This is a genomic window from Streptomyces aurantiaciflavus, from assembly GCF_049808595.1.
In the GTDB taxonomy this organism is placed as follows: domain Bacteria; phylum Actinomycetota; class Actinomycetes; order Streptomycetales; family Streptomycetaceae; genus Streptomyces.
Window position 1 is genome coordinate 57,380 of record NZ_JBNCAQ010000028.1, and the last position, 57,671, is coordinate 115,050.

Annotated in this window: 42 protein-coding genes (2 of these 42 running past the window's edge); 30 read left to right on the forward strand and 12 right to left on the reverse strand. The window is 70.3% G+C overall.

The annotated features are described in order from the left end of the window. Both ACPT94_RS29390 and hflX read left to right on the forward strand, forming a co-directional pair. Positions 1-1,507 carry the 3' portion of a M1 family metallopeptidase gene (locus tag ACPT94_RS29390; RefSeq protein WP_360343524.1) on the forward strand. 14 nt of this gene lie to the left of the window's left edge, so the window shows 1,507 of its 1,521 coding nt (coding positions 15-1,521); its start codon lies beyond the left edge, outside the window; it ends in the stop codon at positions 1,505-1,507. A gap of 134 nt (positions 1,508-1,641) precedes the next feature. After that, on the forward strand, positions 1,642-3,135 hold the full coding sequence (hflX, locus tag ACPT94_RS29395; protein WP_360343527.1) for a GTPase HflX: 1,494 nt from the start codon (positions 1,642-1,644) through the stop codon (positions 3,133-3,135). Between the two features lie 222 nt (positions 3,136-3,357). On the opposite strand, the gene ACPT94_RS29400 is transcribed toward hflX, so the two are convergent. Then, a complete protein-coding gene (locus ACPT94_RS29400) occupies positions 3,358-4,581 on the reverse strand; it encodes a trypsin-like serine peptidase (RefSeq protein WP_425247217.1) in 1,224 nt (407 codons plus the stop codon). Positions 4,582-5,626: 1,045 nt separating this feature from the next. On the opposite strand from ACPT94_RS29400, the gene ACPT94_RS29405 reads away from it, so the two are divergent. The 4 genes from ACPT94_RS29405 to ACPT94_RS29420 all read left to right on the forward strand — a co-directional run bounded on the left by ACPT94_RS29405 (position 5,627) and on the right by ACPT94_RS29420 (position 12,504). After that, entirely contained in the window at positions 5,627-7,246 is a 1,620-nt protein-coding gene (locus tag ACPT94_RS29405; RefSeq protein ID WP_360343674.1) for a diaminobutyrate--2-oxoglutarate transaminase family protein, read from the forward strand. Between the two features lie 263 nt (positions 7,247-7,509). Beyond that, entirely contained in the window at positions 7,510-9,573 is a 2,064-nt protein-coding gene (locus ACPT94_RS29410; protein WP_360343533.1) for an IucA/IucC family protein, read from the forward strand. 47 nt (positions 9,574-9,620) lie between these two features. Further along, positions 9,621-10,304, forward strand: a complete 684-nt coding sequence (locus ACPT94_RS29415) for a GNAT family N-acetyltransferase (RefSeq protein WP_425247231.1) — start codon at positions 9,621-9,623, stop codon at positions 10,302-10,304. A 223-nt stretch (positions 10,305-10,527) separates the two neighbouring features. Beyond that, complete coding sequence (locus ACPT94_RS29420; protein ID WP_425247218.1) at positions 10,528-12,504, forward strand: ATP-dependent DNA helicase; 1,977 nt, start codon at positions 10,528-10,530, stop codon at positions 12,502-12,504. A gap of 136 nt (positions 12,505-12,640) precedes the next feature. Here the strand turns inward: ACPT94_RS29420 and lexA are convergent, their stop codons facing one another. Next, entirely contained in the window at positions 12,641-13,420 is a 780-nt protein-coding gene (gene lexA / locus ACPT94_RS29425; protein ID WP_360343539.1) for a transcriptional repressor LexA, read from the reverse strand. A gap of 584 nt (positions 13,421-14,004) precedes the next feature. Here lexA and nrdR point away from each other — a divergent pair. Continuing rightward, the gene (gene nrdR, locus ACPT94_RS29430) at positions 14,005-14,574 is read left to right on the forward strand and encodes a transcriptional regulator NrdR (RefSeq protein WP_360343542.1); all 570 of its coding nucleotides are present in this window, start codon (positions 14,005-14,007) and stop codon (positions 14,572-14,574) included. A 164-nt stretch (positions 14,575-14,738) separates the two neighbouring features. Beyond that, positions 14,739-17,633 (forward strand): vitamin B12-dependent ribonucleotide reductase, encoded by a 2,895-nt coding sequence (locus ACPT94_RS29435; RefSeq protein ID WP_425247219.1) that lies wholly within the window; start codon positions 14,739-14,741, stop codon positions 17,631-17,633. Positions 17,634-17,758: 125 nt separating this feature from the next. Here ACPT94_RS29435 and ACPT94_RS29440 read toward each other — a convergent pair whose 3' ends face one another. Further along, positions 17,759-18,292: a TerD family protein gene (locus tag ACPT94_RS29440; RefSeq protein WP_425247232.1), complete on the reverse strand. Its 534-nt coding sequence runs from the start codon at positions 18,290-18,292 to the stop codon at positions 17,759-17,761. 153 nt (positions 18,293-18,445) lie between these two features. On the opposite strand from ACPT94_RS29440, the gene ACPT94_RS29445 reads away from it, so the two are divergent. From ACPT94_RS29445 to ACPT94_RS29455, 3 genes are all read left to right on the forward strand, one after another. Beyond that, positions 18,446-19,051 carry a YdbC family protein gene (locus ACPT94_RS29445; RefSeq protein ID WP_360343548.1) on the forward strand — a complete coding sequence of 202 codons (606 nt, stop codon included), beginning with the start codon at positions 18,446-18,448 and terminating at the stop codon, positions 19,049-19,051. A gap of 118 nt (positions 19,052-19,169) precedes the next feature. Continuing rightward, positions 19,170-19,829: a histidine phosphatase family protein gene (locus ACPT94_RS29450; protein WP_360343551.1), complete on the forward strand. Its 660-nt coding sequence runs from the start codon at positions 19,170-19,172 to the stop codon at positions 19,827-19,829. A 12-nt stretch (positions 19,830-19,841) separates the two neighbouring features. Further along, a complete protein-coding gene (locus ACPT94_RS29455; RefSeq protein WP_425247220.1) occupies positions 19,842-20,747 on the forward strand; it encodes an ADP-ribosylglycohydrolase family protein in 906 nt (301 codons plus the stop codon). Between the two features lie 366 nt (positions 20,748-21,113). Here the strand turns inward: ACPT94_RS29455 and ACPT94_RS29460 are convergent, their stop codons facing one another. Beyond that, a complete protein-coding gene (locus tag ACPT94_RS29460; RefSeq protein WP_360343557.1) occupies positions 21,114-22,661 on the reverse strand; it encodes an MFS transporter in 1,548 nt (515 codons plus the stop codon). A gap of 190 nt (positions 22,662-22,851) precedes the next feature. Between ACPT94_RS29460 and ACPT94_RS29465 the strand changes: the two genes are divergently transcribed. The 3 genes from ACPT94_RS29465 to ACPT94_RS29475 all read left to right on the forward strand — a co-directional run bounded on the left by ACPT94_RS29465 (position 22,852) and on the right by ACPT94_RS29475 (position 24,974). Beyond that, entirely contained in the window at positions 22,852-23,475 is a 624-nt protein-coding gene (locus tag ACPT94_RS29465) for a TetR/AcrR family transcriptional regulator (protein WP_360343560.1), read from the forward strand. A 93-nt stretch (positions 23,476-23,568) separates the two neighbouring features. Then, positions 23,569-24,270 (forward strand): ribonuclease HII, encoded by a 702-nt coding sequence (rnhB, locus tag ACPT94_RS29470; RefSeq protein WP_360343563.1) that lies wholly within the window; start codon positions 23,569-23,571, stop codon positions 24,268-24,270. Between the two features lie 68 nt (positions 24,271-24,338). After that, positions 24,339-24,974 carry a hypothetical protein gene (locus ACPT94_RS29475; protein ID WP_425247221.1) on the forward strand — a complete coding sequence of 212 codons (636 nt, stop codon included), beginning with the start codon at positions 24,339-24,341 and terminating at the stop codon, positions 24,972-24,974. A gap of 317 nt (positions 24,975-25,291) precedes the next feature. Here the strand turns inward: ACPT94_RS29475 and ACPT94_RS29480 are convergent, their stop codons facing one another. Next, the gene (locus ACPT94_RS29480; protein WP_360343569.1) at positions 25,292-25,915 is read right to left on the reverse strand and encodes a hypothetical protein; all 624 of its coding nucleotides are present in this window, start codon (positions 25,913-25,915) and stop codon (positions 25,292-25,294) included. Between the two features lie 314 nt (positions 25,916-26,229). After that, positions 26,230-28,395, reverse strand: a complete 2,166-nt coding sequence (locus ACPT94_RS29485; protein WP_360343572.1) for a RecQ family ATP-dependent DNA helicase — start codon at positions 28,393-28,395, stop codon at positions 26,230-26,232. A 128-nt stretch (positions 28,396-28,523) separates the two neighbouring features. Here ACPT94_RS29485 and ACPT94_RS29490 point away from each other — a divergent pair, with 128 nt between their 5' ends. From ACPT94_RS29490 to ACPT94_RS29520, 7 genes are all read left to right on the forward strand, one after another. Continuing rightward, a complete protein-coding gene (locus tag ACPT94_RS29490) occupies positions 28,524-30,263 on the forward strand; it encodes a DUF4192 domain-containing protein (RefSeq protein WP_425247222.1) in 1,740 nt (579 codons plus the stop codon). Positions 30,264-30,907: 644 nt separating this feature from the next. Further along, the gene (locus ACPT94_RS29495) at positions 30,908-32,827 is read left to right on the forward strand and encodes a glycogen debranching N-terminal domain-containing protein (protein ID WP_425247223.1); all 1,920 of its coding nucleotides are present in this window, start codon (positions 30,908-30,910) and stop codon (positions 32,825-32,827) included. Between the two features lie 131 nt (positions 32,828-32,958). Continuing rightward, a complete protein-coding gene (locus ACPT94_RS29500) occupies positions 32,959-33,717 on the forward strand; it encodes an NUDIX hydrolase (protein WP_360343581.1) in 759 nt (252 codons plus the stop codon). A gap of 269 nt (positions 33,718-33,986) precedes the next feature. Then, positions 33,987-36,161, forward strand: a complete 2,175-nt coding sequence (locus ACPT94_RS29505) for an ATP-binding cassette domain-containing protein (protein WP_360343584.1) — start codon at positions 33,987-33,989, stop codon at positions 36,159-36,161. Positions 36,162-36,323: 162 nt separating this feature from the next. Next, entirely contained in the window at positions 36,324-37,211 is an 888-nt protein-coding gene (locus ACPT94_RS29510) for a FadR/GntR family transcriptional regulator (RefSeq protein WP_360343587.1), read from the forward strand. Between the two features lie 426 nt (positions 37,212-37,637). Further along, positions 37,638-39,179: an RNA polymerase sigma factor gene (locus ACPT94_RS29515; protein WP_360343590.1), complete on the forward strand. Its 1,542-nt coding sequence runs from the start codon at positions 37,638-37,640 to the stop codon at positions 39,177-39,179. Positions 39,180-39,315: 136 nt separating this feature from the next. Then, a complete protein-coding gene (locus ACPT94_RS29520) occupies positions 39,316-40,167 on the forward strand; it encodes a S1 family serine peptidase (RefSeq protein ID WP_425247224.1) in 852 nt (283 codons plus the stop codon). A gap of 217 nt (positions 40,168-40,384) precedes the next feature. Here ACPT94_RS29520 and ACPT94_RS29525 read toward each other — a convergent pair whose 3' ends face one another. Beyond that, complete coding sequence (locus ACPT94_RS29525) at positions 40,385-40,615, reverse strand: DUF7455 domain-containing protein (RefSeq protein ID WP_360343596.1); 231 nt, start codon at positions 40,613-40,615, stop codon at positions 40,385-40,387. 445 nt (positions 40,616-41,060) lie between these two features. Here ACPT94_RS29525 and ACPT94_RS29530 point away from each other — a divergent pair, with 445 nt between their 5' ends. The 6 genes from ACPT94_RS29530 (at position 41,061) to ACPT94_RS29555 (ending at position 48,271) form a co-directional block, all read left to right on the forward strand. Then, positions 41,061-43,184 carry a DNA gyrase/topoisomerase IV subunit B gene (locus ACPT94_RS29530; RefSeq protein WP_360343599.1) on the forward strand — a complete coding sequence of 708 codons (2,124 nt, stop codon included), beginning with the start codon at positions 41,061-41,063 and terminating at the stop codon, positions 43,182-43,184. 501 nt (positions 43,185-43,685) lie between these two features. Then, entirely contained in the window at positions 43,686-44,210 is a 525-nt protein-coding gene (locus tag ACPT94_RS29535; RefSeq protein WP_360343602.1) for a DUF1453 domain-containing protein, read from the forward strand. Then, positions 44,207-45,358 (forward strand): sensor histidine kinase, encoded by a 1,152-nt coding sequence (locus ACPT94_RS29540; RefSeq protein ID WP_360343605.1) that lies wholly within the window; start codon positions 44,207-44,209, stop codon positions 45,356-45,358. Before ACPT94_RS29535 ends, ACPT94_RS29540 begins: the two co-directional genes overlap by 4 nt. Further along, positions 45,355-46,038 carry a response regulator transcription factor gene (locus ACPT94_RS29545; protein WP_360343608.1) on the forward strand — a complete coding sequence of 228 codons (684 nt, stop codon included), beginning with the start codon at positions 45,355-45,357 and terminating at the stop codon, positions 46,036-46,038. Before ACPT94_RS29540 ends, ACPT94_RS29545 begins: the two co-directional genes overlap by 4 nt. 80 nt (positions 46,039-46,118) lie before the next feature. Further along, a complete protein-coding gene (locus tag ACPT94_RS29550; RefSeq protein WP_360343611.1) occupies positions 46,119-46,682 on the forward strand; it encodes a DUF485 domain-containing protein in 564 nt (187 codons plus the stop codon). Then, a complete protein-coding gene (locus tag ACPT94_RS29555) occupies positions 46,679-48,271 on the forward strand; it encodes a solute symporter family protein (protein ID WP_425247225.1) in 1,593 nt (530 codons plus the stop codon). The genes ACPT94_RS29550 and ACPT94_RS29555 overlap by 4 nt, the downstream gene beginning before the upstream one ends. Positions 48,272-48,411: 140 nt before the next feature. Here the strand turns inward: ACPT94_RS29555 and ACPT94_RS29560 are convergent, their stop codons facing one another. The 3 genes from ACPT94_RS29560 to ACPT94_RS29570 all read right to left on the reverse strand — a co-directional run bounded on the left by ACPT94_RS29560 (position 48,412) and on the right by ACPT94_RS29570 (position 51,825). Then, a complete protein-coding gene (locus ACPT94_RS29560; protein ID WP_360343618.1) occupies positions 48,412-49,092 on the reverse strand; it encodes a response regulator in 681 nt (226 codons plus the stop codon). Then, on the reverse strand, positions 49,089-50,759 hold the full coding sequence (locus ACPT94_RS29565; protein ID WP_425247226.1) for an ATP-binding protein: 1,671 nt from the start codon (positions 50,757-50,759) through the stop codon (positions 49,089-49,091). Before ACPT94_RS29565 ends, ACPT94_RS29560 begins: the two co-directional genes overlap by 4 nt. Positions 50,760-50,883: 124 nt before the next feature. Next, entirely contained in the window at positions 50,884-51,825 is a 942-nt protein-coding gene (locus ACPT94_RS29570; protein ID WP_425247227.1) for a ferredoxin family protein, read from the reverse strand. Positions 51,826-52,227: 402 nt separating this feature from the next. Here ACPT94_RS29570 and ACPT94_RS29575 point away from each other — a divergent pair, with 402 nt between their 5' ends. Beyond that, positions 52,228-52,464 carry a hypothetical protein gene (locus ACPT94_RS29575; protein ID WP_189147568.1) on the forward strand — a complete coding sequence of 79 codons (237 nt, stop codon included), beginning with the start codon at positions 52,228-52,230 and terminating at the stop codon, positions 52,462-52,464. A 236-nt stretch (positions 52,465-52,700) separates the two neighbouring features. Here the strand turns inward: ACPT94_RS29575 and ACPT94_RS29580 are convergent, their stop codons facing one another. After that, a complete protein-coding gene (locus tag ACPT94_RS29580; protein ID WP_425247228.1) occupies positions 52,701-53,270 on the reverse strand; it encodes a DUF6082 family protein in 570 nt (189 codons plus the stop codon). A gap of 320 nt (positions 53,271-53,590) precedes the next feature. On the opposite strand from ACPT94_RS29580, the gene ACPT94_RS29585 reads away from it, so the two are divergent. Further along, positions 53,591-54,682, forward strand: a complete 1,092-nt coding sequence (locus tag ACPT94_RS29585) for a CobW family GTP-binding protein (protein WP_360343631.1) — start codon at positions 53,591-53,593, stop codon at positions 54,680-54,682. Here ACPT94_RS29585 and ACPT94_RS29590 read toward each other — a convergent pair. Further along, positions 54,679-57,135, reverse strand: a complete 2,457-nt coding sequence (locus tag ACPT94_RS29590) for a DNA gyrase/topoisomerase IV subunit A (protein WP_360343635.1) — start codon at positions 57,133-57,135, stop codon at positions 54,679-54,681. The genes ACPT94_RS29585 and ACPT94_RS29590 overlap by 4 nt on opposite strands. A gap of 320 nt (positions 57,136-57,455) precedes the next feature. Between ACPT94_RS29590 and ACPT94_RS29595 the strand changes: the two genes are divergently transcribed. Then, positions 57,456-57,671: the start of a M16 family metallopeptidase gene (locus ACPT94_RS29595; RefSeq protein WP_360343638.1), read on the forward strand. Its footprint extends 1,137 nt past the window's final position; 216 of the gene's 1,353 nt are visible here — the first part of the coding sequence; the start codon lies at positions 57,456-57,458; its stop codon lies beyond the right edge, outside the window.

Here is a 57,671-nt window from a genome sequence, read left to right on the forward strand (position 1 = left end):
TCGCGCCCACGCCAGTCGCCACGGCACCGACATCGCCCGGCCCCGGACCGCCCGCTCCCACCGCCTCAGGTCCGCCCTCCTCGCCTCGGCTGTCTCTGTCTGCCTCGTCGCCGCGAGCGCCCCGGCGAGCCCGCTCGGTGTCGGCGACCGCCTCTTCCCGTACCTGGGCAACCCCGGGTACGACGTGGAGGCGTACGACCTGTCCTTCACCTACTCCGGGAACAACAGCAGGCCACTCCAGGCGGTCACCACCATCGACGGCTTGACGACGACCGCTCTGGACCGGATCAACCTCGACTTCGCCCATGGCAAGGTCGAGTCCGTGGAGGTCGACGGCGAGCCTGCAGCCTTCGCCAGTGCCGGCGAGGACCTGGTGATCACGCCACAGGACGTGCTCCTCCAGGGCGAGAGGATGCGCATCACCGTGCGCCACACCAGCGACCCGGTGAGTACCAAGGAGCGCGACGGCGGCTGGGTGCGGACCGCGGACGGTCTCGCCATGGCCAACCAGGCCGACGCCGCCCACCGGGTGTTCCCGTGCAACGATCACCCCTCCGACAAGGCGATGTTCACCATCCGGGTCACCGCACCCCAGGGCTACACGGCGGTCGCCAACGGGCTGGCGAGCGGCGTCACCCCCGTCGGCCGCACGACCACCTGGACGTACCGCACCGAGCACCCCATGGCCACCGAGCTCACCCAGGTGTCGATCGGCCGCTCCACCGTCCTGCACCGCGAGGGTCCGCACGGACTGCCCCTTCGGGACGTCGTGCCCACCCGGGACCGCCGTGTCCTCGAACCGTGGCTGAAGAAGACCCCCGACCAGATCACCTGGATGGAGAACAAGGTCGGCCCTTACCCCTTCGAGACGTACGGCCTGCTCATGGCCGACGTCACCACGGGCTTCGAACTCGAGACGCAGACCCTCTCTCTCTTCGAGAGAGGCTTGTTCACCGGGTCCTCATACCCCAAGTGGTACGTCGAGTCGATCATGGTGCACGAGCTGGCTCACCAGTGGTTCGGCAACAGCGTCAGCCCGCGCAGCTGGTCCGACCTGTGGCTCAGCGAGGGGCACGCCAGCTGGTACGAGGCCCTGTACGCGGAGGAGAAGGCCGACCACAGTCTGGAAAAGCGCATGAAGGCCGCCTACGAAGCCTCCGACCGCTGGCGCGCGGCCGGCGGCCCGCCCGCGGCTCCGAAGCCGCCCGACCCCGGCCAGAAGATCGGCATCTTCCGCCCGAACGTGTACGACGGCGCGGCCCTCGTGCTGTACGCCCTGCGCCAGGAGATCGGCGAGTCGGCGTTCGCGCAGCTCGAGAGCTCCTGGGTGCGTGTCCACAGGGATTCGACGGCGACCACCGCCGACTTCCAGAGCCTCGCCGAGCAGATGTCGGGACGCGACCTCGGAGTCTTCTTCAGGGAATGGCTGTACGGCGAGAAGACCCCGGCGATGCCAGGACACCCTGCCTGGAAGCCGGCCGCGCCCGCTGCCCGGGCCCGGAAATAAGGCGGTGACGAGACGGGCCGTACCGTGCGACCATCGTCAGGTCGGCGCAGCACGGGACGCGGGAATCTCCCGGGGTACTCGTGCGTTGTCCACAGTGACCGCCGAATCGGCATCCCCAACGACGTAAGGACCCAATGACCTCCTCTTCTTCCCCTTCCCAGGACACCAAGCGCTTGGCGCACGCCTACCCCGAGGGTCTTCGGGCCGATGCCCTGATGGAAGAGGACGTCGCCTGGAGCCACGAGATCGACGGAGAGCGGGACGGCGACCAGTTCGACCGCTCCGAGCGCGCGGCCCTGCGTCGCGTCGCGGGCCTCTCCACCGAGCTCGAGGACGTCACCGAGGTCGAGTACCGTCAGCTCCGCCTGGAGCGGGTCGTGCTCGTCGGAGTCTGGACCTCGGGGACCGTCCAGGACGCGGAGAACTCCCTCGCGGAGCTCGCCGCCCTCGCGGAGACGGCGGGCGCGCTGGTGCTCGACGGCGTGATCCAGCGCCGTGACAAGCCCGACGCGGCCACCTACATCGGCTCCGGCAAGGCCGACGAGCTGCGCGACATCGTCCTCGAGACGGGCGCGGACACCGTCATCTGCGACGGTGAACTCAGCCCTGGCCAGCTGATCCACCTTGAGGACGTCGTCAAGGTCAAGGTCATCGACCGTACGGCCCTGATCCTCGACATCTTCGCCCAGCACGCCAAGTCCCGAGAGGGCAAGGCGCAGGTCGCGCTCGCGCAGATGCAGTACATGCTGCCGAGGCTGCGAGGCTGGGGTCAGTCGCTGTCCCGTCAGATGGGCGGCGGCAAGGGCGGCGGCCTCGCCACCCGTGGTCCCGGTGAGACCAAGATCGAGACGGACCGGCGTCGGATCCGCGAGAAGATGGCGAAGATGCGCCGTGAGATCGCGGAGATGAAGACCGGCCGCGAGATCAAGCGGCAGGAGCGCAAGCGCCACAAGGTGCCGTCCGTGGCGATCGCGGGCTACACCAACGCCGGCAAGTCCTCGCTGCTCAACCGCCTCACGGGCGCGGGCGTGCTCGTCGAGAACGCACTGTTCGCGACCCTCGACCCGACCGTGCGCCGCGCCGAGACCCCGAGCGGCCGCCTGTACACGCTGGCGGACACCGTCGGCTTCGTACGGCACCTGCCGCACCACCTGGTCGAGGCGTTCCGCTCCACCATGGAGGAGGTCGGCGAGTCCGACCTGATCCTCCATGTGGTGGACGGCTCGCACCCGAACCCGGAGGAGCAGCTGGCCGCCGTGCGCGAGGTGGTCCGGGACGTCGGCGCCACCGACGTGCCCGAGATCGTCGTGATCAACAAGGCGGACGCGGCCGACCCGCTGACGCTCCAGCGGCTCATGCGGATCGAGAAGCGTTCCATCGCGGTCTCGGCCCGCACCGGCCAGGGCATTGAGGAGCTGCTTGCGCTCATCGACGACGAGCTGCCCCGTCCGTCGGTCGAGATCGAGGCGCTCGTGCCGTACACGCACGGCAAGCTGGTCGCCCGTGCCCACACCGAGGGCGAGGTGATCTCCGCGGAGCACACGGCGGAGGGCACCCTGCTGAAGGCGCGGGTGCACGAGGAACTCGCGGCCGACCTGGCGCCGTACGTTCCGGCATCGCTGGCCTGACATACCCGCACGAAGGCCCGTCCCCTGCTAGTCGCGGAGGGCGGGCCTTCGGCACGTGTCGGGGACCTGTGGATGTCATGCGCTTGTGAGACGGCGCCGACACCTCCGCGGGAGATCGCCGGAGGCAAACACCCCGCTATGGATCGGATTATGACCGGGGAATTCGGGCGAACGGCGGTGGGGTGGTGAAGGTTCCCTGCGACACCCCCCCACCGCCTGGGATCACTGACCGGCGAACTTCTTGCTCACGGAGTCGTACACGCCCTTGGCCACCTCACCCAGCCGTGGTCCCGCGAGCCAGCCCGCGTCCACCGGGCCGATCGAGGTGTTGGACACCAGCGCCGGCTTGCCGTCCGAGCCCGTCGCCACCCAGCCACCGCCGGACGAACCGCCGGTCATCGTGCAGCCGATGCGGTACATCGTCGGGTCCGTGGCGTTGAGCGAGAGCCGCCCCGGCTTGTCCTGGCACTGGTACAGCTTCTGTCCGTCGTACGGCGCCGCCGCCGGATAACCCGTCGCGGTGATGCTCTTCACCTTCGTCACGGCCGGCGCCGCGAAGTCCACCGGGAGCGCCGAACCGACGGTCTCCTCCAGCGACTTGCCGGAACCGCCCTCCTCGGGCGTCACATGAATGACGGCGAAGTCGTACGACGCACCGTCACCGCCCGTCTGGCCACCCTGCTTGATCCACTGGTCCGAGGTCTGCGCCCAGTCACCCCACCAGACCCCGTACGGCGCGGCCTCCTCCTTGGTGGCCGTCTGCAACTCCTGGGCCGACTTGCCCGCGTCGTTGTACGACGGCACGAACGCGATGTTGCGGTACCAGCCGCCGTTCTTGCCGGCGTGCACGCAGTGGCCCGCCGTCCACACCAAGTTGGACTTCCCGGGGTGGGCCGGGTCCTGTACGACCGTCGCCGAGCAGACCATGGTGCCCTCGGGGGAGTCGAAGAACACCTTGCCCGCCTCGGGAGCGTTGGCGTGATACGTGGGCGGCACGGCCGCCGCGTTCACCGCCTCCGGCGTCGGGTCGGTCACGCCCTGGTCATCGGAGAGGTCGCTGTCGTCGACACCCCGGTCCGGGTCCTCGGCCTCACGCATCCGGTCCGGGTCCCACAGGCCCTTGATGATCGGGTTGATGTAGTCCTGCGCCTCACGCAGCCAGTCGTCCTTGTCCCAGTTCTTCCAGGCGCCGTTCTTCCACTTGTCCAGGTCGATCCCGTGCTCCTTGAGCCGGTCCTTGATGTCGTCCGGGATCGTGATCTTTCCGCCGTCGTCGGCCGAGGCGGACGCGGTGGCCTTGCCGTCCGCCTCGGCGTCGCCCGAGTCGCAGGCGGTCGCGGTGAGAACGAGCACCGACGCGAGGGCAACGGCGCCCAGCACAGGGGAGGTTGTGCGGCGGGCGTTCCTCCCTCGTCGAGCGATGAACGACGGCCGTATGGATCGCATGGTCTGAATCCCCCTGCTGTCAACGAACTTCGAGCGGTGGCCGTTCCCCGCCGCAGAACTCATGGCGAAATCACGCCCTGTTCACGCGGGTCTCATGGCCTTGTGGAACGGCATCACACGATATGCGCTCGCCGTGGGGGACTCCCGCTGGGGCGGCAACGGTTTCGCTACGGGCTGTCCCATCTGGCTCATATCCCAGAGCTGCTGTTCCGCGCCGCGCCCGCCACCGGCGCGCACGATCGCCCCATGCTGCGGGCGACGTGCGGTTGCACTGGTGAGAACTCAGGCGAGCAGTGGACCTCCCATGCCTTTCCACCTGGGGCCGGACCGGAGCGGCAAAGGTTCGGCCATGGTGATGATCTCGAGGCAACCCGTAACCCGCCGGACCGTCCGGTGTTGGTAGCCGTGGAGCCTGCCGCCCGCGTGCGGCCCTCCGCGCGGAAACCACCAAGGGTGCGGGAGACGCCGTTGCTTCGAGGCCGACGGATCCGACGCCGGCTGCCCCGTGTTCCGCGATGCACCAACTCGCCTCTGGACAGCGGGAGGACAGCGAGCCGTGACCGAACCTGTGCCGGAGGAGGCGCCTTCGGGGCGCACTGGTGGTGGGGGCGCTGCCATGGAGGCGGGCATCGCCGGGACTTCCGCCGACTGGGGTCCTGCCGCTGGGGTGACGGCCCCCGGCGTTTTTTCCGCCGTCGGAGTGGCTGTTGTGGGGGTGGATGCCGTGGGTGAGCCGGTCGGCGAGGCGTCTGCCGACGGGGCTTCCGTCACCGGATCGCCTTCGGACAGGCCGTCCTCGACCGACGGGCCGTCCTCGACCAGGGCGTCTGCCGTTGAGACAGTCGCCGTTGAGGTTTTCTCTGTCGACAAATCCCCTGGTGGGACGCCGGTCGCCGGAACGGCCGTGGCCGGAACACCGGCAGCTGAGGCTTCCGCCAGTGGGAGCCCCCTCGCCGGGGGACCCGAGGCCGGAGGCGCTGTCGGCGAGGCGGCCGCCCCAGCCGTCGCGGCCCCGACGGGTGGACGTCCGGCACACGAGGGCATCCTGCGGAGGCAGTCGGCGCGCGAGTCGGCGGCGCGCACCTATGCGCGCGCCCTGCCGATCGTGCCCGTACGAGCCCGCGGACTGACCATCGAGGGCGCTGACGGCCGCCGCTACCTCGACTGTCTCTCGGGCGCCGGCACCCTGGCGCTCGGCCACAACCATCCTGTCGTGCTGGAAGCCATCCGCAAGGTCCTCGACTCCGGCGCCCCCCTGCACGTCCTCGACCTGGCCACCCCCGTCAAGGACGCGTTCATCACCGAGCTGTTCCGCACTCTGCCGCCGGGGCTTGCCGACCGCGCACGCGTGCAGTTCTGCGGACCGGCCGGTACCGATGCGGTGGAGGCCGCGCTCAAGCTGGTCCGGGCCGCCACCGGCCGCACGGGAGTCCTGGCCTTCACCGGTGCGTACCACGGCATGACCGCCGGATCCCTCGCAGCCTCCGGCGGAGCCTTCGACGTACGGGTGACGCGACTGCCCTACCCGCAGGACTATCGTTGCCCGTTCGGCGTCGGCGGCGAGCGCGGTGCCGAACTCGCGGCCCGCTGGACGGAGTCCGTCCTCGACGATCCCAAATCCGGCGTGCGCCCCCCGGCCGGGATGATCCTCGAACCCGTCCAGGGCGAGGGCGGTGTGATTCCCGCGCCGGATGCCTGGATGCGGCGCATGAGGCAGATCACGGCCGACCGGTCCATCCCGCTGATCGCCGACGAGGTCCAGACGGGTGTCGGCCGGACCGGCGCCTTCTGGGCGGTGGAGCACAGCGGGGTCACCCCCGACGTCATGGTCCTCTCCAAGGCCATCGGCGGCAGCCTGCCCCTGGCCGTCATCGTCTACCGCGACGACCTCGACATCTGGGAACCCGGCGCCCACGCGGGCACGTTCCGCGGCAACCAACTCGCCATGGCCGCCGGCACGGCCACCCTCGCCTACGTTCGCGCCAATGGCCTCGCCGACCGCGCGGCCACCCTGGGTGCCCGCATGCTCGGCCAACTCCGGCAACTCGCCCGGGAATTCCCGTGCATGGGGAATGTGAGGGGGCGGGGACTGATGATCGGGATCGAGATGGTGGACCCCGAGGGGACATGCGGGGACAGCGGGCCCGGGTGGGCAGGTGGGAGCGAGGGAAGCTTGTGGGAGCGGGCTGAGGCAGAGGCCGCGCTCGGGCCCACCCAGGGGGACGGGGCCAACCTGCCGGGGGCGCCTGAGCAGGGCATGGCCGCCTTGTCGGCCCGCCCCGGTCAGGAGCATGGTCCGGCTGGCGCTGACTCGTCGGGGCTTCACCCTCCGACACACGTGATGCGCACCCCGGTGGACGCCGCGTGTCGTGCCCACCCCGCCGCCCCCGGCGTGGCCGTCGCCGTCCAGCAGGAGTGCCTGAGGCGCGGCCTGATCGTCGAACTCGGCGGACGCCACGCCAGCGTCGTACGTCTGCTGCCGCCCTTGACGATCACAGACGAGCAGGCAACCGCGGTACTCGACCGGCTGGCGGACGCGATGGCGGCGGTGGCCCGCGCCCACACCGGCCGCGTGGAGCAGGCCGATCACGGTCAGCCCAACCCGCCGCAACAGACGAACGGGCCACCCTTGCGGCACGGGACCGGTGCCCAGGACACGGGTTGACCCGGGCGACAGACCCGCAAACCTCACGCCTACGCCACTGTCACCGGCAGCCCGTGTACGGCGACGTCGCCATGCCTCACCGGCGAACACACGCACTGCCCACTCGGGGCCGACCAGGCTCCGGTGAACAGCCCGCTCCGGGCCGCTCCCTCCGCGCACCCACGTCTCGACGTGAAGCCCGGCGTCCGCGGCACGGATCACCTGCCACCGCCACGTCCCGTTTCGCCGCCGACCGCGCCGACCCCATCCGACGAGGAACGACCTTGAAGACGTCCCCCCAGCCCGCCGGCTCCCCGAACCAGCCATCCGCCACTTCCCAGGCACCAGTGTCGACCTCCCCCGTCCCGTCAACGTTCTCCACTCCCGCTCTGTCGGTCCCCCGCCAACAGGGAGACTCCTTCCACACCGAACCGAGGCACCGTGCCGGTGCCGATCTCCTGGACCACCCCGACCCGCACACAGCGGCCCAGGCCGCGGCCGTGGAGAACCTGCTGCGCTGCTGGGTACGCGAGAGAGGGCTGTCCGCCCCCCGCGACGGCATCCTGTGCATTCCGCTGCCTGCCAGCGGCACCGCTCTACTCACCCCCGTCCACTACTGGTCCCCGACCGGCTGGCATCGCTTCGGTCTCCCGTACCTGGCCAACGCCCCCGAACGGTCCGCACCCGCGGACGCGGTGATGGTCGCGGCCCTGCTGGCCCGCGAAACGCTCAGGACCCAAGGCCCGGCTCGGGAAACCCCCGAGCCACGCGCCGGCGAAGGACCTGACGCCCTCCTGGACCAGAGCCCCGCTGCCGCAGGCCCAGGGGCCGGTCCCGCCACCACATCCGGAGACGGCGTCGATCTCGTTGCCCGCGTCGCCGACTCCGTCCGCCGTACCTCCGCCTTCATCAGCGCCCGCCGGGAACGCCCGGCCGATGAACCCGACCTGTTCCTCACCGCCGAACAGGCACCGCTGCTGGGCCACCCCCTGCACCCGACGCCCAAGAGCCGCGAAGGTCTCTCCGAGGCCGAGGCGGCGGTGTACTCACCCGAGTTGCGCGGCTCCTTCCCCTTGCACTGGCTCGCTGTCGCCCCCTCCGTACTCGTCACCGACTCCGCCTGGACCGAGCGCGGACGCCCCGTCCCCGCGGACCGGTTGACGGCCCGGCTCGCCGGTCCCGGGCAGCCGCTGCCCGACGGCTACGCCGCCCTGCCGCTGCATCCCTGGCAACTGCGCGAGGTCCGCCACCGTCCCGAGGCCGCGGCCCTGCTCGACGCCGGACTGCTCCGGGACCTCGGTGTACTCGGCCTCCCATGGCATCCCACCTCTTCCGTCCGAACCGTCTACCGCTCCGGCGCCCCGGCGATGCTGAAACTGTCGCTGGGGCTGCGCATCACCAACTCCCGTCGCGAGAACCTCCGCAAGGAACTCCACCGTGGTGTCGAGGTGCACCGCCTGCTGCGCACCGGTCTGTTCAAGCAATGGCAGGCGGCCCACCCGGGCTTCGACATCGTCCGCGACCCCGCCTGGCTCGCCGTCGACGGGCCTGACGGCCTCCCGGTGCCGGGGCTCGACGTGATGATCCGGCACAACCCGTTCACACCGTCCGACGACGTCTCCTGCATCGCCGGCCTCGTCACACCCAGGCCGTACGCCCGACGGAACGCCGAACCGGACGACCCCACGGCCAAAGCGTCCCTGTCGGTCCAGGGCCCGGCTCCCTCCCAGCCGTCCCGGCTCGCCGCGCTCATCACCCGCCTCACTCGGAAGACGGCCCGCCCGCGCGAGGCCGTGGCCACCGAGTGGTTCCTGCGCTACCTGGAGCAGGTCGTCCGTCCCGTGCTGTGGCTCGACGGAGAAGCAGGTATCGCCCTTGAAGCACACCAGCAGAACACGCTCCTCCTGCTGGACGCCGACGGCTGGCCCACCGGCGGCCGCTACCGCGACAACCAGGGCTACTACTTCCGCGAGTCCCGCCGCGCGGAACTCGACGCCCGGTTGCCCGGCATCGGCGAACGCAGCGACACCTTCGTCTCCGACGAGGTCACCGACGAGCGCTTCGCCTACTACCTCGGGATCAACAACGTCCTCGGACTCATCGGCGCGTTCGGCTCCCAGCGGCTCGCCGATGAACGCTTGCTGCTCGCCGCCTTCCGACGGTTTCTCACCAGGGCCGCCCACGGCCCCGACCGGCTGCGCAGCTCGCTGCCCACCCGTCTGCTCGACTCACCCGTCCTGCGCTGCAAGGCCAACCTGCTGACCCGGCTGCACGGCCTCGACGAACTCGTCGGTCCGGTCGACACCCAGTCCGTGTACGTCACCATCGCCAACCCCCTGCGTTCCTGAACCGTACGCATCCCCGATCACCGCCCCCTCGCTGCCGGGGCGCGCCCATCCCACCTCGAGAGAGGAGTCTCGCCGTGTCCCCCATTGACGCCCAGGACACGCTGGACCCGCATCCACCCGACGACCTCCTCACACTCGTCCGAGGAGGGGCGGCCGGGGCCGACCTGCTCGACCACGTCGGCGACTGGGGGACGGTCCCCACGCCCGCCGGTGCGTTCCACCTCCGTCCCGTGCGGATCGACAGGGATCTTCCGCGCATCGGCAGGTGGATGAACGACCCTGCCGTCGCGGCGTTCTGGGAACTGGCCGGTCCCGAGTCCGTGACCGAGGAGCACCTACGTCGCCAACTCGCCGGCGACGGGCGCAGCGTTCCGTGCCTCGGCGTGCTGGAGGGCACCCCGATGAGCTACTGGGAGATCTACCGGGCAGACCTCGACCCGCTTGCCCGTCACTATCCGGTCCGGCCTCACGACACCGGTATCCACCTCCTCATCGGTGGTGCCGGCGACCGCGGGCGAGGACTCGGCGGTGTTCTGCTCAGAGCCGTCGCCGACCTCGTACTCGACAGGAGACCCGCCTGTGGGCGCGTCGTCGCTGAACCCGACCTTCGCAACATCCCCTCCGTCGCCGCCTTCCTGAGCGCCGGTTTCCGGTTCTCCACCGAGGTCGACCTGCCCGCGAAGCGAGCCGCCCTCATGTTCCGAGACCGGAATCCACGTTTCGTCCTGTGACGCTGTGCAGTCGCGTCGTTACACATGGAACGTGGCGCGGTGCGCACCAGTTCCCGTTGCACGATGGACTCGTCACTTTTTCCTGCCGAGCCCGCTCGGACCCTCCTGTTCCTCTGCCGACCCCGACTTGAGAAGCGCCCTCCTTGATTCCGTCACCGTCATTGCCCCTGACCACCGGCTCGACCACCCGCTTGTCAGTCCCGCGCCGTAGGGTGGTCGCGCTATGACGAAGCCCTCACTCCCCGAACTCCTCCACGCCGCTGTCGCCGCCGTCGGTGGTACGGAGCGCCCCGGCCAGGTGACCATGGCCGAAGCCGTCGCGGAGGCGATCGACGACGGCTCCCATCTGCTGGTCCAGGCCGGCACCGGCACCGGTAAGTCGCTGGGTTACCTCGTGCCTGCCCTCGCGCACGGGGAGAGAGTCGTCGTGGCGACCGCCACCCTGGCGCTGCAGCGCCAGCTCGTGGAGCGTGACCTGCCACGCACCGTCGACGCGCTGCATCCGCTGCTGCGTCGCCGCCCGGAGTTCGCGATGCTCAAGGGCCGGTCGAACTATCTGTGCCTGCACCGTCTGCACGAGGGCATGCCGCAGGACGAGGAGGAGGGACTTTTCGACCAGTTCGAGGCGGCGGCACCCACCAGCAAGCTCGGCCAGGACCTACTCAGGCTGCGTGACTGGGCGGACGAGACGGAGAGCGGAGACCGCGACGACCTGACCCCTGGCGTCTCCGACCGCGCCTGGGGACAGGTGTCGGTCTCCTCGCGGGAGTGCCTGGGCGCCTCGAAATGCGCGTACGGCGCCGAGTGCTTCGCGGAGATGGCCCGCGAGCGCGCCAAGCTGTCCGAGGTCGTCGTCACCAACCACGCCCTGCTGGCCATCGACGCCATCGAGGGCGCCCCGGTCCTCCCGCAGCACGAGGTCCTGATTGTCGACGAGGCGCACGAACTGGTCTCGCGGGTCACCGGAGTCGCCACCGGCGAGCTCACTCCGGGCCAGGTCAACCGCGCGGTACGCCGTGCGGCGAAGCTGGTCAACGAGAAGGCCGCCGATCAGCTCCAGACCGCCGCCGAGGGCTTCGAGCGGCTGATGGAGCTGGCGCTGCCGGGCCGCCTCGAGGAGATCCCGGAGGATCTGGGCTATGCCCTCATGGCGCTGCGTGACGCCGCGCGCACCGTCATCACCGCGATCGGGGCGACTCGCGACAAGTCCGTCCAGGACGAGGACGCGATCCGCAAGCAGGCACTTGCCTCCGTGGAGACCGTGCACGACGTGGCGGAGCGGATCGTGAACGGCTCCGAGTACGACGTCGTCTGGTACGAGCGCCACGACCGCTTCGGTGCCTCCCTGCGCGTCGCCCCCCTGTCCGTGTCGGGCCTGCTGCGGGAGAAGCTCTTCGCGGACCGCTCCGTGATCCTGGCGTCCGCGACCTTGAAGCTGGGCGGGGACTTCAACGGTGTCGGCGCCTCCCTGGGCCTCGCCCCGGAGGGCACGGAGGGCGAGGACGTGCCGCAGTGGAAGGGCCTCGACGTCGGTTCCCCCTTCGACTACCGCAAGCAGGGCATTCTCTACGTCGCCAAGCACTTGGCCCGCCCGGCGCGCGACGGCGACCGCGGGGACATGCTGGACGAACTGACGGAACTGATCCAGGCGGCAGGCGGGCGCACCCTCGGCCTCTTCTCCTCCATGCGGGCCGCTCAGCTCGCCGCCGAGGAACTGCGCACACGCATCCCCGAGTTCCCCATCCTGCTGCAGGGCGAGGAAACCCTCGGCGAGCTGATCAAGAACTTCGCGGCGGATCCGAAGACGTGTCTCTTCGGCACCTTGTCGCTCTGGCAGGGCGTCGACGTCCCCGGCCCCAGCTGCCAACTGGTGGTCATGGACAAGATCCCGTTCCCGCGTCCGGACGACCCGCTGATGAGTGCCCGCCAGAAGGCGGTGGAGGACGCCGGCGGCAACGGCTTCATGGCCGTCGCCGCCACGCACGCGGCGCTGCTCATGGCCCAGGGCGCGGGCCGCCTCGTCCGCGCGTCGGGCGACCGCGGAGTCGTGGCCGTCCTCGACCAGCGCCTGGCGACCGCCCGCTACGGCAGCTACCTGAAGGCGTCGATGCCCGACTTCTGGTACACGACGGACCGCAACCAGGTCCGCAAGTCGCTGGCGGCGATCGACGCGGCGGCCCAGCAGGCGCAAGCGGAGTAAGGAAGGGCCTGTCCCAGCCCGGGGCAGGCCCTTCCTCTTCAAGGACGTCGGGCACAGCACAGGGCCCCGGAACCGGCGCAGGGATCCCGGGGCCCAGTCAGGGGGGCGGATCGAGAAGGCCCGTCCGCCGCCGAGCTCAGACGCGGCGCAGTACGGCCACCACCTTGCCGAGAATCGTCGCGTCGTCGCCGGGGATCGGCTCGTACGCCGCGTTGTGCGGCAGCAGCCACACATGGCCGTCCTCGCGCTTGAAGCGCTTGACGGTGGCTTCGCCGTCGAGCATCGCGGCCACGATGTCGCCGTTCTCGGCGACGGGCTGGCGGCGGACGGTGACCCAGTCGCCGTCGCAGATCGCGGCCTCGATCATCGAGTCGCCCACGACCTTCAGCACGAACAGCTCACCGTCACCGACGAGCTGCCGGGGCAGGGGGAAGACGTCCTCGACCGACTCCTCGGCGAGGATCGGGCCACCGGCGGCGATGCGGCCGACCAGCGGGACGTACGACGCGGCGGGCTTGCCGGCGGTGTCCGTGGGCTGCACGGGGGCGGCCTGATCGGAACCGCGCACCTCGTACGCGCGCGGGCGGTGCGGGTCGCGGCGCAGGAAGCCCTTGCGCTCCAGTGCCATCAGCTGGTGTGCGACCGAGGAGGTGCTGGACAGGCCGACGGCCTGGCCGATCTCCCGCATGGACGGCGGGTATCCGCGCCGCTGCACGGAGTCCCTGATGACCTCGATCACCCGCCGCTGCCGGTCGGTGAGCCCCGAGCTGTCCGCCCGGATGCCTGGAGGTCGGCCCGGCAGGGAGCGCTTGTGCCCCTCGGGATTCGTGGCTTCGTTCATCGCATGCACCGGCTCGAGTCGGCCCTGGGAGCGGTCCTGGGCGGTGATGGTGGCACTGTCTGCGGTGGTGGTCACGTCGGCCCCTCTCGATTGTCTCCCTGCTGGACAACGGTAGTTGCTTTCGAAAGGTTGCGCCAAACACACGTTCGAGTGAAAAAGCGTGGATCGCCTGACTTGATCATGTGTCTGGGTGTATGGCTAACGCGCTGTCCGGTCGAAGAAGGGGCTCCTTGTCGTACCCTTCACCGCCGGGGCCGATGACCTTGTGAGGTGTCGCCCCAGTCTGCCATCCGCCCTCCGTCCAACCGGGGACCGGGCCCCGCTCTGCGCGAGAGTCGCACCGCTCCTCCTTGTGGCGCTCACGCTATCCCCGTACGCGCCGCGGCGAAATGGTCGTACGCGAGTGTGTCAGGCGGCTTTTCGCGTGCTCGCCGTGACCGGGGAATCGCACGGTGTGAGGTCTTCCGGTGCGACACGCGATATGGCCTGGGTGTATGAGCCAAGCCCCATATCTAGTGGTTGGATGGCGGCAGCAGCCCACAAGTTGTGGTCCCCCGTGACAGCGCACGCTCATGGATCCCCTATGCTTGGGGCTGCTTCGAGGGGCTCATGAGGCCCAGCGAGGCTATTGAGTCTGCTGTGAGGAGGGTTGGGAGTCCATGCACTGCCCCTTCTGCAGGCACCCCGACAGCCGTGTCGTCGACAGCCGTACGACCGACGACGGTACGTCGATCCGCAGGCGCCGCCAGTGTCCTGACTGCTCCCGTCGTTTCACGACCGTGGAGACGTGCTCGCTCATGGTGGTCAAGCGGTCCGGGGTCACCGAGCCGTTCAGTCGTACCAAGGTCATCAACGGTGTGCGCAAGGCATGCCAGGGACGGCCTGTCACCGAGGACGCGCTCGCCCAGCTCGGCCAGCGGGTCGAGGAGGCGGTGCGGGCCACCGGAAGCGCCGAGCTGACCACCCACGACGTCGGGCTGGCCATACTCGGCCCGTTGCAGGAGCTGGACCTCGTCGCCTATCTGCGATTCGCCTCCGTCTATCGGGCGTTCGACTCGCTCGAGGACTTCGAGGCCGCCATCGCGGAACTCAGGGAGCAGACGGGACACCCCGCCGCGGACGACGACGACCGCGAGGACGCTGCAGGCACGGTCGCGGGGAGCCGGGAAGACGACGGCGGGCGCGGAGGGACCGTGCAGGTCCCCGAGCCCGCCCACGCCGCCGACTGACAGGCGGGCCGGCACCGGACATCGGACTCCGGATCCGGCCGGGCGGCGGCGCACGAAGACCTGTTGCGGGCGGTAGCGAGTGGGGCCCGCAGCACAAGACAGAACACCGTGTCACGGGAACAACGTGGCATTTCAGGGCGTTTTTGCCCGTACAGGGAGGCGGCATGACAGAGACGGCGAGCGGTCCGGCACGAGGTTCCCGAGCGAAGGGGGCCAAGGTCACCAAGGGGCTGCGTATCGAGCGCATCCACACCACCCCCGGCGTGCACCCGTACGACGAGGTGGCCTGGGAGCACCGTGACGTCGTCATGACCAACTGGCGCGACGGCTCGGTCAATTTCGAGCAGCGTGGCGTCGAGTTCCCCGACTTCTGGTCGGTGAACGCGGTCAACATCGTCACCAGCAAGTACTTCCGCGGTGCCGTCGGCACCCCCCAGCGCGAGGTGAGCCTCAAGCAGCTCATCGACCGCATCGTGAAGACGTACCGGAAGGCCGGCGAGGACTACAACTACTTCGCCTCGCCCGCCGACGCCGAGATCTTCGAGCACGAACTGGCGTACGCCCTCCTGCACCAGATCTTCAGCTTCAACAGCCCCGTCTGGTTCAACGTCGGCACCCCGCAGCCCCAGCAGGTCTCCGCCTGCTTCATCCTGTCCGTCGACGACTCCATGGAGTCGATCCTCGACTGGTACAAGGAAGAGGGCATGATCTTCAAGGGCGGCTCCGGCGCCGGCCTGAACCTCTCCCGCATCCGCTCCTCCAAGGAACTGCTGTCCTCCGGCGGCAACGCTTCCGGACCGGTCTCCTTCATGCGGGGCGCCGACGCCTCCGCCGGCACCATCAAGTCCGGTGGCGCCACCCGCCGCGCCGCCAAGATGGTCGTCCTCGACGTGGACCACCCCGACATCGAGGACTTCATCGAGACCAAGGTCAAGGAGGAGGAGAAGATCCGCGTCCTGCGCGACGCGGGCTTCGACATGGACCTGGGCGGCGACGACATCACGTCCGTCCAGTACCAGAACGCCAACAACTCCGTCCGTGTGAACGACGAGTTCATGCAGGCCGTGGAGCAGGGCGGCAAGTTCGGCCTGCGCGCCCGGATGACCGGCGAGGTGATCGAGGAGGTCGACGCCAAGGCGCTCTTCCGCAAGATCGCCGAGGCCGCCTGGGCCTGCGCCGACCCCGGCATCCAGTACGACGGCGTCATCAACAACTGGCACACCTGCCCCGAGTCCGGCCGGATCACCGCGTCGAACCCGTGCAGCGAGTACATGCACCTGGACAACACGTCCTGCAACCTGGCCTCGCTGAACCTGATGAAGTTCCTCAAGGACGACGGCCAGGGCACCCAGTCCTTCGAGGCCGAGCGCTTCCAGAAGGTCGTCGAGCTCGTCATCACCGCGATGGACATCTCCATCTGCTTCGCGGACTTCCCGACCCAGAAGATCGGCGAGAACACGCGCGCGTTCCGCCAGCTCGGCATCGGCTACGCCAACCTCGGCGCCCTGCTGATGGCCACCGGCCACGCGTACGACTCCGACGGCGGCCGCGCCCTCGCCGGCGCCATCACCTCCCTGATGACGGGTACGGCCTACCGCCGCTCCGCCGAACTGGCCGCGGTCGTCGGCCCGTACGACGGCTACGCCCGCAACGCCGACGCCCACAACCGCGTCATGAAGCAGCACGCCGACGCCAACGGCACGGCCGTGCGCATGGACGACCTGGACACCCCGGTCTGGGCCGCCGCCACGGAGGCCTGGCAGGACGTGCTGCGCCTCGGCGAGAAGAACGGTTTCCGTAACTCCCAGGCGTCGGTGCTGGCTCCGACCGGCACCATCGGCCTGGCGATGTCCTGCGACACCACCGGCGTCGAGCCCGACCTCGCCCTGGTCAAGTTCAAGAAGCTGGTCGGCGGCGGCTCGATGCAGATCGTCAACGGCACCGTTCCGCAGGCCCTGCGCCGCCTGGGCTACCAGGAGGAGCAGATCGAGGCGATCGTCGCCCACATCGCCGAGCACGGCAACGTGATCGACGCCCCGGGCCTCAAGCACGAGCACTACGAGGTGTTCGACTGCGCCATGGGCGAGCGCGCCATCTCCCCGATGGGCCACGTCCGCATGATGGCCGCGATCCAGCCGTGGATCTCCGGCGCCATCTCCAAGACGGTCAACATGCCGGAGACGGCGACCGTCGAAGAGGTCGAGGAGATCTACTTCGAGGCCTGGAAGCTGGGCGTCAAGGCGCTCGCGATCTACCGTGACAACTGCAAGGTCGGTCAGCCCCTCTCCGCGAAGACCAAGGAGAAGGAGAAGGCCGAGATCACGGAGAAGGCCGAGGACACGATCCGTACCGCGGTCGAGAAGGTCGTCGAGTACCGCCCGGTCCGCAAGCGCCTCCCCAAGGGCCGTCCCGGCATCACCACCTCCTTCACGGTCGGTGGCGCCGAGGGCTACATGACCGCCAACTCCTACCCGGACGACGGTCTCGGCGAGGTCTTCCTGAAGATGTCGAAGCAGGGCTCGACCCTCGCGGGCATGATGGACGCCTTCTCCATCGCGGTCTCCGTCGGCCTCCAGTACGGCGTGCCGCTGGAGACGTACGTCTCGAAGTTCACCAACATGCGCTTCGAGCCGGCCGGTATGACGGACGACCCGGACGTGCGGATGGCGCAGTCGATCGTCGACTACATCTTCCGCCGCCTGGCGCTCGACTTCCTGCCCTTCGAGACGCGCTCCGCGCTCGGCATCCACTCCGCCGAGGAGCGCCAGCGTCACCTGGAGACCGGTTCGTACGAGCCGGCCGAGGAGGACGTGGACGTCGAGGGTCTGGCCCAGTCGGCCCCGCGCCAGACGGACCTGAAGGCCGTCACCGGCCCCAAGGCCGAAGTCGAGGCGAGCAAGCCCGCCCCGAAGCAGGCCCACACCAGCGCCGAACTGGTGGAGATGCAGCTTGGCATCCAGGCCGACGCCCCGCTGTGCTTCTCCTGCGGTACGAAGATGCAGCGGGCCGGTTCCTGCTACATCTGCGAGGGCTGCGGCTCGACCAGCGGTTGCAGCTGATCCCATCGGTACCGGCCAGGGGTGAATGACCTGGCACAGGGCGGTGGAGCCGGTGTACGGCTCCACCGCCCTCGTTCGTGCGGACGCCGTCCGGGCAGGCCTGCCGACGCGGCGCCGGACGAAGATCAGGACTGGCGCAGCCGGCCCATGATCCTGGTGAACGTGGCCGGGTCGTCCTCGAAGCCCTGGACCCCGGAGCGGAACGACCATCCGTCGGACGGGACGCGGACGAACTCCGCGACCGTCGCCGCCGTCGAACCGAGCACTCCGCCGAAGTCGTCCTCGGCCAGGTCGGTGTAGCCCTCGCGGATCCGGACGGCGGGATTGACCACGCTGACGAAGGTCCGGTGGTCGGGGTGCTGTTGGATGACGACACCGACCACCACGCGCGCGTACCGCGCGTCCAGCCGGTCGAGCTCCACCGTCATGACCTCGTCCCAGCCGAAGCCCCTGCCGTCCTTGCTGTCCCGGTTGAGATAGATCGTGCCGTCGGGGGAGCGGCTGTCGAAGTGCACGACGTAGGCGGGGGCGCCCTGCGGATCGTCCGCAAAGTAGGTGGCGGCCACTATGTCCAGATCGGTGGGCGGTTGCCCTGCCGGACTCGGGTCCCACCTGAGCGCTATCTCGACCTTGCGGATCCCCTTGTTGAGGCCGTTCACCGGACTTCCCTCCCCGTCCCCGTCTGCCGTCGCCCCGAACTGCCCGCTCATCAGGGCCGGTTGTCCATCCTGCCACGCGCGCGTGCACGCTCGCACGGCTGCTCTGTGTCCGAGCGTGACCGACGCCACGCCCGCTGGCCTTACCATGGCGCGGTGCTGGTCAAGTGGATTCGCTGCACCGTGGTGGACCGCCGCGGTTTCGAGCGGGGGCAGCGAAAGTGGGCGGGGCTTCTGGGGGAGCCGGGGTTTCGGGGACAGGGCGGGGGCTGGAGCAGGGGACGGCCCTCCGTCGCGCATGTCTTCGCCTTCTGGGAGAGCCGTGCCTTCTACGACTCCTTCATGGCGCGCTCGCACGATCGGCTCGCGGCGGCCCAGGCAGGCACCTTCAAGGACGCACAGGTCCGCCTGTTCGACTACCGCTTCGACGTGAAGACGGGCTTCGAACCCCGCTTCACCGACTCCGACCTGCTCCGGGTAGCCCTGTGCCGGGTCCACGAGGAGCGCGCCGAGCACTTCACCCTGATGCAGGAGAAAGTGTGGAACCCGGCCATGGCCGGTTCGCCCGGCATGATCCGCGGCCTGTTCGCGGAGGCGCCGGGGCATGAGTTCCTGGTGCTGTCGATGTGGCGCTCGGAGGCCGAGCACGGCAAGTACCGCACCGAGCGCGTGGAGCGGCTTGCGCTGCGGGCCCAGACAGAGGCGGACATCTCCTCCCTGACCGGTGACATCGTGGAGCTCGAGCCGGCCTGGACGGTTTGACATCCCAACTCGCGAGCGGTGTGCTCTGTGTGCCTCGTGGTGTGGGATCGGTGTGACCTACGCCGTACGAAGGCCCTGGGAGTGCTCGATCGGCCGTCATCCGATCTAGGGTTTTGGCATGGCACGACCACGGCGCATCGTCCTTGTCCGACACGGGGAGTCAACGGGCAATGTTGATGACACCGTGTACGAGCGTGAACCGGACCACGCACTGGCCCTGACCGAGCGAGGCTGGCGGCAGGCAGAGGAGACGGGTAAGACCCTGCGGGAGCTGTTCGGCCGCGAGCGGGTCAGTGTGTACGTCTCGCCCTACCGGCGTACGCATGAGACCCTGCGGGCCTTCCACCTCGACCCCGATCTCATACGGGTACGCGAGGAACCCCGGCTGCGTGAGCAGGACTGGGGGAACTGGCAGGACCGCGACGACGTCCGCCTGCAGAAGGCCTACCGCGACGCCTACGGGCACTTCTTCTACCGCTTCGCCCAGGGGGAGAGCGGAGCCGACGTGTACGACCGGGTCGGCGGCTTCCTGGAGAGCCTGTTCCGCAGCTTCGAGGCCCCCGACCACCCACCGAACGTGCTGATCGTGACACACGGCCTGGCCATGCGCCTGTTCTGCATGCGTTGGTTCCACTGGACGGTCGCCGAGTTCGAGTCGCTGTCGAATCCGGGGAACGCCGAGATGCGCATGCTCGTTCTGGGAGACGACGGCAAGTACACGCTGGACCGGCCCTTCGAGCGCTGGCGAGATCCTGAGCCGTACGGCATCAGCGGATAGAGTGGCACGGCGATGACCGCTGACTCCTCTTCCGACGGGCGCCTGGAGCGCGCCCTGGCCAGCCTGCGTGGACTCGCGGTGGGTGACGCACTGGGCTCACAGTTCTTCGTGCCGGCGAACTATCCGCTGCTGAAGCGTCGCGAGCTGCCACCCGGCCCCTGGCAGTGGACGGACGACACGGAAATGGCCTGCTCCGTCGTCGCCGTCCTGGCTGCCCATCACCGCATCGATCAGGACGCTCTGGCCCGCTCCTTCGCGGAGCACCACGACTTCGACCGCGGCTACGGCCCTGCGGTCAACCGCCTGCTGAGGCTGGTCCGGGAGGGCGGCGACTGGCGTGAACTGTCCGCCGCCCTGTTCAACGGGCAGGGGTCCTGGGGCAACGGCGCCGCCATGCGGATCGCCCCCCTGGGCGCCTGGTACGCCGATGATCCCGAGCAGGCCACCCACCAGGCGGAGATCTCCGCCTACCCCACGCACCAGCACCGGGAGGCGGTGGTCGGGGCCATGGCGGTCGCCGCGGCCGCAGCGCTGGCCGGCGCGCTCGGTGGGCCGCCTACCTCGGAGGCACTGCTGGACGGTGTCATCGCCCTCGTCCCGAAGAGCGCCGTCGGTGCGGGCCTGCGACGCGCCCGCGACATGCTCGACTACGACGACCCGGCCACCGTCGCCGCCGTGCTGGGCTGCGGACGGCGTACGACGGCCCATGACACCGTCCCCTTCGCGCTCTGGTCCGCCGCTCGGGCCCTGGGCGACTATGAGGAGGCGTTCTGGACGACCGCGCAGGTCGGCGGGGACGTGGACACGACCTGCGCCATCGTTGGCGGGGTACTCGCCTCGGGGAAGGCAGGGACGCCTCCCGGGAACTGGGTGGAGCAGGTGGAGGCTTTTCCGGATTGGACGCCTGCATCTGTGTGATCCCGGCATGAGGCGGGCAGGGCCGCTTCGATCGAAGCTCTCCGTGTCCGGCGGGAACTCTCTGTGACCATTCGCTCGTTCTCCGGGCATCCGCTGTGCGAGGTGTGAGTGCACAACGGTGGATGACCCAAGAGGCGTGGGCAACCACGGGAGAGGTGTCGGGGGTGGATCATGCGGTTCGTGCTGTGCGTGATCGTGTGGCTGTCGGGGATGGTGGCGGAATTCCGGGGACGGCCGACCGGGCTGCGGGCGACCACAGTTCCGTCCCTCTCCTGTTCCGGCCGGCCGGGTGACCGCGGGCGCTTGCACACGATGTTCATCGGTGACAGCCCGCGGTCGGTCCGTGAAACCCTCGCGTCGCTCTCGTCAGCCGGCCATGGGGCCTGCCGAGCCCGACAGGGCCTCCAGATCGCTCTTGCGGACCCGGATGACCAGCCAGGCCGTCACCAGGGCGAGCGCGGCCATCGCGGCGGCCGGGACGAAGGCCGCCGAGATGCCATGAGCGAGTACTTCATGGCCCCACGGAGCGGGGAGTTGCTGCGTCTGGGCGAACTCGGCCTTCTGCTCCGCCGATCCGTCCGTGAGGAAGTTCGGCAGTTGCTTCTCCGCCTCGTCCTTGCTGGCCGAGCCGAAGACGGTCGTCAGGATGGCCAGCCCCAGCGAACCTCCCACCTGCTGCGTGACGTTGAGCAGGCCGGAGGCGGCGCCCGCCTCGTGTTGGGCGACACCGGACACCGCCGTGACCGTAGCCGTCACGAAGTTCAGGCCCATGCCGAACCCGAACACCAGCATCGGGCCGAGCACCCCGCCCGCGTAGGAGCTGTCGGGGCTGATGAAGGTCTGCCAGATGAGGCCGGTCACCACGAGGGCGGAGCCGCCGAGCATGAAGGGCTTGGGGCCCAGGACGGGCAGGAACCGCTGCGACAGGCCCGCACCGACCGCGATCGCGACCGTGACGGGGAGGAAGGCGAGGCCGGCCTTGATCGGGCTGTAGCCCAGCACGTTCTGCACGAAGAGGACGATGTAGAAGAACATGCCGAACATGGCCGCGGCGAGGCTCAGCATGATCACGTACGTGCCGGAGCGGTTGCGGTCGGCGAACATCTTCAGCGGAGTGATCGGCTCCTTGGCTCGCATCTCCGTGAACGCGAAGGCGACCAGCAGGACCAGGGCGATACCGAAGGCCCCGAGAGTCAGAGCGTCGTCCCAGCCTTCCTCCGCCGCGCGGATGAAGGCGTAGACGAGGGATGCCATGCCGATCGTCGAGGTCAGCGCGCCCGCGATGTCGAAGCGCCCGGGGTGCCGCTCGGACTCGCTGATGTACAGCGGGGTGAGGACGGCGATGAGGACGCCGATGGGTACGTTGACGAACAGCACCCAACGCCAGTCGAGCCACTCGGTGAGCATGCCGCCCGCGAGCAGGCCGATGGCGCCGCCGCCGGCGGACACCGCGGCGAAGACGCCGAAGGCCCGGTTCCGTTCCGGGCCTTCGGGAAATGTGGTGGTGATGAGCGCCAGGGAGGTGGGCGACGCGATGGCGCCGCCTATGCCCTGCAAGGAGCGCGCGGCGAGCAACTGCCAGGGCTCCTGTGCCACTCCGCCGAGGAGAGAGGCGAAGGTGAAGAGCAGGATGCCGGTCAGGAACACCCGGCGTCGGCCGAGGATGTCACCGGCTCGGGCGCCGAGCAGCAGCAGACCGCCGAAGGTGAGCGTGTAGGCGCTGACCACCCACGTGAGGTCGGTGGTGCTGAACCTGAGCGCGTCTTGAATGTGCGGGAGCGCGATGTTCACAATCGTCGCGTCGAGTACCACCATGAGTTGGCACGCAGCGATGACGGTGAGCGCGATGCCTGGGTGTCCCTCCCGGCGGGCCGCACCCGGTTTCTGGTCCTGGATCAACTGAGAGGTTGTCACTATCGGTCCCCCACAAATGCGTTAGTGAACGCTGGCGTTCACTGCCGCGTCAACGGTAGTGAGTCCCCAGTAGTGAACGCAAGCGTTCACTTTTGGTGCCGCCGGTCGGCGTGTCCCCGCTCGTCGCTGCGGCGCGGTGCCTCACCGCTCCCCGGAATCCCCGCTTCTTCTGCCCGCTGGAGACACTCAGATGGTTACTTCGCGCTGGACGGCCGCCCCCGCTCAGGCGGCCCCCTCCCGCCGGCGCGGCGCCGTACTCGAACGCGCGATCCTCGATGCAGCCCTGGACCAATTGGGCACCGTCGGCTGGAACGGCCTCACGATGGAAGGCGTCGCCGCCGGAGCCCAGACCGGCAAGGCGGCCGTCTATCGTCGCTGGCCGTCCAAGGAGGACCTCGTCGCGGACGCCTTGCGTGCCGGGCTGCCCCGACTGGACGCCGTACCCGACCTGGGGAGTGTGCGCGAGGATCTCGTGGTGCTGTGCCGCACGGCGCGCGATGCGATGTTCTCCCGGCCCGGCTTCGCGCTGCGCTCGATCATTCACGAGTGCGACCCGTCTCAGGCGGAGCGCTTCTACACTCTGATCTTCGAAGGGGTGGTGGAGCCGACGATCAAGGTCCTGCATGAGGTCATCAGCAGGGGAATTGGGCGAGGCGAGGTGCGCCCCGACGCGGCGAACGGCTATGTCCTGGACGCGATCCCGGCCATGATGATGTACCGGTCAAAAATGTGCACCAGCGAATGGAATGATCGGGATCTGGAAGAGATGGTCGACCAGCTCATGCTGCCACTGCTGCGGCCGCAGGAGCGCTGAGCGGGGTGCCGGGCGGGGTTCGGATGCGGTCGCCGTCAGCTCGGGGAACCGGGGTGTCGCAAGGGGATCCCGGCGGCGTACGCTAAGGGCGCCATGCCGTACGAACCACCTACTCACACCGTCGAGCGCTCCCTCCGCGCCACGACCGGAGCGAAGATCATTGCCGGTGTCGACGAAGTGGGCCGCGGTGCCTGGGCCGGTCCCGTCACCGTCTGCGCGGCGGTCACCGGACTGCGTCGGCCGCCCGTGGGGCTCACCGACTCCAAGCTCCTCTCCGTCAAGCGTCGCAACGAGCTTGCCGTGGAACTGGAGAAGTGGGTGACGTCGTACGCCCTGGGTCACGCCTCTCCGGAGGAGATCGACGACCTGGGGATGACGGCCGCGCTGCGGCTTGCCGCCGTACGCGCTCTGGACGCCCTTCCGATACGCCCCGAGGCGGTGATCCTCGACGGGAAGCACGACTACCTCGGCGCCCCCTGGAAGGTCCGCACGGTGATCAAGGGTGACCGTTCGTGCGTGGCTGTCGCGGCGGCCTCGGTGATCGCCAAGGTTCAGCGCGACAAAATGATGGCCGAACTGGGTATCGACCATGCAGACTTCGGTTTTGCGGACAACGCCGGGTATCCGTCGCCCGTGCACAAGGCCGCACTGGAGGAGCGGGGTCCCACTCCGTACCACCGGTTGTCGTGGGCGTATCTTGATGCGCTGCCCCAGTGGCGGCATCTCAAGAAGGCCCGCAGTTGGGCGGACGGAAGCGTTCCGGAGATCGAGGGTCAGCTCGGCTTCGACTTCTGACGATTCCGCTCGCACTGATGTGCCACCCACTCGCGCGAGCCGCACCAACGTTTGATAAATAACAGCTCATGCCTCTCATTCCCGAGGAGCCTCAGATTCACGAGAGTGCCCAGGGTCCCCGCGCCACTCCGGCCAGCGGCCGCACCGCGCCGACCCCTCGACCCGTACCCGGTCCCCGTCCCGCGGCTCCGTCGCGTCCCGGTCGTCCTGGTCCCCTCCGGCCCACGCCGCCGGTGCAGCGTGCCCCGCACGCCGCCGCCAAGCCCGGACCCTCGGCCCCGGCCGCCTCTGCCGCTTCCACACCTGCTGCGGCGACTCCCCAGATCCAGTTGATCCCGGCCTCGGCCGAGGGTGCGCTGGACGCCGCCGAGGAGGCCGTGGACCTGCTCCTGGACTCGGGGCGTGCCCCGGGTGACGTGCTGGTGATCACCACTGGCGAGCAGCACCCCTGGGCCGCCCACGAACTGTCCTTCGGTGAAGCGTCCTACTGGGCGCAGCACGACGCGGGAGACGACGTCTTCTACGCCGACGCCGGCGTCGCGGACCGGGCGGGCGTGCGCCCCGTCGTCGTGGTCGCCGTCAACGGCGGTCCTGCCACCGCTGCCGCCACCGTCCTGCCCTTGGCCCACAAGCGGGCCGACGCCCTGCTGATCGTCTGCGGTGACCCGCAGCAGATCAACGCGGTGCTGGGCGCGGGCGTCTGAGCCGGTCCCGGTCAGCAGGGGGAGGACCCGGGCTTGGAGGAGGCGCCGCTGTCGCGGCACCTCCACGGTGGGTCCTGGCGTGCGCGGACGACGGAAGTCTCGGCGCGCGCACCTCGGCATGCGCCGAGAGCGGTGCGCCGTGTCGCCCCCGAGGCGCGCCGCGGGGGCCCGACGCGCGGTAGTCGTAAGCGTCACCGCCGACGGTGCCGCGACCCGGACTGCGGGGGTGCGCCTGCCTTGAGGGCTTTCTCCGTGCTTCGTCCTGGCGCTTCGGGGGCTGAACGTTTCTGCCGAATCCTGTGCTGAGCCGGCCTTCCTCAGCGGGCGGCCGCGCGACGCAGTACCTCCGAGGCGGCACCGCCGCCCGTTCGGGGCAACGGAGGCGGGGCCTCGGACAGGGCGAAGGGCTCCGGAGGCGAATCCGCGTGGGGGCGGCGGCCTCCACGCCCCTCGCCGAGGACCTGCCAGCCGTCCCGGGTCAGCGTGATGTACGCCCCGCAGCGCAGCCCGTGCAGTGTGCAGGCGTCACGCAGGCCCCACATCCAGGCGCCGTCCTCTTCCGTCCAGCGTGCGTCGCCCTCACGGCAGTAGAGCAGCACGGCGGTGCGTACCGGCGTCCGGCGCCGAAGATCGTGCGGGATGACCCGGCGCAGTTGGGCGAGCAGGGCGTTGCGGAACATCCAGCCGTCAGCGGTTGCCTGGCGCCGGGTGAACGAGGCGCTGGCCAGCAACCGTTCGTCCGGATCGAGCACGGCCACGACCGCCGTGGACGGCCTGGGCTGGTGGCGCGCGTGCAGACCGCTGACGACCTCTCGTGGGTTGCGCAGCAGCGGGATGCCGGCCGCGGCCCACTCCGCAGGCTCGAGCAAACGGTTGGCGGAAGCGGCGGACGCGGACGTCGACAACGATGCCGCCGAGGACGGAGCAAATCCGAAGGTCACGAGCCTCCCTTCGGCTACGGCCCACACTGCGGGCGGGTCGGGTTCGGGGGGAGCGCACACCGCGGCAAAGCCCTACCACAGGCGTGCCGTACGGGGAGCGGACCTCAATTCTTCCTGTCGAACTTGGATGCGGCAACGAGCAATTGGGGCCACCGACCGTTATGCGACGGTGCGTGTCTTATATCCCTACCCGATGATGACGTGGTGACGCGCGTGTCCGCCGTACACCCCTCGTTCACCTCCTGTGCTGGCGCTGTTTCGCGAAACTGCGGCCGATGCGCGGCGAGTCAGCGCTCCCCGGCCGGGCCGGAAGGTCAGCCCTGCACCGCCAGAACCAGAGGCAACACGCCCTGCGCGCCCGCACGCCGGAGCATCCTGGCCGCGACCGCGAGGGTCCACCCGGTCTCGGTGTAGTCGTCCACGAGGAGCACCGGACCTCGGGCCTCGGCCAGTGCGGAGGCGAGCGCGGGCGGTACCGCCAGCATCCCGTCGAGTGCCTTGAGACGCTGGGCGCTGTTGCTCCTGGAGACGGGTGAGGCGTCACCGGTGTACTCCACGGCGCCCAGCAACGGCAGCCGGCCGACGTCCGCGATGCGTGCTCCCAGCGAGTGGATCAGCCGCGGTCGGGTGCGTGAGGCGACGGTGACCACACCGACCGGGCGGGGCGGCGCGTCGGCCGCTCCGGAGGCCCAGCCGCCGGGGCCCTTGGCCCAGTCGGCCAGGACATCCACCACAGCCTTGGCGACGTCGTCCGGGACGGGCCCGTCGGGCGCCGGAGCGGCCAGCATGGGGCGGAGCCGATTTCCCCAGCCGATGTCCGACAGGCGCCCCAACGCCCGCCCGGCCGCCGCTTGTTCGCCGACCGGAATGCGCCCCTTGAGCTCCATGCCGATCGCGGGAAGGCCTGTCGGCCACATCCGGCGCGGCTCCACCTCGACACCCGCGCGGCCCAGGTCGACACGCGCGGCGTCCAGCGCCGTCGCGGATGTCTCAGCGGTGTGGCGCGCACCCGCGCAGTTGTCACAGCGTCCACAGGGCCTGGCCCCGTCGTCGTCGAGCTGGCGCTGCAGGAACTCCATCCGGCAGCCGGTCGTCGACGCGTACTGGCGCATCGCCTCCTGCTCGGCCTTGCGTTGCCGCGCGACCCACTCGTACCGCTCGGCCTCGTACGTCCAGGGCTGTCCGGTCGCGATCCAGCCGCCCTTGACCCGCTTGACCGCCCCGTCCACGTCCAGCACTTTGAGCATGGTCTCCAGGCGGGAGCGGCGCAGCTCCACCAGGGGCTCCAGCGCGGGCAGCGACATGGGCCGGCCGGCGCGCGCAAGGACGTCGAGCGTGCGGCGTACGAGCTCCTCCGACGGGAAGGCGAGCGACGCGAAGTACTCCCAGATCGCCTCGTCCTCCTTCCCCGGCAGCAGAAGCACCTCCGCGTGCTCGACGCCGCGTCCGGCACGACCCACCTGCTGGTAGTAGGCGATGGGGGAGGACGGTGAGCCGAGGTGCACGACGAAACCCAGGTCGGGCTTGTCGAACCCCATCCCGAGGGCGGATGTGGCGACCAGGGCCTTGACCTTGTTGGCGAGCAGGTCGTCCTCGGCCTGCTGCCGGTCGGCGTTCTCCGTCCTGCCCGTGTACGAGGCGACGGTGTGTCCCCGCTGTCGGAGGAAGGCGGTGACCTCCTCCGCGGCGGCCACGGTGAGCGTGTAGATGATCCCGGAGCCCGGCAGCTCGTCCAGGTGGTCGGCGAGCCAGGCCATGCGGTGCGCTGCGTCCGGCAGCCGCAGCACGCCCAGGGTGAGGCTCTCGCGGTCGAGCGGGCCGCGCAGCACCAGGGCGTCCGAGGTGCCCCCCGTGCCCAGCTGTTCGGCGACGTCGGCGGTCACGCGCGCGTTGGCGGTCGCGGTCGTCGCGAGCACGGGAACGCCCGACGGGAGATCGGCGAGCATGGTCCGCAGCCGCCGGTAGTCCGGGCGGAAGTCGTGCCCCCAGTCGGAGATGCAGTGGGCCTCGTCGACCACGAGCAGTCCGGTCGTGGCGGCCAGTTCGGGCAGGACCTGGTCGCGGAAGTCCGGGTTGTTCAGCCGTTCCGGGCTGACGAGCAGGACGTCGACCTCGCCCGCGGCGATCTCGGCCCGGACGCTCTCCCACTCCTCGGTGTTCGAGGAGTTGATGGTCCGGGCGTGGATGCCGGCCCGGGCGGCGGCCTCGACCTGGTTGCGCATGAGGGCGAGCAGAGGGGAGACGATCACGGTGGGACCCGAGCCGCGGGCCCGGAGCAGCGCGGTCGCCACGAAATACACCGCGGACTTGCCCCAGCCCGTGCGCTGGACGACCAGGGCCCGGCGCCGGTCGGCGACCAGCGCCTCGATCGCCTTCCACTGGTCCTCGCGCAGCCGGGCCGAGCCGGTGGCGTCGCCGACGAGGCGGGCGAGGAGGGCGTCGGCGTCGGCGCGGAGGTCGGTGTTGCTCGTGTGCTCCATGCCTCCATACAACAGGACGGCACCGACAGTCCGGCCGTGACGGGCGTGAACCGCCAGTCTGTCGTGCCCCTGATCAGACTTATCCACAGGCGCAAGCGGAACCACAAGATCCGCGAGATCGTCTCCGCATGACGAATCACAGCGAAACGACTGGATCCTTCGAAAACGGCGACATCACCGGCCGTGACGGATGTGACGGACGCGCGTCGTACGACGCAGCGGCCGCGTACGAGGGCCATGTCCCGTACGACGAGCGCTCGCCGTACGCGGGAGGCCCCGCCGCACATCAGGTCACCCTGCGGACCCCGGCCGAACTGGCCGACGCCCTTCCCTACCTGCTGGGGTACCGCCCCGAGGACAGCATCGTCCTGGTCGCCCTGCACGACCTGGGCGGGCGTGGCCGGTTCGGCGGCCGCGCCCGACTCGGCATTCCCGCGCATCCGGACGACTGGGGGGCCGTGGCCCGGCAACTCGCGCAGGGACTCGTGACGGGCAGCGAACGCAGGGGCGCCCGCCCCGCGCAGCTGGTCGCCTACCTCTGCCAGGAACCCGCGAAGGGTGAGACGGGCCGCCAGGTCATGGAACGCCTGCAGCCCCTCGCGCAGCAACTGCGTGTCGAATGCGGCCGGCTCGACGTCCCGGTGATCGAGGCGCTGTGCATCTCCGACGGCCGTTTCTGGTCGTACTGCTGCGGCGGCGAGGGCTGTTGCCCGGACGAGGGAGTACCGATGGGCCTGCCCGGTACGTCCGTGCTGGCCGCGGCGGCCACCTATGCCGGCATCCAGGTCCGAGGCACCCTGCGCGAGTTGAGGGCCCGCCTGCTTCCCCTGGAGACCGGCGCCGCGCTGGAACAGGAGGTCGCACTCGACACCGCCAGCATGGCGCTGGTCCCCAGGATCCTCGAGGACGAGAGCCGCGCCGCCGTGGCGGAGGAGACGATCGAACTGGCCGGACGGATCATGCGGCGCTTCGCCGAAGCGTCGCCCGTGACCGGGGCCCTCATGGCGGACCACCGAGACGACCAACTGCTGACACCCGACGAAACCGCGGCTCTCATCCTCGGCCTCCAGGACCGCGCGACGCGCGACCGCGCGGCCGAGTGGATGGAGGGAGACGAGGCCGCTCCCGCCCTGCGTCTCTGGCGCGCGCTGGCACGTCGCTGCGTCGGCCCCTACGGAGAACACGCGGCAGCACCGCTCACGCTGGCCGGCTGGGTCGCCTGGTCCAGCGGGGACGAGTTGGAGGCCAGGGAGGCACTCGCCATGGCCCTGGGCGCGGATCCCGGTTACCTCTTCGCCCGCCTCCTGCACCAGGCGTGCAACGAGGGACTCGACCCGGAGTCGGTCCGACGGTGCCTGCGAGCCGAGCGGGAAGGGCGCGGACGGAGGGCGGAGGCAGGGGGCGAACGGCCGTCCGGCGGCGAGAGCGACGAGGGCAAGGCGCAGTGGCAGGGCGCGGAGAACGCCGTATGGCTCGAGGACGCGGACGAGGGCGATCAGGGCGACGGACTGCGCGACGCCGACCGGCCCGACGCAGCGAAGGAGGCCGAAGAACCGGATCCGCGGAGCACGACCGTACAGGAGGCTGAGCCGGCACCCGCGCGGGAAGCGGGCCGCCGACGGCGCCGCACCCGTTCCTCCGGTGCTCCCGGTCGTGGCAGCCCGCGGGAGGAGGCAGAGAAGAGGCCGGAGTCGCGACCCGACACCCTGCGCTTCCGAAGGCCGTCCCGTGACAGCCGTCCCCTCGTTTCCGGACGCGGTGAGTCACGCCCACCCACGCGTGCCGCGGGGAAGGCCGCCGCGCGCCGCCGCGGCAGCTGCTCGGAAGACGTGCAGCCCGACGGTGGCGACACGAGGGAGAACGGGTGAGACCCTGCCGGCACCGTGTCGAGCGAGCCCTGGCGCCTGCGGCCGCCGGGGTGCGCGGCTGGGCCCTGCCGCGGCGACCGGGCGACCGGATGTGGCCGGCCACGCTCGAAGGTCGACCACACCATCCGACCTCCGCCGCCATTCGGTGGGGCCTCCGCCTCCGGGCGTGACCTGGGTGAGCCCCGCTCCGTTCACCTGAGTGGCGGAACGCCTGCACGGGGTGTGCCGCCGCTGCCCACCTGCCCTGCCCGAGTCCTCCGTCGGCGTCGACCATTCCGAGGCGCACAGAGAGCAGAGGAAGTCACCGCATGCATCAGCCGACTCCGCCCTCCGCCGCGGAACGCCCCGCCCTCGACGGGTTCGTGCCACTCCCCGGGGCAGGTGCCGACCTGTCGCCCGCGGACGGTCCCGGACGCAACGGGACCGCATCCCCGAGCAGCAGCGACACCCGGCGCGCCGCCCAAGCCGTCGGCTCGACGCGAGCTCCACGCCCGTCCGAAGGCCAGGGAACCCGTGACACGTCCCCCCTCCCGCCACCGGGCCCAGCACGGCGCCCCGCTCCTGGCTCGGCGAAAGGCGCCGCGCCACCGGGCCCGCCGACGACACCGCGCCGCTCCACCGACCTGCCTTCCACCCACACGGCGATGATCTGCGTTGCCCTGCCGGGCCTCGCCATCTCCACGAAAGAGGGGCAATTGGCCGGTCGTGGGCTGGAGGGGTACTACCGGGCAGGGCGGCGCGTGCTGTCCCGGTGCCAGGTGCGGGTGGCCGGACGTGAACCGCTCGCGGTGCAGGCCCGGATGGCCTCGGCCGACCGCGCCCGATTCGTCGGCACCCTGCGGGTCACCCCTCACGGAGGCCCCGACCCCGACGTCGTCGTCGAGCGGACCCGCTCGGCGGACGGCAGGGAGCGGATCACACTGCGCAGCGCCGCCCCGCGTCCGCTGCGCCTGCCGGTGGAGGTGGCCCTGGGCACGGACCTCGCCGACCTCGGGGCCGTCGCGGCCGGGGCCGTCGGACCCGAACTGCCCGCCAGCGTCCACGACGCCGGCCTGCGCTGGTCCTGCGCCACCGGGGCCTCGTGCGTCACGGCCGACCCGCCGCCCGCCGACGCACTCGCCTCCGCGGGACTTCTGCGCTGGGACTTCGACCTGCCACCCGGCGGCAGCGTGACCGTGGAGCTGCGGGTGCGCCTGGACGGCCCGGGCCCGGTCCGGGCCACGGGGCGCACGGCGACGAGTCCCTTGGCTCCGGCACGGGCATCGGGGGACGACCCCCGCGTCCCCGCGCTCCTGAGGACGAGCATCGCGGACCTGCAGGCTCTGCTGGTCCGCGACCCGACGCACACCGTGGACACGCACCTCGCGGCAGGAGCACCGTGGCGCTGCGGCCTGGCCCCGGCCGAGGCCCTCGCCGCGGCCCGGATGACGCTGCCCCTCGGCACCCGGCTCGCGGCAGGCACTCTCCGCACCCTCGCCCGCACCCAGGTCATGGGCCGGGGGCCGCAGTCCGGCCTGATCCCTGGACCGAGGCGGGACGCGGGCCCGCACCTTCCGCCGGGCTGCACGGGGACGGAGGCCACCCTGCTCTTCCCCGTACTCCTCGCGGAGGCCCGGCGGTGGGGACTGCACGACCAGGAGACGGAGGAACTGCTGCCGTCGGCCGAGCGCTGCCTGACGTGGCTACGGGCGACCGTGGGCGAAGGCCCGTACCTGCGTGATCCCCAACCGGGCGGTCCTGTCCGCTGCGAGACCCAGGCCCATGCCCACCGCGCGGCACTCCTCGGCGCCGACCTGCTCGACGCCTTCGGCAGACCGGGTGGAAGCGGCTTGCGTGACTGGGCACGCGGATTGCGGGCCGCGTTCCGGCAGGACTTCTGGATCGACGATCGGGGCGGCGGCCGGCCTGCCGCCGCCCGTACTCCGGACGGACGGCCCCTGCCCCACCTGGGCGTGACCACGGTCCACCTGCTCGACACCGGCCTGCTGGGCGGCGGCGAGCTCGCTCCGGGCCTGCTGGACAAGGTGCAGACGGAACAGCTCGCCCGGCTCCTCGGCAGCCCGGTGATGGACTCGGGCTGGGGGCTGCGTGGTCTGGGCGCCAAGGAGACGGCCTACAACGCCTTCGGGCACCGTAGCGGTGCCGTACGCGTCCACGAGACGGCGATCGCCGTTGCGGGTCTGACCGCGGCGGGCTACGAGAAGGAGGCCGGTTCACTGCTGCGGGGCGTACTGGCTGCGGCCGCGGCCTTCGATCACCGCCTTCCCGAGATGTACGCGGGTGAGCAGCGCAGCGAGGGGAGCGCTCCACTCCCGCACCCGGCCGCCTGCCGCCCCGCCGCCACCGCCGCCGCCTCGGGGGTCCTGCTGCTGACCACTGTGGCGGGCGTTCGTCCCGACGCTCCGGCCGGGACGGTCACCCTGCGCCCCATGGCCAGCGCGCCCCTCGGCGAGATCGGTCTGACCGGACTGCGGGTCGCGGGCGCCCCCTTCTCCGTACGGGTCAGCCGACTCGGACTCGCCATGGTCGAGGAAGCGGCTGACGGACTGCAACTGGGAGTGTGACCTCGCATGACGCGAAACAGGACGGCAACCGGGGCGGAGTGGTGACTGCCACGCCGTATCGGAGTGGATCAGCCACCGAAGCGGCCGGTGAAGGGAGTGTTTATCGTCAGGAAGACGACTATGATCGCCGCATGCCCTACGACCCGTCGGCCTTTCCGCCCTTCGCCGTCACCGTGGACCTGGTCGTGCTGACCGTGCGCCGCCATGCCCTGTGCGCGCTGGCGGTGCGCAGGGGCGAGCCGCCGTTCCAGGGGCGGTGGGCGCTCCCGGGCGGCTTCGTACGGGCAGACGAGGATCTCTCCCAGGCCGCGGCGCGGGAGCTGGCCGAGGAGACGGGACTGCGCGCCCACGACCCTTCCGTCCCGGCCCAGGACAACGGCGCCCACCTGGAACAGCTCGCCACCTACGGCGACCCCAAGCGTGATCCCCGGATGCGGGTCGTCAGCGTCGCCCACCTCGCGCTCGCCCCCGACCTGCCCGCTCCGAGAGCCGGCGGCGACGCCAGCAACGCGCGCTGGGCACCCGTCGAGGAACTGCTGCAACAGGGCGGTTACGGACGTGACGGCGAACCGGTCGCACCGCTCGCCTTCGACCACGCCCAGATCCTCGCGGACGGGGTGGAGCGCGCCCGCTCCAAGATCGAGTACTCCTCGCTGGCGACCGCGTTCTGCCCCACCGAGTTCACCGTCGGCGAGCTGCGCCGTGTCTACGAAGCGGTGTGGGGCGTGGCGCTGGACCCGCGCAACTTCCACCGCAAGGTGACGGGCACCCCTGGCTTCCTGGTCCCCACCGGCGGCACCACCACACGACAGGGCGGCCGCCCGGCCCAGCTCTTCCACGCCGGCGGCGCGACCCTGCTCAACCCGCCGATGCTGCGGCCCGAAGTGTGACGCGGGCGCGCCGCAACCACTGACCGTCACCTGCTGGCTCAGGCGGGCGGCACCCTTGTTGATTCCCTTGACAGCCAGGGCGGTTGGCGTCGGGCCGACGCGGCTCCGGCGTCGCTCCGGCTGTTCCCGCACGCTGTTGGCCGACGGTTCCGGCGATCTGGTCTGCTGCTCCCGTGGCGACGGACACGCACCCGTTCCCGTCGATCACGGCCGCACAGCCAGCCGCGCGATACCTGAAAAACCGGACATAGCACGCTATCTTGCTACGGGTGATCCAGGCCTTCGGACTGACCAGCAATCCCCGCAAGGAGCTTCCGCCCGCCCTCGACGATGTCTCCTTCGAGGCGCGCGCAGGTCGCATCACCGTGCTGCTCGGCGCGCCGGGCGCGGGCAAGACCACAGCACTGAGGCTCATTCTCGAACTCCAACAGGGCCGCGGCGTCACCTACTTCAGAGGCCGCCCCCTTCACCGCATCCCCCACCCCTCACGCGAGGTCGGCGTCCTCCTGGGCGATGTGCCGGGGCACCCGGCCCGTACCGTCCGCGGCCACCTGCGCATGTTGTGCGCCGCCGCAGGCGTTCCGGTCCGGCGGGCGGACGAAGTCCTCGAAGTGGTCGGTCTGGTCAGCCTGCGCGACGAGCGCCTCGGCACGCTGTCCCGTGGCATGGACCGCCGACTCGGCCTGGCCTGTGCCCTCCTCGCCGACCCGCACACCCTCGTGCTCGACAACCCGGCCGACGGGCTCTCCGAGCGCGAAAGCCGTTGGCTGCACGGCATGCTGCGCGCACACGCGGCCCAGGGGGGCACGGTCCTGTCGACCACGTCCGACCCCAAGGAAGCCGCGCGCATCGCCGACCGGGTCGTCACCCTGGACGGAGGCAGGCTCGTCGCCGACCAGGAGGCCACGGACTTCGCCCGCACCCGGCTGCGGCCCCGCATCGCTGTCCGCAGCCCTCATGCCGCCCGTCTCGCCGCCCTGCTCACCAAGGAAGCGCGCACCGCGCAGCGTTCCGTCGAAGTCGTACAAGAAGACGGCAACCGGCTCTCCGTGTACGGCAGTACCTGCGCCGACGTGGGTGAGACGGCGTTTCGGAACGGCATCCTCGTCCACCAACTCGCCGACGAGGTCGGCGACATGGGTCCGGGAGCGGGAGACGAGCCCATCGAGGCCCAGGATGGCGACGGCTCGGCGAGCGAAGCTCGAGAAGCCGTCGCCGTTGGCGCGCCGCACACGGCGGAAGGGGGACGAGCGTCCTCGCCCGTGCCGCACCAGTCGATGGAGCGATCGCCCAGCGGTGCGGAGCCCGCGGCGGACGAAACCCTGACAGAGCACTCCGTGGCGGCTGCCGAGGACACAGCCTCCGGCAACCCACGCATGGATCTGGTGTCCGTCGCCGTCGAAGCACGCCCCGATGCCGACGAAGCGCCGTCCGGTGCAGCCGACGAAGCCCAGCACTCCACCGCCGGCCAGGCGCAGCCGCCTTCCGTCCAGGAACCGCGGCCCGCCGCCGACCCGGCCGCACTCGCGGATGCCCCTGCCGACCGCTCCCACCCGCCTGTGGACGTCCCCACACAAGTCGGCCGACCCTCCCGCAAGAACGCCCGCCGCTCCACGTCACCCAGAACCCTCAGAGCCCTTCCTGCTCTGCCGCCCCCCATCTCCGTGCGCCCCGCCCCCAGCCCCCTCCGGCCGCTCCGCTACGAACTCCGCCGTGCCACCGGCATCAGCACGGGTTTCGTCACCGCTGTCGTCGTGCTGCTCGTCTCCGCCCTCACCTCGCTCTTCCTTGCCCGTATGGGCCACACCTCGCAGTCGCGACTGCTGGCAGCCTGGCCCGTGGAGCTACCGCTGCCCCCCGCGGCGCTCGGTGCGGGGCTGCTCGGTGCGCTCGCTTTCGGTGACGAGTTCCGCCACCCCGCGCTGGCCGCGGACCGCGGCACCGTGCCCCGCAGGCTGGGCCTGCTGACCGCGAAGCTCCTCGTCACCGCGTTCACCGCGCTGATGCTGGCCTTCCTCACGGTGGGATGCGACGCCGAAGTGCTCTATCTCGTCTACGGACGGGAGCTCACACAGGTTCCCGTCGACTGGCTTCGATTGAGCGCGAGTTGGATGGCACTCCTGATCGGCTGCGCCTGGGCCGGTGTCCTGGCGGCAGGTGTCTTCCGGTCCACCACGGCCGGGCTCGCTGCGGTGGTCGCCGTGCCGGTGGTGGGCGTACCCCTCGTACAGAAGGCCGTGGAGAGCGCGTCCGTGCGGGCGGCGGCCGGGTTCTCGGTGCGGTTGCGTGAGGTGTTCCTGCTGCAGTGGCCCTTCGGGGGAGAGCGCTATCTGGGCGCCGCGGTACGGGTGATCGCCCAACCGGTTGGCTGGGCACTGGCGTTGTTGCTGACCGCCCTGCTGTGCGCGTATCTGCTCTCGACCCTGCGAAGCAGGGTCCGATGATGACTGTGCGTGCCTATCCGGTCCCGGCTTGTGCGCAACTCCCCGTAGAAAGCCCATTTCTTTCCGATAAGGCGTCAATTGCGATGGGGTGAGCGATCACCCTTTCGTGTGCTTTTCACCAAAGACCTCAAGGGAGTTGGAGGGGGCGCCGACAAAGGATCCGTGAGTACCCTTGCGCACACCATGATGACCGCCGCCCGCTCCGCCGACTCCGGTCTGGCCGGCCCGGGCGAACTCGACCGCTACCCCTACGCCGAGGCCCCTGCCGCCGACCGCGTGGGAGCTCCTGTCTGGGAGGGCGCGGACCCCGAGCTGGGCCGTGTGGGCCGGCGCGCCGCGGGCAGCCGCGGCCGCGGGTTGCACGGCCAACTCGTCCAGCAGCTGGGCCAGATGATCGTCTCCGGCGATCTGGGCGCCGATCGCCCACTCGTGCCCGAGGAGATCGGCCAGCGCTTCGAGGTCTCCCGCACCGTCGTTCGTGAGTCGCTCCGTGTCCTGGAGGCCAAGGGCCTGGTCAGTGCCCGGCCGAACGTCGGCACGCGCGTGCGTCCCGTGAGCGACTGGAACCTCCTCGACCCGGACATCATCGAGTGGCGGGCCTTCGGTCCGCAGCGCGACGACCAGCGGCGCGAGCTGAGCGAGCTGCGCTGGACGATCGAGCCGCTCGCCGCCCGCCTCGCCGCCGGGCACGGGCGCGAGGACGTCCAGCAGCGGCTGGCCGACATGGTCGAGATCATGGGGCACGCGATGGGGCAGGGTGACGGGCTCACCTACTCCCGGGCCGATGCGGAGTTCCACTCGCTGCTCATCCAGATCGCGGGCAACCGCATGCTGGAACACCTTTCCGGAATCGTGTCGGCCGCCCTCCAGGTGTCCGGTGGCCCGGTCACGGGTTGTGACCGACCGAGCGAGGGATCTCTGACCCACCACGGCAGGATCGTCGACGCCCTTGCCGCGGGTGACGGTGCCGGGGCGGAGGCGGCCATGCGTCAGCTGCTCACCGTCCATCCCGAGGTGGAGCGCGTCGTTCCTGCGCCGCGCGAGCACTGAGCGCAGCCGCCGACGGTGGGGCCGGGGATGTCTTCCCCCTCCTGTGTCATCCCTCGGCCGGTTCCCCGCCTCCCGTCGGACCCCGCAGGACCCGATCATGGGCCTGCGGGGTCCGACGGTGCGACAGGCGGGTTGGGTCGCGGCGGCGTGGGTAGACGTCGCGGGTGACCTCATCTGCCCGCGTCTGACCGTTTTTGAACGCTTACGGGGTGTGACTCGGGCCACGAAGATTAGGCGTAACGCTCGTGGGAACAACGCGATGACCTAAGAGGTGACAGCCGCGGAGGGAATACAGACGCCGTTCAAGGCGCTGTGGAACTTCCCGGCCCCTGCCCGCGCCGTCGGCCCACCCCCAGGCCGGTGGTCGGTTCCTGTCCACCATGGACGGGGCCGGAAGCCGTTTTCCAACGTTCCGAGAGGTTGTTCGTGTCGGCCAGCACATCCCGTACGCTCCCGCCGGAGATCGCCGAGTCCGTCTCTGTCATGGCGCTCATTGAGCGGGGAAAGGCTGAGGGGCAGATCGCCGGCGACGATGTGCGTCGGGCCTTCGAAGCTGACCAGATTCCGGCCACTCAGTGGAAGAACGTACTGCGCAGCCTCAACCAGATCCTCGAGGAAGAGGGTGTGACGCTGATGGTCAGTGCCGCGGAGCCCAAGCGCACCCGAAAGAGCGTCGCAGCGAAGAGTCCGGCCAAGCGCACCGCCACCAAGACGGTCGCGGCGAAGACGGTGACCACCAGGAAGGCCACCGCCAGCACCACGGCCGCCCCGGCCGCACCCGCTGTGGACGACCCCGCAGAGGAAGCCGCCCCCGCCAAGAAGGCGGCTGCCAAGAAGACGACCGCCAAGAAGGCGGTCGCCAAGAAGGCCGCGCCCGCCAAGAAGACGGCGGCCAAGAAGACCACTGCCAAGAAGGACGACGTCGAGCTCCTCGAGGACGAGGTCCTGGAGGAGGCCCCCAAGGCGGGCGACGAGCCCGAGGGCGCCGAGAGCGCCGGCTTCGTACTCTCCGACGAGGACGAGGACGACGCGCCCGCGCAGCAGGTCGCCGCGGCCGGCGCCACCGCCGACCCGGTCAAGGACTACCTCAAGCAGATCGGCAAGGTCCCCCTGCTCAACGCCGAGCAGGAGGTCGAGCTGGCCAAGCGCATCGAGGCGGGTCTGTTCGCCGAGGACAAGCTGGCCAACGCCGACAAGCTCGCCCCCAAGCTCAAGCGCGAGCTGGAGATCATCGCCGAGGACGGCCGCCGCGCCAAGAACCACCTCCTGGAGGCCAACCTCCGTCTGGTGGTCTCCCTGGCCAAGCGCTACACCGGCCGCGGCATGCTCTTCCTGGACCTCATCCAGGAGGGCAACCTCGGTCTGATCCGCGCGGTCGAGAAGTTCGACTACACCAAGGGCTACAAGTTCTCCACGTACGCCACCTGGTGGATTCGCCAGGCGATCACCCGCGCCATGGCCGACCAGGCCCGCACCATCCGTATCCCGGTGCACATGGTCGAGGTCATCAACAAGCTCGCGCGCGTGCAGCGCCAGATGCTCCAGGATCTGGGCCGCGAGCCCACCCCGGAGGAGCTGGCCAAGGAACTCGACATGACCCCGGAGAAGGTCATCGAGGTCCAGAAGTACGGCCGCGAGCCCATCTCGCTGCACACTCCGCTGGGTGAGGACGGCGACAGCGAGTTCGGTGACCTCATCGAGGACTCCGAGGCCGTCGTCCCGGCCGACGCGGTCAGCTTCACGCTCCTGCAGGAGCAGCTGCACTCCGTCCTCGACACCCTGTCCGAGCGCGAGGCGGGCGTCGTCTCGATGCGCTTCGGTCTCACCGACGGTCAGCCGAAGACCCTCGACGAGATCGGCAAGGTGTACGGCGTCACGCGCGAGCGCATCCGCCAGATCGAGTCCAAGACGATGTCGAAGCTGCGCCACCCGTCGCGTTCGCAGGTGCTGCGCGACTACCTCGACTGAGGCGCGGTCGCAGGACGACGCGGAAGGCCCGGCTCCCTGATGGGAGCCGGGCCTTCGGCATGGGTGCGCAGGTGCGCGCAGTCATGAGCTGAATCACTCTTGGTGTCCACCGGTCACTCCAGAGTGAGGAGCGTGTATGTGTCGTCCCCTTGTCCGGGCCCTGGCCCGGCCGCTGGCCCTGGCGGCCGCGGCAATGGCGATACCGCTGGTCTCCGCCTCTCCGGCGGCCTCCGACGGCGTTGTCGTGGGTGGCTTCCCGGTCGATGTCTCCGCCAGCCCCTGGACCGTCGCATTGTCCAGCCGTGACCGGTTCGGAGGTATGCGGTCAGGGCAGTTCTGCGGAGGAGTGGTGGTCGGCCCCGACACGGTGCTGACGGCGGCCCACTGCATGGCCAAGGAGGTCCTGGGCTCGCCCCGGGCGACCGACCTGAAGGTCGTCGCGGGCCGCACCGACCTCTACTCGGACGCGGGCCGTGAGATCCCCGTGGACGAGGTGTGGGTGAATCCGGCCTACGACAGTTCCAGCAACGTGGGTGACTTCGCTGTGCTCAAGCTCACCGAGGCGCTGCCGCAGTCCTCGGTGATCGGCATGGCCGCAGCGGGCGATCCGGCATACGCGCCCGGAACGGAGGCCACGGTCTACGGCTGGGGCGACACCACCGGAATCGGTTCCTACGCCCACACCCTCAGTGCCGCTCGTCTCCATGTGCTGCCGGACAGCCACTGTGAGACGGCGTATCCGGGGCCGGCCGAAGGCACGTATGAGGCGCAGACCATGGTGTGCGCCGGGGAGGTGGAGGGCGGCCGCGATGCCTGCCAGGGCGACAGCGGTGGGCCGCTGGTCGCTCAGGGCCGACTGATCGGGCTCGTGTCCTGGGGCAGCGGGTGCGGGCGGCCGAGCAGCCCGGGCGTCTACACGCGCGTGTCCGACCTCGTACGGGTGCTGCGTTGGGACACCGGCTCTCGGGCGTCGCTCAGGACTGCCTGACGGAGCGGTGCCGTGGTCTTCGCGTGACGAGTAACGAGTGTGGGCGGCCGCCCCTGGGAGCAGGGGCGGCCGGCCCCCGGGCCGGCGGGGGCGGGGCGGGGGGGGGGTGGGACCTGGGGTTTCCCCCCCCCGGGGGGGGGCGCCCCCCCGGGGGGGGGGGGGGGCCCGCCCACGTGCCGGCCTGTGCCGGATCTGGCTCGTCGTGGAACGCGAACGGTCAGCGCTCTTCGTCGGAGGCGGTTGCGGGAACGGCCGTCAGCCGCTCCGTCTCGTCCTGTATCTCAGCGGCGATCTTCTTGAGTTCCGGCTCGAACTTGCGGCCGTGGTGGGCGCAGAAGAGCAGTTCTCCGCCGCTGAGCAGGACGACGCGCACGTACGCCTGTGCGCCGCAGCGGTCGCAGCGGTCAGCGGCCGTCAGCGGGCTCGCGGGGGTCAGAACAGTAGTCACGTCGCCTCTTCTCTAGCTCGACGAGCTGTCGTACCAGGGTCAACATCCAACCAGCCCCAAAACGTTCCCGCTCGTGGCTTCTCCTCGAAAAAAATCTTTCCGAGGTGGCCGTCTGCTGCCGGTTTGGCGGCGAATGTGCCGTATTGCGTGTCAGTTGTTTCTTACGGTTTCGCGCTGTCGGTCATGGTCAGGTCCCCCCGGCTGGATTGCCGGTTTGTTCATGAGGACGTGCCCGGAGCCTAAATGGTTCATGCCTCGAAGGGAACGTGATATGTACTTCACTCCATCGAGGGATCGAACACGCATGCGACTCTGGACTAGTCTGAGTTCCAGACGAGGGTGGCGTTACAACGGCTCTACCAGGCCTCGGTACCCTCATGGCGGCGACCGAAGCCGCGCCCTTCCCCACGAGGGCCCACCTGAAATTCAGCGAGGAGCGAACCGCGTGACCGCCGAGACGTCCGTGCCGTCCACAGCGCTGCTGGCAGGAGCAGACCGGGACGGTTCCAACTACACCGCGCGGCACCTGCTCGTCCTCGAGGGCCTCGAGGCCGTGCGCAAGCGCCCGGGTATGTACATCGGCTCCACCGACAGCCGTGGCCTGATGCACTGCCTGTGGGAGATCATCGACAACTCCGTCGACGAGGCCCTCGGTGGTTACTGCGACCACATCGAGGTGATCCTCCACGACGACAGCTCGGTGGAGGTCCGCGACAACGGCCGGGGCATCCCCGTCGACGTGGAGCCCAAGACCGGTCTGTCCGGCGTCGAGGTCGTCATGACCAAGCTGCACGCCGGCGGCAAGTTCGGCGGCGGCTCCTACGCCGCGTCGGGCGGTCTGCACGGCGTCGGTGCCTCCGTGGTGAACGCCCTGTCCGCCCGCCTGGACGTCGAGGTCGACCGTGGCGGGCACACGCACGCGATCAGCTTCCGCCGTGGGGTCCCCGGAGCGTTCACGGCGGACGGGCCGGACGCCGGGTTCGAGGCCAAGGGCGGTCTGCGCAAGGCGAAGAGGATCGCCAAGACCCGCACCGGCACGCGCGTGCGGTACTGGGCCGACCGCCAGATCTTCCTCAAGGACGCCAAGCTCTCGCTGGAGACCCTCCACCAACGCGCCCGCCAGACTGCCTTCCTGGTGCCCGGGCTGACCATCGTCGTCCGCGACGAGTACGGCCTCGGTGAGGGTGGCAGCAAGGGTGAGGAGTCCTTCCGCTTCGACGGTGGCATCAGCGAGTTCTGCGAGTACCTGGCCACCGACAAGCCCGTCTGCGATGTCCTCCGCTTCACCGGCCAGGGGACGTTCAAGGAGACGGTCCCGGTCCTGGACGACCACGGCCAGATGACCCCGACCGAGGTCACCCGCGAACTCGGCGTCGACGTGGCGCTGCGCTGGGGCACGGGTTACGACACCACGCTGCGGTCGTTCGTCAACATCATCGCCACCCCCAAGGGCGGCACCCACGTCGCCGGCTTCGAACAGGCCGTCACCAAGACGCTCAACGAGGTCCTGCGCACCAAGAAGCTGCTGCGCGTCGCCGAGGACGACATCGTCAAGGACGACGCCCTGGAGGGCCTCACCGCCGTCGTCACCGTTCGTCTCGCCGAGCCGCAGTTCGAGGGTCAGACCAAGGAGGTCCTCGGTACCTCGGCGGCCCGCCGGATCGTGAACACCGTGATCTCCAAGGAACTCAAGGCGTTCCTGACCTCCACTAAGCGGGACGCCGCGGCTCAGGCGCGGGTCGTCATGGAGAAGGCGGTCGCCGCCGCACGCACACGTATCGCGGCCCGTCAGCACAAGGACGCACAGCGCCGGAAGACGGCCCTGGAGTCCTCGTCCCTGCCCGCCAAGCTCGCCGACTGCCGCAGCGACGACGTCGATCGCAGCGAGCTGTTCATCGTCGAGGGAGACTCCGCGCTCGGTACGGCGAAGCTCGCCCGGAACTCCGAGTTCCAGGCGTTGCTGCCGATCCGCGGCAAGATCCTCAACGTCCAGAAGTCATCCGTGACCGACATGCTGAAGAACGCCGAGTGCGGCGCGATCATCCAGGTCATAGGCGCGGGTTCCGGACGGACCTTCGACATCGACGCGGCCCGTTACGGCAAGATCATCATGATGACCGATGCCGATGTGGACGGTTCCCACATCCGGTGCCTGCTGCTCACCCTGTTCCAGCGCTACATGCGGCCCATGGTGGAGGCCGGCCGGGTCTTCGCCGCCGTGCCGCCGCTGCACCGCATCGAGCTCATCCAGCCCAAGAAGGGCCAGGACAAGTACGTCTACACGTACTCGGACCGTGAGCTGCGCGACAAGCTCATGGAGTTCCAGAGCAAGGGCATCCGGTACAAGGACTCCATCCAGCGCTACAAGGGCCTCGGTGAGATGGACGCCGACCAGCTGGCCGAGACGACGATGGACCCGCGTCACCGCACCCTGCGCCGGATCAACCTCTCCGACCTGGAGGCGGCGGAGCAGGTGTTCGACCTCCTCATGGGCAACGACGTGGCGCCGCGCAAGGAGTTCATCTCCAGCTCGGCGGCGACCCTGGACCGCTCGCGCATCGACGCGTAGGCGCTGCGGCGGAGTTTGCGCCGGGCCGTTGCCGGTCGGGCTTGGCCGGGGCAGCTTGAGCAGATGTGGCCGCAGCTCGTCCAACGGGATGTCAGATGGCGGGGCGGGCTGCCGGATCAGGTGAAGGGGGGTCTGTCGGCCCCCCGAGGAGGGAGACCCGGACACGCGGTGAGCCGGCGGCGGGGAGCGGGGCGGCGCCCGTGGGATGGCCGGGGCGAGGCAAGCCGTGCCCGGCTCGCCGCCCTCGATCGGGCTCGCAGGCCGGGTGCCGGGTGCCGCACGCTCGTGCCCAGGCTGGTCCGGTCCTCTTCCGTGCCCAGTCGTGTCGGTGCTGACCAGCGGCGTTCCAACGCGGCTCCACCCGTGGGTGGAGAATCGAGCCTTCGTGAATCCACCCATGATCCACCCCGGCTCCGATCTGCGGACCTGCGCGTTTCCGTAGCGTCGAAGGCGTCGGCGGCACTCGCTGTCGGCAGTCCCTTCCCGCACACGGAGGCTGCGATGTCCGGGCTTGTCAACGCGTTGCTGATCCTGGCCGTGGCCGCCCTGGTGATCATGCGTCAGTTCCGCACGAGCCGGGTCGGCACCGATCGGCGCTGGTGGGTTCTGCCCGGGGTCCTGGCCGTCATAGCTCTGCGCGAGCCCGACCTTCTCGACGCTCACCACCAGACCGCGTCGGCTCTGTTGCTGATCACCGAACTGCTCGTCGGTCTGGCCACGGGAGCCGGCTGGGCCTGGACCACCCGCATATGGAGGGAAGCGGACGGCGCCGTCTGGAGCCGGAGCACCAAGGCGAGCGTGGCTGTCTGGGGCGCCGGTATCGGCTTGCGCGTCGGCCTCTACGCGTGTGGCGTGATGCTGGGCGTCCACCAGGACAGCTCGGCCATGCTGCTGGGACTCGCGGCCACCCTGTTGGTCCGCTCCGGGATCCTGATGTGGCGAGTGCAGTCCCTGAACGGGACGTCCGCGCGGACCACGGCGTACGGTGACCACGTGCCCCATCCCGCGTGGAAGGAGCGCGTGTGACGGACGTCGCCTGGACGCGCTGGCCCTCCAGGGAGGCCCTCGGCCGTGAGGGGATCCCACGGCCGAGGCGGCTGTTGGCCTGGGCCCTGCGGTTGCTGGTGTTCGGCGTGCTGCTGTGGAGCGCCTTCCACGACAGCCGGGTCCATGGCTGGGGGACGGTCGCCGGGGTGGGCGGAGTCCTTCTGGCGGGCGTGCTGGCCTGGGCGTTCCTCCGGATGACGCTCGAGCACCGACTGTGGCCCTCCCTGGCACTGATGGTCCTGCTGCTGGGGCTCGCGGTCGCCGCCCATGTCAGCGGCTTCGAATCACCGGCCACCGTTCTGTGGTGCGGTTGTGCCATCGCGGCGCTGGAGCGACTGCCTCTGGCCGCCGCGCTGCCGTCGGCCTCGGTCGGGCTCGCCTCGTTCGCCGCGGTCAACGGCGATGGGTGGCTGACCACCGCCACCACGACCGGCGGACTGGCCCTCGCCGGGTACGTGCTGCGCCTGGACGCCGAAGCCCGGGGAAACGCCCAGCGGCTGCTCGCCCAGGAGAGAGCGGCGCGGGCGGCCGAGGCGGAGTCGGCCGCGCTGGCGGAGCGGGCCCGTATCGCCCGGGAGATCCACGATGTGCTGGCCCACAGCCTGTCGGCGCAGCTCGTGCACCTGGAAGCCGCGCGGCTGCTGATCGAGCGGGGCGCGGACCGGCAGAAGATCCTCGAACGGGTGGTGGCGGCACGGGGCATGGCCCGCGACGGTCTTCATGAGACCCGGCAGGCGCTCTCCGCGCTTCGCGGCGAGCTGACGCCCCTGGAGGACTTCCTGACCGAACTCGTCCGCACGGCGGACGGTGCCGAGGTCACCGTCGAGGGTGAACGCAGAGCGCTGCCGGCCGAGGCGGCGCAAGCCGTGCGCAGGGTCGCCCAGGAAGCGCTGACGAATGCGCGCAAGCACGCGCCAGGGGCCAAGGTGCAGATGAGACTGGAGTATCGGCCGCAGGAAGTCACCCTGGACGTACGGGACTCGGGGGGCTCGCCGGGCGAACTCGCCGAGGTGGGAAGCGGGTACGGTCTGCTGGGCATGCGGGAGCGCGCCGAACTGCTGGGGGGCTCGCTCGAAGCCGGGCCGGACGAGGAAGGGTTCGTGGTGACGCTGAAGGTGCCGGTATGACGGAGGAGGCGGAGAGGAGGCCGGCCCGGGTCGTGGTCGCGGACGACCAGACCGTCGTCCGGGAAGGCATCGTGATGCTCCTCGGGCTGTTGCCGGGGATCGAGGTGGTGGGCGCCGCCGCAGACGGGGACGAGGCGGTGAAGCTGGTCGCCGAACTCGCCCCCGACGTGGTCCTGATGGACCTGCGCATGCCCCGATGCGACGGCGTCGAGGCGACTCGGCGCATCCGGGCGGAGCATCCCGGCACGCAGGTCGTCGTGCTCACGACGTTCGCGGACGACGACTCCCTGTTCCCCGCGCTGAGAGCGGGAGCGCGGGGATACCTGACCAAGGACGCGGGCGGGGACGAGATCGTGCGGGCCGTGCACAGCGTCCTGACCGGCGACGCGGGGCTGTCGCCGGGCGTCCAGCGGCGGCTCTTGGAGCGGCTGTCGGCCCCCGAGCCGAAGCCGGCGGCACCCGTCGAACCACCGGACGGACTCACCGCACGGGAGACGGAGGTGCTGGTCCTGATCGCCGAAGGTCTCAGCAACCAGGAGATCGCCCGGAGGCTGCACGTGTCCACCGCGACGGTGAAGACCCACATCAACAACCTGTTCGCCAAGACGGGGATCAAAGGTCGCGCCCAGGCGGTGCGTTACGCGTACGGCAAGGGGGTGGTGCGGCCGCCGACGGGGTGACCGGATGCTTGGTCACCTGATGGGGTGAAGAGCGAGGGGAAGAAGAGTCAGGGATCTTCCCGTTCTGTCCATCCTTGGGCATGCAGCCAAGCAACGGCCGTGCCCTCAGCAGCGGGCTCGGTTCCGAGAGTTCGGGTGACCATCGGCAAGGCCACGTCCCGGCGTTCGTGGGGGCGTCCGGAGGCGTGCGGTACGAGGATCCGTGGTACGACGCCCTCGCCTCGGGATGGGGCGAGTCGGACAGCCTGAGCACCCCCATGGTCGAGGTTCCGATAACGCGTCGGGAGCGGCAGGACGGGGCCGTGGCGGCGGCACAGGTCTACCTCGAGGTGCAGCGCAGTGCGGCTTTCCAGGAGGTGCGCAGCCGGTACCGGCGGTTCGTGGTCCCGGCGTCCGTCGGCTTCTTCCTCTGGTACGTGGGATACGTCGTGGCCGCGACGACCGCGCCCGGGTTCATGGCGCGGCCTGTGGTGGGTGCGGTGAACGTGGCGCTGCTCGCAGGGCTCGGGCAGTTCCTCAGCACGTTCCTGCTCACCTGGGCCTACGCCCGGCACGCGCGACTGCGCAGGGACCGTGCCGCGCTCGAACTGCGGTGGGAAACTCAGGAGTTGACGCGCGAAGCGCGGAGTGGCGGTGCCTCATGACCGACGACCATCAGACGCTGGCGTTGCTGCTGTTCAGCGCCTTCGTCGCCGTCACCCTGGGGATCACGACATGGGTGAGCCGCGAGCGGCGTGGTTCGGCGGAGGAGTTCTACGCGGGCGGGCGGCTGTTCACACCGATGGAGAACGGTTTTGCCATCGCGGGCGACTACATGTCGGCCGCCTCTTTTCTCGGCATCTCCGGGCTCATCGCGCTCTTCGGCTACGACGGGTTGCTGTACTCGGTGGGTTTCCTCGTCGCCTGGCTGGTGGTGCTGTTCCTCGTCGCCGAACTGGTGCGCAACTGCGGGCGGTTCACGCTGGCCGACGTGGTGGCGGCGCGGATGACCGAGCGGCCGGTGCGGATCGCGGCGGGAACCTCTTCGGTCACCGTGTCCGTTCTCTACCTGGTGGCGCAGATGGTGGGTGCGGGCAGCCTGGTCGCACTGCTCCTCGGCAAGACCGGCGAGGCGGCCCAGGCATGGACGGTCATCGGTGTGGGTGCGCTCATGGTGATCTATGTGTCGTGGGGAGGCATGCGCGCCACCACATGGATTCAGATCGTCAAGGCGGTGCTACTGCTCGGCGGCACGATCGCGCTCACCGTGCTTGTCCTGGTGCGCTTCCACGGTGACGTCGACCGGCTGCTGCTCACGGCGGCGGAGCGCAGCGGGCACGGAGCCGCGTTTCTGGCGCCCGGGCTGAAGTACGGCGGGGACTGGACGGCGCGCTTGGACTTCATGAGCCTGGGGCTGGCGCTGGTGCTGGGCACGGCTGGGCTGCCGCACATCCTGTCCCGCTTCTACACGGTTCCGACCGCGCGGGCCGCCCGGCGTTCCGTGGTCTGGTCGATCGGGCTCATCGGCGGGTTCTACCTGATGACGATCGTCCTTGGCTTCGGCGCGGCGGCGATCGTCGGTCCGGACGCCGTGCGCAGGTCGAACGCGGCCGGGAACACGGCAGTTCCACTGCTGGCGCTCGACCTGGGCGGTGGGGCCGATTCCACGGGAGGAACGGTTCTGTTCGCGATCGTGGCGGCTGTCGCCTTCGCCACCATCCTCGCGGTGGTCGCCGGGATCACCCTCGCCTCCTCGGCGTCGGTGGCCCACGACCTGTATGCCTCCCTGCGGCGCAAACAGGCCAGACCGCGCAGCGAAGTGGCGGTGGCGCGGATCGCCGCCGTCGGAATCGGTGCGATCGCCATCGGGCTGGGCCTGCTGGCCCGCGATCTCAACGTCGCCTTCCTCGTGGGCCTCGCCTTCGCCGTCGCCGCGTCCGCGAACCTGCCCGTCCTGCTGTACTCGCTGTTCTGGCGGGGCTTCACCACACGGGGCGCGGTGTGGGCGGTGTACGGCGGACTGGTGCCGGCCCTGGTGCTCGTCCTGCTGTCGCCGGTGGTGTCGGGCAGCCCCCAGTCCCTCTTCCCGGACGTCGACTTCCAGTTCTTCCCGCTGCAGAACCCCGGCCTGGTCTCGATCCCGCTGGGCTTCCTCGCGGGCTGGCTCGGCACCGTCACCTCGACCGAGGTCGCCGACGAGGCCAAGCACGCGGAGACCGAGGTGCGGTCGCTGACGGGGGCGGGCGCCGTCTAGGGGCGGTTCAGGCGGCCGGCGCAGGGAGGGACAGGTGCGTCAGGTGGTCCGGAAACCCGGCCGATGACCGGGAAGCCCGCGGGGCCGCGTACGTGATCCAGGGAGGGGGCGCGGCCCTTCCCCGCCCTGGGGCCGTGTCCTCAGGCGCGGGTCGCCCACACGTAACGGTGTTCCGGGCGGCCCGCGTCGCCGTACTTCAGGGTCAGACGGGCCCTGCCGGTGCGCTCCAGGAGCTTGAGGTAGCGCTGGGCGGTCTGGCGGCTCACCCCGGTTCGGTCGGCGATCTCCTGGGCGGACAGGGGACCCTGGGCGTTCATCAGGGACTGGCGTACGAGTTCGGCGGTGGTGGGGGAGTGCCCCTTGGGCAGCCCCGGCTCCGACGCGGCGGACAGTGCGCCGAAGATGCGGTCGACGTCGGCCTGTTCGGCCTCACCGCCGCCGTCGAGCGTGCGACGCAGCTCCGCGTACGCCTCCAGCTTGGCGCGCAGGCCGGCGAAGGCGAACGGCTTGACCAGGTACTGCAGCGCGCCCTGCCGCATCGCCGCCTGCACGGTCGAGACGTCCCGCGCGGCCGTCACCATGATCACGTCCGTCTGGTGGCCGCGTCGGCGCATCTCCTGGACGACCTCCAGACCCGTCTCGTCGGGCAGGTAGTGGTCCAGCAGAACCAGGTCCAGATGGGGCAGCAGCTCCAGCTGACGCAGCGCCTCGGCGGCGCTGTGCGCCTCGCCGGCGACGTGGAAGCCCGGCACCTTCTCGACGTAGGCGGCGTTGACCTGGGCGACCCTGGTGTCGTCGTCCACGACCAGGACCTCGATCATCGCGACTCCTCCTCGACAGTGCTCTTAGCGGGTGCGGCCAGGGCGGGTTCCAGGCCCGGCTGGGCCAGCGCCTCGGGCAGGACGACGGTGAACTCGGCGCCCCCGCCGAGCGCCGCGTCGACGGACGCGCTGCCGCCCTGCCGCTCGGCGAGCCGGCGTACCAGGGAGAGCCCGATGCCGCGCTTGCCGTGGGCCGGCGGCTTCTTCGTGGACCAGCCCTCGGTGAAGACCGACTCGCGATGTTCCGCCGGGATTCCGGGTCCCGTGTCCCGTACCCGCAGGACGACGGTACGTTCCTCGGCGCGCAGTTCGACCTCCACGCGCGCGTGCGGCGTGCCCGCGACGGCGTCGAGGGCGTTGTCCACCAGGTTGCCGACGATCGTGACCAGCCCGCGCGGGTCGACCAGACGGTCGGGAAGCCGGGTGCGCTCGGAGAGCCCCAGCGCGACACCGCGCTCGGCCGCGACCGTGGCCTTGCCGACCAGAAGGGCGGCGAGCAGCGGATCCTCGATCTTCTCGGTCACCTGTTCGGATGTCGCCCGGTGGTCGCCGACCACCTCGCCCACGAAGTCCACGGCGTCGTCGTACATCTCCAGTTCGAGCAGCCCGAGCAGGGTGTGCATGCGGTTGGCGTGCTCGTGGTCCTGGGCGCGCAGCGCGTCGATCAGTCCACGGGTCGAGTCGAGTTCGCGGCCGAGCTGTTCCAGCTCGGTGCGGTCGCGCAGGGTGGCCACGGCGCCGCCGTCGTCGGTGGGCATACGGTTCGCGACCAGCACACGCTGCCCACGGACGGTGAGAAGGTCCGTGCCGGCCACCCGGCCGGCCAGGACATCGGCCGTACGGCCCTCACCGAGCGCCTCGTCGGGCGAGCGGCCCACCGCCTCGTCCCCGATGCCCAGGAGGCGCTGCGCCTCGTCGTTGAGCAGGCGGACGCGTCCGGCGCGGTCCAGGGCGACCACGCCCTCCCGGATGCCGTGCAGCATCGCCTCACGCTCCGCCAGCAGCGCCGAGATGTCGGAGAAGGCCAGGTCACGGGTCTGCCGCTGGACCCGTCGGGAGATCAGCCAGGCGGCCAGCGCCCCCACGGCGAGCGCGCCCCCCGCGTACGCGAACAGCCCGGGGATCGCGTGGATCAGACGGGCGCGCACGCTGTCGTACTCGATGCCGACCGAGACCGCCCCGATGATCCTGCCGTCGCTGTCCCGCAGGGGCACCTTGCCGCGGGCCGAGCGGCCCAGGGTGCCGCTGTCGATCTCCATGACGTCCCGGCCGGCCAGGGCCTGGCTGGGATCCGTCGAGACATGCCCGCCGACCTCCTCGGGATCGGTGTGCGACCAGCGTGTCCCGTGGAGGTCCATCACCACGACGTACTCGGCGCCGCTGGCCTTGCGGATCCGCTCCGCCTCCCGCTGCACCGGGCCGCCGACCGACGGCCGTGTGGTCTGCAGGTCCTCGGCGATCTGCGGCACCGCCGCCGTGGTCTGCGCTATCGCGAGGGCGCGGCGCATCGCCTGGTCGTCCAGCTGATGGCTGAGAGGGGCGAGGAACAGCCCCGTCGCGAGCACCACGACTCCCGCGGCGATCGCCAGCTGCATCAGCAGCACCTGCGAGAACACACGCCGGGGCATTCCGAGGCGCAGGCGGCGGACGGGGGGAGTGGAGCTCATACCCATGACGGTACGTGGACGGGCCCGCCCAGCCGTAGGGGTGTGTGGTGGGGATCTCCTGACCGGCTCCCGCGGAAACGGTTCGGCCGTCTCCCCGGGACGGCGTCAGCCCGGATGCACGGTCTCAGCTCGCCAGTGCCGTCGCCAGCTCGCGCACCGCGACCACGTCCATCCGCGCCGGTGAGCCCAGGACCGACGCCCCACAGCTCTCCGGCCGGGGCGGCAGGGCCGCGCTCGCGGCCACGACGACCGTCCAGTGACGCCCGTCGGCGTGCGCGACGGTCACCTCCCAGCGCGGCGCCTCGCCGTGCGTATGGACGACGCCGAGGGCCTCTGCCGCGTACTCGCCGATCGCGTCACGCACGGCCAGCTCCGCCGCCTGGCCGGGTCGCTCCCAGGCTGATCGCCCGCGGCAGCCCTCCACGACGATCCGGCCCTCCTGGACGCCGTGCAGCACCTCCTTGACGGTGTGCGCCTCGGCGCGGCCGTACGCGTAGCCGTGCGGCAGGACGAGCACGGTGGGAGAGAAGCGGTGACCACCCAGATGGGTGACCTCCCAGACGCCCTCCACGCCCGAGGCGGTGAGTTCGGCGGCGAGGGGGCGGCCCAGCAGCGCGCAGCAGCGGTCGCGCTTGCCGTTCGTGCAGACGAGGGCGAGTGGGTCACCGGTGTGGGGCCGGCCCTGGAGCGCGGTGTCGAAGCTGTGATGGTCGCCCCGGCCGAGCGCGGCGAAGTCAAGGTCCAGCAGCCGACTCGGGTCGCTGGTCGTGGCGCTGCGCAGCCACACGCGTCCGGGGACGGTGTGGGCCGCGTACACGCGGCGCACGGGCGGCGTGCCGGCGAAGTCCGCGTGGCGTCCCGGGCGGCGGATGAGCGCGACGCGTACGCCCGTGCCCTGCGAGGCGGTCTCCAGGGCGCGGCCCAGGGCTGGGTCGAGGTGGCTCGAAACGAGGGCCTTGGCGCCCCAGGGGCCGGGCTGTTCCAGCAGGAGCCAGGTCCTCGCCGTGGGCGCGGTCGCGGACATGGGCTCGTCAAGGTCCTGCGAGACGGCCGTGCACGTACTCACAGAGGTGAGCCTAACCTGACTTCGGGCCGTGCGGCTTCCGGAGGGCCATGTGTCCTCCCCGAGCCGCACGCGCGCGTGCCGCTCCTGCGGCGCGCATGCCGCTGTGGGTTGTCGCGTCTGTCCTGGTCACAGCGGTGTCGCAGCCTTGATGAGCAGTCGACGGGCTCGACTGAAGGCACCCCCGTGCCCGCTCGGACACCTGCGTCGGAGCGCGCTCTCCGCACCGTGCGGCGCCGCATCCCGCGCTCCCGCTGGTCTCCCGCCCCTCGATGCGCGGCCTCTCCCGCCTCAGCCATACCGGTCAACTCACGCACACCATGGATGACTTTCGTCCATCTCGCCGCGTGGGCCTCGCTAATCTCGTACAGTCCTGCCCACCACTTGTCGAAGGACCGATACCCCTTGAAGATCGTGCGCCGCATCGGTGTGCCCCCAAGCGCCCGAGGCAGTAACTCGGGAGCCACGTGCCCGGACGTGTTCGAACTCAGCGACGGCAACTTCGCCGTCATCGGCACCGAGGCCACCGAGGCGCTGGACGGTGAACTACCCGCGGACGCTGCTCGTGCCGACTACGAACGCATCGTCATCGTGAGCAGAGAGACCCTGATCCGCGCCAAGGCAGACATCCCCGACGCCTGACCCACCGCAGGAGCGCGTCCACCCGTGGACCCGTCCCGTCATCCACACCCGGCCGCACCCAACCGTTGAGCGAGCCGGGCGGTCACCCGGCGAGCAGCCCGGCACCCCGTCACTGCTCGATCACCACCGGTGCGGCCTGGCGTCAGAACGGCACCAGGCCCACGTGTTCTTCGGCAGCCCGAGCGGACCCGGTTCCCGTCGAGCCGCCGCACCCCATGGACATCGTCGTGGGCGAGTCATTGCTCCGCTTCGTCGTCATCCGTGGGCGGATTGCCCACCACCCACCACTCGTCCGTATCGGCATCGTCCAGGTCCGCGACCAAACCGTCGATCATCCGTCCGATCCTGGCCTCCTCGGACGCTTCGTTGAGGCTCGCGCGCTGGTCCCTCGACGCCTGCCAGTACTCACGGAAGACAGAGCTCTGGAAGAACTCGCGCAGATGCCGGTACAGCTCCTCCCGGTCCAGGAGTTCCGCCTGGTAGAGATGGAAGAGGTGGGTGTACCACGCATTGGCGTAGAGGAACTGGCGGCGCTTCTCCGCGGGGATGGTCTTGTCGTAGGTGTCGATGACCGCGGCCAGGGAGGGATCGTCGATCGCCCTGGCCGTCAGTTCCCAGTGCATGCGCTGCTGGTGGGCGAGAGCCTTGCGCCGAATCGCCAACTCCTCGAGTTCCAGCCGCCGCTCTTCCCGGCGTGCCGCGTCGAGGCGCAACCGGCGCGCCGCCAGCGTCACCGTGGCGGTGACGAGCAGGATGCCGAGCGTGGCGGAACCCAGCCTCCCCGCCTTGTTCCTCTGTGTGGCCATGTCAACCCCCGAATCAGGCGACCGTCAGCCGGTCGTCGGATGCGGGTGGACTGACGGGGACCGGCGAGCGGGTGGGTGGCGCTTGCCGTCTCCCAGAGTGCCGAGCGGCTCTGATCGGCGGGGAGGCGGAGGAGAGGCGCACGGAGGGAAGTGAGGGTCGCACGCCAGGGCGCCTTGACGAACGTCTGCCCCGCAAGTGCTGCTAACAATCGTTCACTTCGCGGTGATTCTTCCCGCTCGTATCCTGGGTCGGCATTCAGTCTTCGAACGTGCGCCGAACCGTGAGCCGGTGCACGCGTAGGTGCCAGAGAGGTCGCACATTGACGCAGAGCCGCACTCCGCAGCAGATTCCGGTCGTCGTTCTCGCCGGATTCCTCGGCTCCGGCAAGACGACTCTGCTCAACCACCTCCTGCACCGCAGCGGAGGCAGCCGGATCGGCGCGATCGTGAACGACTTCGGCGCCATAGAGATCGACGCCCTGGCCGTGGCGGGCGCGCTCGGCGACTCCACCGTCTCCCTCGGCAACGGCTGTCTCTGCTGCGCCGTCGACGCCAGTGAGCTCGACGTCTACCTCGAACGCCTCGCCCGCCCCTCCGCCGGCATCGACGTCATCGTCATCGAGGCCAGCGGGCTCGCCGAGCCCCAGGAACTCGTTCGCATGGTCCTGGCCAGCGAGCATCCCAGCATCGTCTACGGCGGGCTCGTCGAGGTCGTCGACGCCGCCGAGTTCGACGCGACCCGCGCCAGGCATCCCGAGATCGACCGGCACCTCGCCCTCGCCGATCTCGTCGTCGTGAACAAGCTGGACCGCACGCCCGACGCCGACCGCGTCCTGGGACTCGTCCGCTCCCTCACCGACCGGGCCGCCGTCGTCCCCGCCACCTATGGCCGCATCGACCCCGAGTTCCTCTTCGACTGCCGTCCCAGTGAGGAGCGCGTCGGGCAGCTCTCCTTCGACGACCTGCACCGCCAGGGCGACGACGAGCACGACGACCACGCCGCTCACCTGCACACCGCCTACGACAGCCTCTCCTTCGTCTCCGAAGTCCCCCTCGACCCCCGCCGGTTGATGCTGTTCCTCGACAGCCGCCGTGAGGGCCTCTACCGGATCAAGGGGTACGTCGACTTCGGCCCGCACGACCCCGCCCACCGGTACGCCGTGCACGCCGTCGGCCGCTTCCTGCGCTTCTACCCGGAGCCCTGGGGACCCACCGGGGAGCGCCTCACGCAGCTCGTCCTCATCGGCTCCGGCATCGACGCGCCCGCCCTCGGCGAGGAACTGCGGGCGTGCGCGAGCGACGCCCCACACGCCGACGAGCACGGCATGTGGGGCGTCCTGCGCTACGTACAGGACCCCGAGGACGAGGTCGTACACGACCCCGCCGACGAGGTCTTCGAGGAGGCCTACTAGACCGGGCCCGCCACCACCGCCACGGTCTTCGCCAGCGAGACGCCCGAGCCGTCGCGGCGCGGGTCCATCTCGGGGAGCTCGGCCGGCGTGCCGTTCTTCTGCGCGGCCCGCGCCGGCGCCGCGCCCGCCCAGGCCAGGGACAGGCAGTCCTCGCCCTTCAGGAACCGCTGGCAGCGCACACCGCCGGTGGCGCGGCCCTTGCGCGGGTACTGGTCGAACGGGGTCAGCTTGGCGGTCGTCTGGACGGAGTCGTCCAGGGTGCCGCGCGAGCCCGCGACCGTGAAGACCACCGCGTCGACCGCCGGGTCCACCGCCGTGAACGAGATCACCTTCGCGCCCTCGGCGAGCTTGATGCCCGCCATACCGCCCGCCGGACGGCCCTGCGGTCGGACCTGCGAGGCCTGGTAGCGCAGCAGCTGGGCGTCGTCCGTGATGAAGACCAGGTCCTCATCGCCCGTGCGCAGCTCGACCGCGCCGACGATCCGGTCGCCCTCCTTGAGGGTGATGACCTCCAGCTCCTCCTTGTTGGACGGGTAGTCCGGCACCACGCGCTTCACGACGCCCTGTTCCGTACCGAGCGCCAGGCCCGGAGAGGACTCGTCGAGCGTGGTCAGGCAGACCACCGTCTCGTCACCCTCGAGGGAGACGAACTCGGCCAGCGGGGCACCGCCCGACAGGTTCGGCGCCGACGCCGTGTCCGGGAGCTGCGGCAGGTCGATGACGTTGATCCGCAGCAGCCGGCCCGCCGAGGTGACCGCGCCGATCTCGCCGCGCGCGGTGGTCGGCACCGCGGAGACGATCACGTCGTGCTTGGTGCGCCTGCCGTCCGCGTCCTCCTGGAAGGGCTCGCTGTTCGCCGTACGGGCCAGCAGGCCCGTCGAGGAGAGCAGCACACGGCAGGGGTCGTCGGCGACCTGCAGCGGTACGGTGGCGGCCGTGGTGGCCCCCGACTCCAGCAGGACCGTACGCCGCTCGGTACCGAACTTCTTGGCCACCGCCGCCAGTTCGGCCGAGACCAGCTTGCGCAGCTCCGCGTCCGACTCGAGGATCCGGGTCAGCTCGGCGATCTCCTCGTTGAGCTTCTCCTTCTCCGCCTCCAGCTCGATCCGGTCGTACTTGGTCAGACGGCGCAGCGGCGTGTCCAGGATGTACTGGGTCTGGACCTCCGACAGGGAGAAGCGCTCCATCAGGCGCTCCTTGGCCTGCGCGCTGTTCTCGCTGGAGCGGATCAGGCGGATGACCTCGTCGATGTCGACGAGCGCCGTGAGCAGGCCCTCCACCAGGTGCAGGCGGTCGCGCCGCTTGCCCCGGCGGAACTCGCTGCGCCGCCGCACGACCTCGAAGCGGTGGTCGAGGTAGACCTCGAGGAGCTCCTTCAGGCCCAGCGTGAGCGGCTGGCCGTCGACCAGCGCCACGTTGTTGATGCCGAAGGACTCCTCCATCGGCGTCAGCTTGTAGAGCTGCTCCAGGACCGCCTCCGGCACGAAGCCGTTCTTGATCTCGATGACCAGGCGCAGGCCGTGCGCGCGGTCGGTGAGGTCCTTGACGTCGGCGATGCCCTGGATCTTCTTCGAGCCGACCAGGTCCTTGATCTTGGCGATGACCTTCTCCGGGCCGACCGTGAAAGGCAGCTCGGTGATGACCAGGCCCTTGCGGCGGGCCGTGACGGTCTCCACCGACACCGTGGCGCGGATCTTGAAGGTGCCGCGGCCCGTCTCGTACGCGTCCCTGATCCCGGAGAGGCCGACGATCCGGCCGCCGGTGGGCAGGTCGGGGCCGGGGACGTGCCGCATCAGGGCGTCCAGGTCCGCGTTCGGGTAGCGGATCAGGTGGCGGGCGGCCGCGATGACCTCGCCCAGATTGTGCGGCGGCATGTTGGTGGCCATGCCGACCGCGATGCCCGAGGAGCCGTTGACCAGGAGGTTCGGGAAGGCGGCGGGCAGCGCCACCGGCTCCTGCTCCTGGCCGTCGTAGTTGGGCGCGAAGTCGACCGTGTCCTCGTCGATCGACTCCGTCATCAGGCTTGTCGCCGCGGCCTGGCGGCACTCCGTGTACCGCATGGCGGCCGGCGGGTCGTCATTGCCCAGCGAGCCGAAGTTGCCATGTCCGTCGACCAGTGGCACGCGCATGGAGAAGGGCTGGGCCATGCGCACCAGGGCGTCGTAGATCGACGCGTCGCCGTGCGGGTGCAGCTTGCCCATGACCTCGCCGACGACGCGGGCGCACTTCACATAGCCGCGGTCCGGACGCAGGCCCATCTCGTTCATCTGGTAGACGATGCGGCGGTGCACCGGCTTCAGGCCGTCGCGGGCGTCCGGCAGGGCCCGGGAGTAGATGACCGAGTACGCGTACTCGAGGAAGGAGCCCTGCATCTCGTCGACGACGTCGATGTCGAGGATCTTCTCCTCGTACGAGTCGTCGGGCGGCGGGGTCTTCGTGCTGCGGCGGGCCATCGCTGCCGGCTCCTCCTGTTTCCTGGTCGCTCGCCTGAGGGGCGATCGCCCTTCGGCTCACTCTTGCTGAAGCGTGTGACGGGATCTGATGCCGACCATTGTGGACCGTGGCACTGACAGTCCGGGCCGGGACCCTGACGTCGGCGTCCGGCCCGGCTGGAGGCGCGCCTCCTCCACGGCTGCCCGCAGGCTACGCGATCTCGCTCTCGGCGTACGTCCCGCGGGAACTTCGCCGACGCTCCGCACGCTTGCATACAGTGGCAGGACCGGCAGGAAAACCGCGGTTTCGACGACCGCGTCCGCGATCGGAAGGGACGTACATGCCCATGGGTCACACGGCCACAGCCCAGGCAGGCTCCGGGGGCCTGACAGCGACCGAGCACCGCCTGGCCAACGGCCTGCGCGTGGTGCTCTCCGAGGACCACCTGACCCCCGTGGCGGCGGTGTGCCTCTGGTACGACGTCGGTTCGCGCCATGAAGTCAAGGGGCGTACCGGTCTTGCTCACCTTTTCGAGCACTTGATGTTCCAGGGCTCC

Bases quoted from the DNA above. Each gene is read 5' to 3' on its own strand.
- hflX (WP_360343527.1), top strand. From the start codon at position 1,642: ATGACCTCCTCTTCTTCCCCTTCCCAGGACACCAAGCGCTTGGCGCAC.
- ACPT94_RS29400 (WP_425247217.1), bottom strand. From the start codon at position 4,581: ATGCGATCCATACGGCCGTCGTTCATCGCTCGACGAGGGAGGAACGCC.
- ACPT94_RS29420 (WP_425247218.1), top strand. From the start codon at position 10,528: ATGACGAAGCCCTCACTCCCCGAACTCCTCCACGCCGCTGTCGCCGCC.
- nrdR (WP_360343542.1), top strand. From the start codon at position 14,005: ATGCACTGCCCCTTCTGCAGGCACCCCGACAGCCGTGTCGTCGACAGC.
- ACPT94_RS29435 (WP_425247219.1), top strand. From the start codon at position 14,739: ATGACAGAGACGGCGAGCGGTCCGGCACGAGGTTCCCGAGCGAAGGGG.
- ACPT94_RS29450 (WP_360343551.1), top strand. From the start codon at position 19,170: ATGGCACGACCACGGCGCATCGTCCTTGTCCGACACGGGGAGTCAACG.
- ACPT94_RS29455 (WP_425247220.1), top strand. From the start codon at position 19,842: ATGACCGCTGACTCCTCTTCCGACGGGCGCCTGGAGCGCGCCCTGGCC.
- ACPT94_RS29465 (WP_360343560.1), top strand. From the start codon at position 22,852: ATGGTTACTTCGCGCTGGACGGCCGCCCCCGCTCAGGCGGCCCCCTCC.
- rnhB (WP_360343563.1), top strand. From the start codon at position 23,569: ATGCCGTACGAACCACCTACTCACACCGTCGAGCGCTCCCTCCGCGCC.
- ACPT94_RS29475 (WP_425247221.1), top strand. From the start codon at position 24,339: ATGCCTCTCATTCCCGAGGAGCCTCAGATTCACGAGAGTGCCCAGGGT.
- ACPT94_RS29485 (WP_360343572.1), bottom strand. From the start codon at position 28,395: ATGGAGCACACGAGCAACACCGACCTCCGCGCCGACGCCGACGCCCTC.
- ACPT94_RS29490 (WP_425247222.1), top strand. From the start codon at position 28,524: ATGACGAATCACAGCGAAACGACTGGATCCTTCGAAAACGGCGACATC.
- ACPT94_RS29495 (WP_425247223.1), top strand. From the start codon at position 30,908: ATGATCTGCGTTGCCCTGCCGGGCCTCGCCATCTCCACGAAAGAGGGG.
- ACPT94_RS29500 (WP_360343581.1), top strand. From the start codon at position 32,959: ATGCCCTACGACCCGTCGGCCTTTCCGCCCTTCGCCGTCACCGTGGAC.
- ACPT94_RS29520 (WP_425247224.1), top strand. From the start codon at position 39,316: ATGTGTCGTCCCCTTGTCCGGGCCCTGGCCCGGCCGCTGGCCCTGGCG.
- ACPT94_RS29535 (WP_360343602.1), top strand. From the start codon at position 43,686: ATGTCCGGGCTTGTCAACGCGTTGCTGATCCTGGCCGTGGCCGCCCTG.
- ACPT94_RS29545 (WP_360343608.1), top strand. From the start codon at position 45,355: ATGACGGAGGAGGCGGAGAGGAGGCCGGCCCGGGTCGTGGTCGCGGAC.
- ACPT94_RS29550 (WP_360343611.1), top strand. From the start codon at position 46,119: ATGCAGCCAAGCAACGGCCGTGCCCTCAGCAGCGGGCTCGGTTCCGAG.
- ACPT94_RS29555 (WP_425247225.1), top strand. From the start codon at position 46,679: ATGACCGACGACCATCAGACGCTGGCGTTGCTGCTGTTCAGCGCCTTC.
- ACPT94_RS29560 (WP_360343618.1), bottom strand. From the start codon at position 49,092: ATGATCGAGGTCCTGGTCGTGGACGACGACACCAGGGTCGCCCAGGTC.
- ACPT94_RS29565 (WP_425247226.1), bottom strand. From the start codon at position 50,759: ATGAGCTCCACTCCCCCCGTCCGCCGCCTGCGCCTCGGAATGCCCCGG.
- ACPT94_RS29580 (WP_425247228.1), bottom strand. From the start codon at position 53,270: ATGGCCACACAGAGGAACAAGGCGGGGAGGCTGGGTTCCGCCACGCTC.
- ACPT94_RS29590 (WP_360343635.1), bottom strand. From the start codon at position 57,135: ATGGCCCGCCGCAGCACGAAGACCCCGCCGCCCGACGACTCGTACGAG.